Annotated in this window: 54 protein-coding genes (1 of these 54 only partly in view); 28 read left to right on the forward strand and 26 right to left on the reverse strand. The window is 72.2% G+C overall.

The features are described from left to right. The 3 genes from ABEB12_RS13615 to ABEB12_RS13625 form a co-directional block, all read left to right on the forward strand. Positions 1–806 (forward strand): hotdog family protein (locus ABEB12_RS13615; protein WP_459115362.1); only part of this gene is annotated, 806 nt, incomplete at its 5' end. Further along, positions 803–2,014, forward strand: coding sequence for an acyl-CoA dehydrogenase family protein (locus ABEB12_RS13620; RefSeq protein ID WP_185063830.1), 1,212 nt, complete (start codon positions 803–805; stop codon positions 2,012–2,014). The genes ABEB12_RS13615 and ABEB12_RS13620, both read left to right, overlap by 4 nt. Positions 2,015–2,026: 12 nt before the next feature. Further along, positions 2,027–3,187 carry an acyl-CoA dehydrogenase family protein gene (locus ABEB12_RS13625; protein ID WP_345702791.1) on the forward strand — a complete coding sequence of 387 codons (1,161 nt, stop codon included), beginning with the start codon at positions 2,027–2,029 and terminating at the stop codon, positions 3,185–3,187. Positions 3,188–3,198: 11 nt separating this feature from the next. Here ABEB12_RS13625 and ABEB12_RS13630 read toward each other — a convergent pair whose 3' ends face one another. Both ABEB12_RS13630 and ABEB12_RS13635 read right to left on the reverse strand, forming a co-directional pair. After that, positions 3,199–4,110, reverse strand: coding sequence for a DUF559 domain-containing protein (locus ABEB12_RS13630; RefSeq protein ID WP_185063831.1), 912 nt, complete (start codon positions 4,108–4,110; stop codon positions 3,199–3,201). Positions 4,111–4,199: 89 nt separating this feature from the next. Beyond that, positions 4,200–5,657, reverse strand: a complete 1,458-nt coding sequence (locus tag ABEB12_RS13635; protein ID WP_185063832.1) for an FAD-dependent oxidoreductase — start codon at positions 5,655–5,657, stop codon at positions 4,200–4,202. A 74-nt stretch (positions 5,658–5,731) separates the two neighbouring features. Here ABEB12_RS13635 and ABEB12_RS13640 point away from each other — a divergent pair, with 74 nt between their 5' ends. Beyond that, positions 5,732–6,748: an AraC family transcriptional regulator ligand-binding domain-containing protein gene (locus ABEB12_RS13640; protein WP_185063833.1), complete on the forward strand. Its 1,017-nt coding sequence runs from the start codon at positions 5,732–5,734 to the stop codon at positions 6,746–6,748. Between the two features lie 84 nt (positions 6,749–6,832). Here ABEB12_RS13640 and ABEB12_RS13645 read toward each other — a convergent pair whose 3' ends face one another. Together ABEB12_RS13645 and ABEB12_RS13650 are read right to left on the reverse strand one after the other, a co-directional pair. Further along, positions 6,833–7,750 (reverse strand): alpha/beta fold hydrolase, encoded by a 918-nt coding sequence (locus tag ABEB12_RS13645; protein WP_221498473.1) that lies wholly within the window; start codon positions 7,748–7,750, stop codon positions 6,833–6,835. Then, entirely contained in the window at positions 7,747–8,763 is a 1,017-nt protein-coding gene (locus ABEB12_RS13650; RefSeq protein WP_185063834.1) for an NAD(P)H-dependent glycerol-3-phosphate dehydrogenase, read from the reverse strand. Before ABEB12_RS13650 ends, ABEB12_RS13645 begins: the two co-directional genes overlap by 4 nt. Positions 8,764–8,895: 132 nt before the next feature. Here ABEB12_RS13650 and ABEB12_RS13655 point away from each other — a divergent pair, with 132 nt between their 5' ends. Next, positions 8,896–10,803, forward strand: a complete 1,908-nt coding sequence (locus tag ABEB12_RS13655) for a lysophospholipid acyltransferase (protein WP_185063835.1) — start codon at positions 8,896–8,898, stop codon at positions 10,801–10,803. Positions 10,804–10,824: 21 nt separating this feature from the next. Here ABEB12_RS13655 and ABEB12_RS13660 read toward each other — a convergent pair whose 3' ends face one another. From ABEB12_RS13660 to ABEB12_RS13675, 4 genes are read right to left on the reverse strand one after another with little or no spacing between them, the layout of a single operon-like run. Beyond that, complete coding sequence (locus ABEB12_RS13660; protein WP_185063836.1) at positions 10,825–11,307, reverse strand: DUF805 domain-containing protein; 483 nt, start codon at positions 11,305–11,307, stop codon at positions 10,825–10,827. A gap of 41 nt (positions 11,308–11,348) precedes the next feature. Further along, positions 11,349–11,975: an HD domain-containing protein gene (locus ABEB12_RS13665; protein ID WP_345702792.1), complete on the reverse strand. Its 627-nt coding sequence runs from the start codon at positions 11,973–11,975 to the stop codon at positions 11,349–11,351. Continuing rightward, positions 11,926–13,200 (reverse strand): MFS transporter, encoded by a 1,275-nt coding sequence (locus tag ABEB12_RS13670; protein WP_185063838.1) that lies wholly within the window; start codon positions 13,198–13,200, stop codon positions 11,926–11,928. The genes ABEB12_RS13665 and ABEB12_RS13670 overlap by 50 nt, the downstream gene beginning before the upstream one ends. 57 nt (positions 13,201–13,257) lie before the next feature. After that, positions 13,258–13,839: a TetR family transcriptional regulator C-terminal domain-containing protein gene (locus ABEB12_RS13675; RefSeq protein ID WP_185063839.1), complete on the reverse strand. Its 582-nt coding sequence runs from the start codon at positions 13,837–13,839 to the stop codon at positions 13,258–13,260. Between the two features lie 66 nt (positions 13,840–13,905). Here ABEB12_RS13675 and ABEB12_RS13680 point away from each other — a divergent pair, with 66 nt between their 5' ends. The 3 genes from ABEB12_RS13680 to ABEB12_RS13690 all read left to right on the forward strand — a co-directional run bounded on the left by ABEB12_RS13680 (position 13,906) and on the right by ABEB12_RS13690 (position 17,388). Then, the gene (locus ABEB12_RS13680) at positions 13,906–15,096 is read left to right on the forward strand and encodes a class I SAM-dependent methyltransferase (protein WP_345702793.1); all 1,191 of its coding nucleotides are present in this window, start codon (positions 13,906–13,908) and stop codon (positions 15,094–15,096) included. 77 nt (positions 15,097–15,173) lie between these two features. After that, the gene (locus ABEB12_RS13685) at positions 15,174–15,941 is read left to right on the forward strand and encodes a LuxR C-terminal-related transcriptional regulator (RefSeq protein WP_185063841.1); all 768 of its coding nucleotides are present in this window, start codon (positions 15,174–15,176) and stop codon (positions 15,939–15,941) included. Then, positions 15,934–17,388, forward strand: coding sequence for an oligopeptide:H+ symporter (locus tag ABEB12_RS13690; protein ID WP_185063842.1), 1,455 nt, complete (start codon positions 15,934–15,936; stop codon positions 17,386–17,388). Before ABEB12_RS13685 ends, ABEB12_RS13690 begins: the two co-directional genes overlap by 8 nt. 16 nt (positions 17,389–17,404) lie before the next feature. Here ABEB12_RS13690 and ABEB12_RS13695 read toward each other — a convergent pair whose 3' ends face one another. From ABEB12_RS13695 to ABEB12_RS13710, 4 genes are all read right to left on the reverse strand, one after another. Then, positions 17,405–18,046, reverse strand: a complete 642-nt coding sequence (locus tag ABEB12_RS13695; protein ID WP_185063843.1) for a LysE family transporter — start codon at positions 18,044–18,046, stop codon at positions 17,405–17,407. Between the two features lie 122 nt (positions 18,047–18,168). Beyond that, positions 18,169–18,990, reverse strand: a complete 822-nt coding sequence (locus tag ABEB12_RS13700; protein WP_345702794.1) for a siderophore-interacting protein — start codon at positions 18,988–18,990, stop codon at positions 18,169–18,171. A 78-nt stretch (positions 18,991–19,068) separates the two neighbouring features. Beyond that, a complete protein-coding gene (locus ABEB12_RS13705; protein WP_185063845.1) occupies positions 19,069–19,497 on the reverse strand; it encodes an SRPBCC family protein in 429 nt (142 codons plus the stop codon). A gap of 745 nt (positions 19,498–20,242) precedes the next feature. Then, positions 20,243–21,256, reverse strand: coding sequence for a TIGR03617 family F420-dependent LLM class oxidoreductase (locus ABEB12_RS13710; RefSeq protein ID WP_185063846.1), 1,014 nt, complete (start codon positions 21,254–21,256; stop codon positions 20,243–20,245). Positions 21,257–21,327: 71 nt separating this feature from the next. Between ABEB12_RS13710 and ABEB12_RS13715 the strand changes: the two genes are divergently transcribed. From ABEB12_RS13715 to ABEB12_RS13730, 4 genes are all read left to right on the forward strand, one after another. Then, positions 21,328–22,728: an acyltransferase family protein gene (locus ABEB12_RS13715; RefSeq protein ID WP_185063847.1), complete on the forward strand. Its 1,401-nt coding sequence runs from the start codon at positions 21,328–21,330 to the stop codon at positions 22,726–22,728. Between the two features lie 91 nt (positions 22,729–22,819). Continuing rightward, a complete protein-coding gene (locus tag ABEB12_RS13720) occupies positions 22,820–23,965 on the forward strand; it encodes an acetyl-CoA C-acyltransferase (protein ID WP_185063848.1) in 1,146 nt (381 codons plus the stop codon). A 114-nt stretch (positions 23,966–24,079) separates the two neighbouring features. Further along, positions 24,080–25,882, forward strand: a complete 1,803-nt coding sequence (locus tag ABEB12_RS13725) for a DEAD/DEAH box helicase (RefSeq protein WP_345702795.1) — start codon at positions 24,080–24,082, stop codon at positions 25,880–25,882. Beyond that, positions 25,879–26,478 (forward strand): class I SAM-dependent methyltransferase, encoded by a 600-nt coding sequence (locus ABEB12_RS13730; protein WP_345702796.1) that lies wholly within the window; start codon positions 25,879–25,881, stop codon positions 26,476–26,478. The genes ABEB12_RS13725 and ABEB12_RS13730 overlap by 4 nt, the downstream gene beginning before the upstream one ends. Here ABEB12_RS13730 and ABEB12_RS13735 read toward each other — a convergent pair. Together ABEB12_RS13735 and ABEB12_RS13740 are read right to left on the reverse strand one after the other, a co-directional pair. Beyond that, positions 26,451–26,828 carry a nuclear transport factor 2 family protein gene (locus tag ABEB12_RS13735; protein ID WP_185063849.1) on the reverse strand — a complete coding sequence of 126 codons (378 nt, stop codon included), beginning with the start codon at positions 26,826–26,828 and terminating at the stop codon, positions 26,451–26,453. The genes ABEB12_RS13730 and ABEB12_RS13735 overlap by 28 nt on opposite strands. Beyond that, positions 26,821–27,297, reverse strand: a complete 477-nt coding sequence (locus tag ABEB12_RS13740; RefSeq protein WP_185063850.1) for a cupin domain-containing protein — start codon at positions 27,295–27,297, stop codon at positions 26,821–26,823. Before ABEB12_RS13740 ends, ABEB12_RS13735 begins: the two co-directional genes overlap by 8 nt. 72 nt (positions 27,298–27,369) lie before the next feature. Between ABEB12_RS13740 and ABEB12_RS13745 the strand changes: the two genes are divergently transcribed. Then, the gene (locus tag ABEB12_RS13745) at positions 27,370–28,407 is read left to right on the forward strand and encodes a LuxR C-terminal-related transcriptional regulator (protein ID WP_185063851.1); all 1,038 of its coding nucleotides are present in this window, start codon (positions 27,370–27,372) and stop codon (positions 28,405–28,407) included. Here the strand turns inward: ABEB12_RS13745 and ABEB12_RS13750 are convergent. Next, a complete protein-coding gene (locus ABEB12_RS13750) occupies positions 28,382–28,969 on the reverse strand; it encodes a TetR family transcriptional regulator (RefSeq protein WP_185063852.1) in 588 nt (195 codons plus the stop codon). The two genes, ABEB12_RS13745 and ABEB12_RS13750, sit on opposite strands and share 26 nt — an antisense overlap. Positions 28,970–29,064: 95 nt before the next feature. Here ABEB12_RS13750 and ABEB12_RS13755 point away from each other — a divergent pair, with 95 nt between their 5' ends. Then, a complete protein-coding gene (locus ABEB12_RS13755; protein ID WP_185063853.1) occupies positions 29,065–29,937 on the forward strand; it encodes a metal-dependent hydrolase in 873 nt (290 codons plus the stop codon). Here the strand turns inward: ABEB12_RS13755 and ABEB12_RS13760 are convergent. Together ABEB12_RS13760 and ABEB12_RS13765 are read right to left on the reverse strand one after the other, a co-directional pair. Further along, complete coding sequence (locus tag ABEB12_RS13760) at positions 29,934–30,785, reverse strand: pyridoxamine 5'-phosphate oxidase family protein (RefSeq protein ID WP_185063854.1); 852 nt, start codon at positions 30,783–30,785, stop codon at positions 29,934–29,936. The genes ABEB12_RS13755 and ABEB12_RS13760 overlap by 4 nt on opposite strands. Positions 30,786–30,830: 45 nt before the next feature. Further along, the gene (locus tag ABEB12_RS13765) at positions 30,831–31,286 is read right to left on the reverse strand and encodes a VOC family protein (protein WP_185063855.1); all 456 of its coding nucleotides are present in this window, start codon (positions 31,284–31,286) and stop codon (positions 30,831–30,833) included. Between the two features lie 92 nt (positions 31,287–31,378). On the opposite strand from ABEB12_RS13765, the gene ABEB12_RS13770 reads away from it, so the two are divergent. Further along, positions 31,379–31,915 carry a CGNR zinc finger domain-containing protein gene (locus ABEB12_RS13770; RefSeq protein WP_185063856.1) on the forward strand — a complete coding sequence of 179 codons (537 nt, stop codon included), beginning with the start codon at positions 31,379–31,381 and terminating at the stop codon, positions 31,913–31,915. Between the two features lie 79 nt (positions 31,916–31,994). Continuing rightward, the gene (locus ABEB12_RS13775; RefSeq protein ID WP_345702797.1) at positions 31,995–33,149 is read left to right on the forward strand and encodes an acetyl-CoA hydrolase/transferase C-terminal domain-containing protein; all 1,155 of its coding nucleotides are present in this window, start codon (positions 31,995–31,997) and stop codon (positions 33,147–33,149) included. A gap of 195 nt (positions 33,150–33,344) precedes the next feature. Here the strand turns inward: ABEB12_RS13775 and ABEB12_RS13780 are convergent, their stop codons facing one another. After that, positions 33,345–33,929, reverse strand: a complete 585-nt coding sequence (locus tag ABEB12_RS13780) for an SACE_7040 family transcriptional regulator (RefSeq protein ID WP_185063857.1) — start codon at positions 33,927–33,929, stop codon at positions 33,345–33,347. 120 nt (positions 33,930–34,049) lie between these two features. Here ABEB12_RS13780 and ABEB12_RS13785 point away from each other — a divergent pair, with 120 nt between their 5' ends. From ABEB12_RS13785 to ABEB12_RS13825, 9 genes are all read left to right on the forward strand, one after another. After that, on the forward strand, positions 34,050–35,615 hold the full coding sequence (locus ABEB12_RS13785; protein ID WP_185063858.1) for a carboxyl transferase domain-containing protein: 1,566 nt from the start codon (positions 34,050–34,052) through the stop codon (positions 35,613–35,615). A 24-nt stretch (positions 35,616–35,639) separates the two neighbouring features. Then, on the forward strand, positions 35,640–37,697 hold the full coding sequence (locus ABEB12_RS13790; protein ID WP_185063859.1) for an ATP-binding protein: 2,058 nt from the start codon (positions 35,640–35,642) through the stop codon (positions 37,695–37,697). Positions 37,698–37,755: 58 nt separating this feature from the next. Next, a complete protein-coding gene (locus ABEB12_RS13795) occupies positions 37,756–38,916 on the forward strand; it encodes an acyl-CoA dehydrogenase family protein (protein ID WP_185063860.1) in 1,161 nt (386 codons plus the stop codon). 102 nt (positions 38,917–39,018) lie between these two features. Continuing rightward, positions 39,019–39,732, forward strand: coding sequence for an SIMPL domain-containing protein (locus ABEB12_RS13800; protein WP_185063861.1), 714 nt, complete (start codon positions 39,019–39,021; stop codon positions 39,730–39,732). 170 nt (positions 39,733–39,902) lie between these two features. Then, complete coding sequence (locus tag ABEB12_RS13805) at positions 39,903–40,064, forward strand: FAD-dependent oxidoreductase (RefSeq protein ID WP_185063862.1); 162 nt, start codon at positions 39,903–39,905, stop codon at positions 40,062–40,064. Next, positions 40,061–41,413 (forward strand): cytochrome P450, encoded by a 1,353-nt coding sequence (locus ABEB12_RS13810; RefSeq protein ID WP_185063863.1) that lies wholly within the window; start codon positions 40,061–40,063, stop codon positions 41,411–41,413. Before ABEB12_RS13805 ends, ABEB12_RS13810 begins: the two co-directional genes overlap by 4 nt. Continuing rightward, positions 41,410–42,552, forward strand: a complete 1,143-nt coding sequence (locus ABEB12_RS13815) for an acyl-CoA dehydrogenase family protein (protein WP_185063864.1) — start codon at positions 41,410–41,412, stop codon at positions 42,550–42,552. Before ABEB12_RS13810 ends, ABEB12_RS13815 begins: the two co-directional genes overlap by 4 nt. After that, positions 42,549–43,937 (forward strand): FAD-binding protein, encoded by a 1,389-nt coding sequence (locus tag ABEB12_RS13820; RefSeq protein WP_221498475.1) that lies wholly within the window; start codon positions 42,549–42,551, stop codon positions 43,935–43,937. The genes ABEB12_RS13815 and ABEB12_RS13820 overlap by 4 nt, the downstream gene beginning before the upstream one ends. 93 nt (positions 43,938–44,030) lie before the next feature. Further along, positions 44,031–44,777, forward strand: a complete 747-nt coding sequence (locus ABEB12_RS13825; RefSeq protein WP_185063865.1) for a DUF899 family protein — start codon at positions 44,031–44,033, stop codon at positions 44,775–44,777. Here the strand turns inward: ABEB12_RS13825 and ABEB12_RS13830 are convergent, their stop codons facing one another. The 7 genes from ABEB12_RS13830 to hrpA are packed head-to-tail and all read right to left on the reverse strand — an operon-like array spanning position 44,778 to position 52,592. Further along, positions 44,778–45,746, reverse strand: a complete 969-nt coding sequence (locus ABEB12_RS13830) for a transporter substrate-binding domain-containing protein (protein WP_185063866.1) — start codon at positions 45,744–45,746, stop codon at positions 44,778–44,780. Further along, complete coding sequence (locus tag ABEB12_RS13835) at positions 45,743–47,047, reverse strand: hypothetical protein (protein ID WP_185063867.1); 1,305 nt, start codon at positions 47,045–47,047, stop codon at positions 45,743–45,745. Before ABEB12_RS13835 ends, ABEB12_RS13830 begins: the two co-directional genes overlap by 4 nt. Before the next feature lie 10 nt (positions 47,048–47,057). After that, complete coding sequence (locus ABEB12_RS13840) at positions 47,058–47,399, reverse strand: MmcQ/YjbR family DNA-binding protein (protein WP_185063868.1); 342 nt, start codon at positions 47,397–47,399, stop codon at positions 47,058–47,060. Positions 47,400–47,412: 13 nt separating this feature from the next. Further along, positions 47,413–48,252: a class I SAM-dependent methyltransferase gene (locus tag ABEB12_RS13845; RefSeq protein WP_345702845.1), complete on the reverse strand. Its 840-nt coding sequence runs from the start codon at positions 48,250–48,252 to the stop codon at positions 47,413–47,415. After that, positions 48,249–48,596 carry a VOC family protein gene (locus ABEB12_RS13850; RefSeq protein WP_185063870.1) on the reverse strand — a complete coding sequence of 116 codons (348 nt, stop codon included), beginning with the start codon at positions 48,594–48,596 and terminating at the stop codon, positions 48,249–48,251. Before ABEB12_RS13850 ends, ABEB12_RS13845 begins: the two co-directional genes overlap by 4 nt. 3 nt (positions 48,597–48,599) lie before the next feature. Then, positions 48,600–48,767 (reverse strand): CopG family transcriptional regulator, encoded by a 168-nt coding sequence (locus ABEB12_RS13855; RefSeq protein ID WP_185063871.1) that lies wholly within the window; start codon positions 48,765–48,767, stop codon positions 48,600–48,602. Positions 48,768–48,800: 33 nt separating this feature from the next. Beyond that, positions 48,801–52,592 carry an ATP-dependent RNA helicase HrpA gene (gene hrpA / locus ABEB12_RS13860; protein WP_185063872.1) on the reverse strand — a complete coding sequence of 1,264 codons (3,792 nt, stop codon included), beginning with the start codon at positions 52,590–52,592 and terminating at the stop codon, positions 48,801–48,803. A 516-nt stretch (positions 52,593–53,108) separates the two neighbouring features. Here hrpA and ABEB12_RS13865 point away from each other — a divergent pair. Continuing rightward, positions 53,109–54,560, forward strand: a complete 1,452-nt coding sequence (locus ABEB12_RS13865; protein WP_345702798.1) for a WS/DGAT/MGAT family O-acyltransferase — start codon at positions 53,109–53,111, stop codon at positions 54,558–54,560. Here ABEB12_RS13865 and ABEB12_RS13870 read toward each other — a convergent pair. Then, positions 54,543–55,367: a serine hydrolase domain-containing protein gene (locus ABEB12_RS13870; protein ID WP_345702799.1), complete on the reverse strand. Its 825-nt coding sequence runs from the start codon at positions 55,365–55,367 to the stop codon at positions 54,543–54,545. The genes ABEB12_RS13865 and ABEB12_RS13870 overlap by 18 nt on opposite strands. Positions 55,368–55,433: 66 nt before the next feature. Here ABEB12_RS13870 and ABEB12_RS13875 point away from each other — a divergent pair, with 66 nt between their 5' ends. Then, positions 55,434–56,534 (forward strand): quinone-dependent dihydroorotate dehydrogenase, encoded by a 1,101-nt coding sequence (locus tag ABEB12_RS13875; RefSeq protein ID WP_345702800.1) that lies wholly within the window; start codon positions 55,434–55,436, stop codon positions 56,532–56,534. A gap of 38 nt (positions 56,535–56,572) precedes the next feature. Continuing rightward, positions 56,573–56,604, forward strand: the 5' portion of a protein-coding gene (locus ABEB12_RS13880) for a DUF72 domain-containing protein (protein WP_185064642.1). The gene runs 766 nt beyond the window's last position; only the first 32 of its 798 coding nucleotides appear in the window; the start codon lies at positions 56,573–56,575; the stop codon falls past the right edge of the window.

The following is a 56,604-nucleotide window of genomic DNA, read 5'->3' on the forward strand; positions in this document are numbered from 1 at the left end:
CGCCGAGCAAGTTCGCCGGTCGTTCGGTCACCGACAGGTTCCTCAACAGCTACCACAACCAGCGTGGCGAGCGGATCGCCACCATCCGGTGGAACGTGATCAACTACGAGCGCGGCCGGCGGCTGGCCCGGCGCGGCGCCGAGAACGGGGCGCAGCCGGGCCCGGAGCTGCCGCACCGCTGGGATCCGGCCGAGGTGGCCGAGATCGAGGCCCGGATCCTGGCCGAGCGCCCCCGGGGCGCCGAGCCTCGGTACTGGGAGGACGTGCGGGAGGGCGAGGAGCTGGACGTGGTCACCAAGGGGCCGATCGGGCTGACCGACGAGATCGCTTTCGTGGCCGGCGGCGGCACGCCGATTCCCCGGCTGAAGGCGCACGCGGCCTCGCTGCACGACTACCGGGCCCACCCGGCCTGGGCGTTCCGGGACCCGATCACCGGTGCCCAGGAGCCGATCTACTCGGTGCACTACAACTACCAGGCCGCCCAGGCGATGGGCGTGGCGTTCCAGTACGACGTCGGTTTCCAGCGGCAGTGCTGGCAGATCCACCAGCTCACGCACTGGGCCGGTGACCACGCCTGGATCAAGGAGTGCCGGGCGGAGTACCGCAAGTTCGTCTACCTGTCCGACGTGGTCGAACTGCGCGGGGAGATCACCGGTAAGCGGGTCGACGACGACGGCGAGCACGTCGTCGAGGTGGCCACCAAGGCGGTGAACCAGCGCGGCGAGACCGTGATGCCGGGCTCCGCCGTGGTTGCGCTGCCGGTGCGCGGCGAGGCCGGTTCGCCGGCCGCCGGGAGAGCCCGTTGATCACGCTCGAGGCCTTCGCCGAGGAGGTGGAGGCGTACCTGTCCGCGCACTATCCTCGGGCGGCTCGCGCCGAGCGCAAGGCGTTCGCCTGGGGCGAGGGCAGCGACGAGGTGCGGCTTTTCCAGGAGCCGGACCCGGAGACCGAGGCCGACGCGTTGCCGGCCATCCGGGCCTGGCGGCGGGGCCTGTGGGAGGCCGGGCTGGGCTGGATCACCGGGCCGGCCGAGCACGGCGGGCGCGGCCTTTCCGGCGCGCATCAGCGGGCCTTCGAGCGGGTGGCCCGGGGCTACCAGGTCCCGGGTGACGCGATGCTCACCATCGGGCTGGGCATGGTGGCGCCGACCATCCTGGCCCACGGCACCGACGCCCAGCGCGAGCGCTACCTGACCGGCCTGTACTCCGGGGAGTACATCGGCTGCCAGCTGTTCTCCGAGCCCGGCGCGGGATCCGACCTGGCCTCGCTGTCCACCAAGGCGGTGCGGGGTGAGGACGGGAACTGGCGGCTGTCCGGGCAGAAGGTGTGGACCTCCGGCGCGCATCTGGCGGACATCGGGGAGATCATCTGCCGGACGTCGGACGGCCCCCGGCACCGCAACCTGACCGCTTTCGTACTCGACATGCACGCCCCGGGTGTCACCGTGCGGCCGCTGCGCCAGATGACCGGCGGCGCGGCGTTCAACGAGGTGTTCCTGGACGACGTGGTGGTGCCGGACACCGACCGGCTGGGCGAGGTCGGCGAGGGCTGGCGGGTGGCCATCACGACGCTGGCCAACGAGCGGAACGCGATCGGCGCCACTGGGTTCGGCGGCACGGGGCTGCTGTCCACCGACCGGATCGCCGCGCTGGTCCGGCACTGTGACCTGGCCGGGGACCCGGTGGTGCGCCGGGCGTTCGGCGAGCTGATGGTGGCCCTGCGGGTGGCCCGGTACAACCAGCAGGTGCTGGCCGCGCGGGCGCGCGCCGGCGAGGCGCCGGGGCCGGAGGCCGGGCTGAACAAGATGGCGTTGTCCGACAACATGGCGCACCTGGGCCGGTTCGTCACCGACGTGCTCGGCCCGCGCGCGGTGGTGGACACCGGCGAGTGGGGCACCTACGCGTGGACCTCGCTGGTGCTCGGCGCGCCCGGCTACCGCATCGGCGGCGGCACCGACGAGGTGCTGAAGAACTCGATCGCGCAGCGGGTGCTCGGCCTGCCCCGCCCGTCCTGAGAGCGGAGAATCGTGAACCCGGATCTGTTGGTGGACGGCGACGAACGCGGCGAGCTGCGCTCCTCGGTTCGTCGGCTGTTGCGGGACAAGGCGCCGCTGGTCGCGCTGCGGGACGACCCGGCGTTCGACCGGGGCCTGTGGCGGCGGCTGGCCGAGCTGGGCCTGGTCGGGCTGGCCGTGCCGGAGAAGTACGGCGGGCTCGGGCAGACCGCCGCCGAGACCGGCGTGGTGTTCGAGGAGATGGGCCGCGCGCTGTACCGGGGGCCTTACCTGTCCTGCGTGGGGTTGGCCGTCCCGGCGTTGTTGTCGTCCGGCGACGACGCCGCGTGTGCCGAGCTGCTGCCGGCGATCGTGGCCGGGGACTGTGTGGCGACACTCGCGGTTTCCGCCGGCCGGGAAGGCGCCCGGAATGCCGAGACCCGGGCCGTGGCGGAGGACGGCGGATGGCTGCTCACCGGCACCGAGCCGTTCGTGCTGGACGGTGCGGACGCGGACCTGATCTTGGTCACCGCCGTGTCCGGCGGCGACCCCGTGAGTGGCGATGACCGCCATAGCGTCACTCGCCACTCACGAGCGCTCGAAGGGCGCAGCCTCTACGCGGTGCGCGCGGACGCGCCCGGGGCGACCCGGACACCGGCCGAGTCGCTGGACCTGGCCCGCGCGGTGGCCGCGGTGACCCTGGATCGCGCGCCGGCGCGGCTGATCGGCACCGCCGGGGCGGCCCCGCCGGTGGTCGCGCGGGCGCTGGACACCGCGCTGGTCGGGCTGGCGATGGAGCAGGCCGGAGGCGCTTCCGCCTGCCTGGAGATGGTGGTCGAGTACACCAAGACCCGCCGCCAGTTCGACCGGGTGATCGGCTCGTTCCAGGCGGTGGCGCACAAGGCGGTGGACATGCTGCGTCGGGTGGAGTTCTCCCGCTCCGCCGCGCGCTACGCGGCCGCCGCGCTGGCCGAGGACGACCCCGAGTTCCCGGTCGCCGTCCGTGTGGCCGCCGCCTACTGCGGGGACGCGTTCCGCGAGGTGGTGGCGGAGACCGTGCAGCTGCACGGCGGCATCGGCTTCACCTGGGAACACGACACCCACCTGTACTACCGCCGCGCCTGGTCCTCCCAGCAACTCCTCGGCCCCACCGACACCCACTACGCCGAAGTGGCCACCCGCATCGGACTGTGAGACGCCGAGATCTACCTGAGCGGGGTCGCCGGCGTGATCGAACCCCGCTCAGGTAGATGTGGGCGCGCGGGTAGCCGGCCGGCCAGGATGGAACGGATCTTGCCGACGGTCTGCGGCATGCCCTTGAGGTTCTCCTGGAACAGGCGCACGGTCAGCCAGCCGTGGCTGGCCAGCAGGGAATCTCGTTCCCGGTCGTGCTCGTGTCGGATCCGGCTGAAGTGGCCGACACCGTCGTACTCGATTGCCAGCTGCGCTTCCTCGTAGGCGAGGTCGGCCCGGGCGAGGTGGAAGCCGTACTCGTCGAGCACCTTGTACTGCACCTGGGGCGGTGGCAGGCCGGCGAGCACCAACCCCACCCTCAACCGCGTTTCCTGCGGTGACTCCGCACGTGGATTCGCCAGCGCGACCACTCGGTCGAGCCGGCGGCTGCCCCGCGCACCCGGTTCCAGCAGGCGGCGAGCCAACAGGTCGGCCGGTCGGAACCCGCCGGCCCGGGCGAGGGCGTCCACCGCGACCACCGCGTCGACCAGGGAGAGCCGTCGGGCCAGGTCCCAGGCGGTGCGTTGCGGCGTCGTCATCAGCAGGCCGCGCACCACAGCAAGGTCGGACACGGCCATAGTCTCGCGGCGGACCCGAAGGCCCGCGTGTGGCTTGGCCGACCCGGGCAGGATGACCTCGGCGGGAGCGTTCAGCGGGGCGCAGTCCGCGCCCTGCAGCTGGGCGGCGGAGTACCCACCGAGTGCCCCACCTCGATCGCGAACCAGCAGGAATGCCGCGCGCGAGCGGGCCGCGAGATCGACCGTGAGCGAGGCGGGCGTGTACACGTCCGGAAACACCCGCCGGAACCGGGGCCCGCGCAGCTGGTCCGGCGTCACCAGCCCGCTCGCCACCGCCTCGCTGCCCCGAAAAACGTCCCCCGACATGCCCAGCAGTGTGCGGGACGGGTCCGACAGTTCGCCGAGATCTACCTGAGCGGGGTCGCCGGCATGATCAAACCTCGCTCAGGTAGATGTCAGCGGGTGAGTTGGTAGTCGGCGGGGTTGGGGGCTTCCTTCAGCAGGGCGCGGTAGCGCTCGGCGGACCAGGGCCAGAGCTCGGGGACGCCGTCCCGGCCCAGGTACCAGCTGTTGCAGCCGGTGCTCCAGACGGTGTCCGGCAGGGCCTCGCGCATGGAGGCGTTGAAGGCGTCGGTGGCCCGCTGGAGGGGTTCGACCGACTCCAGCTCGCCGGCCTGCCAGCGCCGGATCCAGCCCAGGATGTGCAGGGCCTGCGCCTCGGCCAGCGCGGTCAGTGAGTAGTTGCCGACCGGGCTGTGCGGACCCATCAGCATGAAGAAGTTGGGGAAGCCGGGCATGGCCACCGTCTGGTGCGCCCGTGGGCCGTCCGCCCAGGCCTGCTCCAGGGTGATGCCGTCCCGCCCGGTCATCCGGATCGGCCGGACGAATGCGTGCGCGTCGAAACCGGTGGCCAGGGCGAGCACGTCCAGCTCGTGCCGGCGGCCGTCCTCGGTGACCACCGCGCCCGGCTCGACGTGGGAGATCCGCTCGGTGACCAGCTCCGCGTTCGGCCGCTGGATCGCCGGGTAGAACTCGCTCGAGCCGACCAGCCGCTTGCAGCCGGCCCGGTAGTCGGGGGTCAGCTTGCGGCGCAGCTCCGGGTCGCGCACGGTGTTGAGGTTGCGCCGGCACAGCCATTCCAGCAGGGTGCGCCGCCAGCCCGGGTGGGTCAGCGCGCCGGAGATGAGGAAGTCCAGCCGCTTGCGGTGGAAGTGGTAGGTGAGCAGGTCCAGCGCGGGGAACCGCCGGTGCAGCGCGCGGGTCAGCCGGCCGTAGCGTGGGTTGTCCAGCCGTACGATCCACTGCGCCGTGCGCTGGAACAGCACCAGCCGGCCAACCTCCGCGGCCAGCGCGCCGACGATCTGTAGGCCGGTGGACCCGGTGCCGATCACCGCCACCCGCTTGCCGGCCAGCGGGACGCCGTGGTCCCAGCGGGCGGAGTGGAACACCGGGCCGCCGAACGTGTCCAGGCCCTTGATGTCCGGGTAGCGCGGGTGGTGCAGGATGCCGGTCGCGCCGATCAGGAAGTCGACGGTTCGCTCGATGCCGTCGCCGGTGCGCAGCCACCAGCGGCCGTCCGGCTCCAGGCGGGCCTCGGTGACCTCGGTGCCGAACCGGATGATCTCGCGCAGCCGGTACTTCTCGGTCACCGCGCGGAAGTACGCCTGGATCTCCGAGCCCGGCGAGTACCGGTGCGTCCAACCCGGGTTGCGGGCGAAGGTGAACTGGTAGAAGCGCGACGCCACGTCACACGAGAGGCCCGGGTAGGTGTTGTCCCGCCAGGTGCCGCCGACCTCGTCGGCCTTCTCGTACACCGTGACGTCGGTGATGCCGGCCTCGCGCAGCTTGATCGCCATGCACAGGCCGGACATGCCGGCGCCGATGATCGCGACCGAGGGCACCCGCTGGCTCATGCGTCGAAGTTAGGGGTGGGACGACTGGGGTGGAATGTCCGGAACCGACCGTGACTTGATAGTTTCGGACAGTCATGAACAGCGGTCTGCCGTGGGACTTCCCCCGATCCACCGCCGCGGTCCGGCAGATCCTGCAGACCGGCGCGGCGCACGGGATCGACGCCGCGCGCTGCCTCGCCCGCACCGGGCTCACCACCGGAGAGCTGGACGACCCCGGCGCGCTGGTGCAGGCCACCCAGGAGCTCGCCGTGGCGCGCAACCTGCTCGCCGCCCTGCCGGGCCGTGCGGGGTTGGGCGTGCAGACCGGTGTGCGGTACCAGGTATCCACTGCCGGCATTCTCGGCTTCGCCATGCAGGCCAGCCGGACGGTCGGTGAGGCGGTGCACCTCGCGCTGCGCTACCTGCCCCTGACCTCGATGTTCGTCAGCATGCGGCTGGAGGACGCCGGGGAACGGGTGGCCATCGTGGTGGACGACAGCCTGGTCCCGGCGGACGTGCGCGAGTTCTTCTTCGACCGCGACCTCTCCGCCGTCGGGAACGTGCGCGCGGCGCTGTTCGGCGCCTCGGCCAGCGGCGAGCTGTTCGAGGTGGAGCTGCGCTACCCGGTCGAACGCCCCGGCCTGCTGGACCAGTTCGGCCGGCCGTCCTCGGTCCGCTACGGCGCGCCGCGCAACGTGCTGCGCTACCCGCGATGGCTGCACGACATGCCGCTGCCCTCGGGCGACGAGCTGACCGCGCTGATGTGCCGCCGGCAGTGCGAGGACCTGCTCAACCAGCGCCGCCGCCGGCACGGCGTGTCCGCGCTGGTGCGCACCCGGATCCTGCGCGACCCGACCCGCATGCCGTCCATGGAGGAGGTGGCCGGCGAGCTGAACGTGGCCACCCGAACCCTCGGCCGCCGGCTCGCCCGCGAGGGCACCTCGTTCCGCGCGCTGCTGGACGAGGTCCGGGACACCCTGGCCGGCGAGATGCTCACCGGTGGCCTGGCCGTGTCCCAGGTGGCGGCCCGGCTCGGCTACGCGGAAACCGCCTCGTTCACCCACGCCTACACCCGCTGGCACGGCCGCCCGCCCAGCCTCGCCCGCCGCTGATCCGAACCAGGCGATCCTTGCGCTTCGCTCCTGCTGAAGTCACTGAATCAGTGTGCTGAAGTCACTGAATCAGGGATTGGGGGGTTAGGCGCCGGCCTGGGTGATCCGGTCGACGGAGTTGGCCATTTCCAGGATCAGGCGGGCGACGGACCGGGGGTCGTCGCTCATCGGGACGTGGCCGACGTTCTCCAGGAAGATCAGCTCGGCGGTGGGCAATCGGTCCAGCAGCGGGGCGCCGAAGGAGCGGTAGGGGATCAGCCGGTCCCGGCGGGCCCACACGACCCGGATCGGGCAGCCCGGGTCGGGGAGCGGCTGCATCGGGGCGTCTCCCAGCACTTTCAGCAGCGGTTGCACGCCCGGTGCCCACGCGAGCCCCCGTATGTCGGCGGCCACCTCGGCCGGGTCCAGGCGCTCCGGGTGCTCCACCTGGGCGTAGCAGAGCAGCCGGCGGGCCAGCGGCGACGCGGCCAGCCGGTCGGCCGAAGGGCCGAGGTGGGTGACCAGGTTGAGCCCGTAGTGCATCACGGCCATCACGCCGCGGATCGCGGCCGCCGAGCTCCACGCCCCGGCCGGGGAGAAGGCCACCACGGAGCGCGCCCGCCCGCGCCGCGCCAGCTCCAGGGACAGCCAGCCGCCCAGCGAGTTGCCGACCACGTGCACCCGGCCCAGGCCCTGCTCGTCGAGGAACTGTTCGACGCCGTCGGCCAGCGCGTCCACCGAGGGCGCCGTCCCGGGGGCGAAGTCGGCCGCGCCGCTGTGCCCGAGCAGGGTGGGTGCGACCACCTCGTGACCGGCCTGCTCCAGCAGTGGCAGCACCGGCTTCCAGCAGCGCCAGGTGACGCTGATCCCGTGCAGCAGCAGGATCGGCGAGCCCGAACCACCCCGGTAGAACGGGGTGTCCGTGGCCTCGCCGGAGGCGGCGCGCGGGCGGGTGGCCGCCACCGCGATCCCCGCCGCACCGGCCGCGCCGAGCAGCCCGGCCGCGAGCAGAGCGCGGTTCACCAGCCCTCCCCGTGGTGCTCGTGCCCGGGGGTGGCCTTCAACAGGCCGCGGTAGGCCTCCTCGGCGGTGCCGCCCTTGTTGACCACGCCGTCCACCTCGGCGGCGATGGGCATGTCGATGCCCAGCTCGGAGGCTCGCTTCAACACCACGCTGACCGTCTTGACCCCCTCCGCGACCTGGTTCATCCCGGCCAGGACCTCGTCGATCCGCTTGCCCTTGCCCAGTTGCTCGCCGACGCGGCGGTTGCGGCTGGCCGGGCTGGTGCAGGTGACGATCAGGTCGCCGGTGCCGGCCAGGCCGGCGAAGGTGCGCGGGTCGCCGCCCAGCGCGCAGCCGAAGCGGCTCATCTCGCGCAACGAACGGGTGATCACCATGGCCCGGGTGTTGAAGCCGGCGCCGGTGCCGTCGCCCATGCCGACCGCGATGGCGAACACGTTCTTCAGCGCGCCGGCCACCTCGACCCCGACCACGTCGGTGGTGGAGTAGATGCGGAACCTCGGCGTGCGGAACAGCTCGGCCAGCTGGGTGGCCGAGCTCTGGTCGGGCATCGCGATGGTGGCCGCCGCCGCATAGCCGGCGATCACCTCGGCCGCGATGTTCGGCCCGGACAACACGCCGGCCGGGTGGCCGGGCAGCACCTCGGCGACGATCTCGGTCATCCGGTCGTCGGTGCCCTGTTCGAGCCCCTTGACCAGGCTGACCACCGGAATCCACGGCCGGGCGAACGGCGCCGCCTGGGTGAGTGCCTCGCGGAACCCGTGCGACGGCACGCCCATGATCAGGACGTCCGCGTCGTGCACCGCGCGCTCCATGTCGCTGGTGGCGCGCAGACCCTCGGTGAGCGCGACGTCGCCGAGGTAGCGGCTGTTGCGGCCCTGCTCGTCGATCTCCCGGGCGACCTCGGGCGAGCGGGCCCACAGCGTAGTCGGGGCGCTGGCCGCCACGATGGACGCCACCGCCGTGCCCCACGAGCCGCCGCCCAACACCGCTACCTTCGGTTGTCTGCGCTGCATTCCGAGCACATTACCCGGTGCTATTGCGGTCAGCTGCCCGCGAAATGGGACCCTCGAGCCGTTCGTCTGGCGGTGGCCGCCACACGCTCTAGAGTGGCCTACGACACATCGATATACACCGGGGGTGCGGGCATGCGCGTGGTTAAGCCAACGGTCGTTCGGGACCAGGTGGTGACCGTGCTGGGGCGGACCGGGGCGCGGGGTCCGCTGCGCGGCGCCGGCCTGCTGCCCCGGCCCAGCCGGCCGATGCCCGGCGACACGCGTGAGGTGTGCCAGCTGCTGGAGTCGGAGTCGTTCCGGAGCGCGGTCGGCGAGCTGGCCGACTCGCTCGGCCGGCCGGCGGAGGCCGCGCTGGACGAGGCGGGGGACTTCCTGCGGGAGATGTCCGCGACCCACGTGCCCCGGGTGACCGGGCTGTTCGACCGGGTGGGCGGCTGGCTGACCCGGGGGCTGGACGAGCTGGTCGACGAGGACGGCCTGGCCGAGCTGCGCCGCCTGGACCGCAAGCACGCGCTGGTCTTCCTCATCTCGCACCGGTCCTACCTGGACGAGTTCCTCATGCCACCGATGATCGCGGCCGGCGGGCTGTCCCCGATGTACGGCATGGCCGGGGCCAACCTGAACTTCTTCCCGCTGGGCACGGTGGCCCGGCGCAACGGCATGGTGCACGTCCGGCGGGCCACCCGGGACCAGCCGATCTACCGGCTGGCGCTGCGCTCGTTCGTCGGTCAGCTGGTGGCCAACAAGGCCAACCTGGGCTGGTCCATCGAGGGCGGCCGGACCCGCACCGGCAAGCTCCGCCCGCCCCGCCACGGCCTGCTCCGCTACGTCACCGACGCGCTGGACGGCCGGCCGGACGCGGACCCGTTGCTGGTGCCCGTGTCGATCATGTACGACCAGCTGCCGGTGCACGAGATCGGCAAGATGGCCTCCGAGGCGCGCGGCGCGGGCAAGGAGCCGGAGGACGTCCGCTGGCTGGTCAACTACGCGCGCGGGCTACGTGAGCGGCTGGGCCGGGTCTACCTCGACTTCGGCCGCCCGCTGCCCCTGCGCGCCCGGCTGACCGAGCTGCGCGAGCAAGAGGTCTCGAACCAGGTGGAGCGGGTCGCGCTGGACGTCTGCCACCGGATCAACGAGGCCACCCCGGTCACCCCGACCGCCGCCGTGTGCATCGCGCTCCTGGGCGCCAACCGGGCGCTCACCCTGGACCAGGTGCTGGCCACGGTGCGCCCGCTGGCCGAGTACGTCATCGGCCGGGGCTGGCCGGTGGCCGGCGCGGCCAACCTGACCGACCGGTCGACGATTCGCTGGGCGCTGCGCGAGCTGGTCCGCTCGGGCGTGCTCACCGCGTACAGCGGCGGCACCGAGACGGTGTGGGGGATCGGCCCGGAGCAGCACCTGATCGCCGCCACCTACCGCAACAGCGCCATCCACGTGCTGCTCGGCCGGGCCATCGCCGAGCTGGCGCTGCTCGCCGTGGCGGAAAGCTCCGTTGTACCGGCCGAGCGGGAGCCCCGGACCGCGTGGGACGAGGCGCTGCGGCTGCGCGAGCTGCTCAAGTTCGACTTCTTCTTCGCCCAGCGCGAGCAGTTCGCCGACGAGCTGGCCGCCGAGATCGCCATCCTGGCCGCCCCGGACGCCACGGCCGGCCTGGACGTCACGCCCAACCAGGCGCGCGAGTGGCTGGCCCGGGCGCGGCCACTGGTCGCGCACCTGGCGCTGCGCCCGTTCCTGGACGCGTACCGCGTGGTGGGTGAGCAGCTGGCCGGCATGGACGAGGACGAGGCCGTCGACGAGGAGGCGTTGGTGGACGCCTGCCTGCGGGTCGGTCACCAGTGGGCGCTGCAGCGCATCCTGGCCAGTGAGGAGTCGGTCACCGGCGAGATGTTCCGCACTGCGCTGAACCTGGCCCGGCACCGCGACCTGGTCAACTCCGACGCCCCCCACCTGGCCAAGCGCCGCCGCGCGTTCGCCGACGAGCTCGCCGAGGTGGGCCGGGCGATCAACCGGATAGCCGACCGGGACCGCGCCTCCCAGTAGTTCGCCCGCGAGCCGCCGGGCTCAGCGCATGCGGGCGCGGTTGTAGCGCTTGGGGTTGGGGCCCCAGTGGTTGGCCTGGGGCTGGCTGTCGAAGCAGAACCAGACGACGAACAGGATGGTCACCGCGATCATGATCAGGGCGGCGAGCACCACGATGCCCATCCCGGCGCCGGCGAAGGCGGCGCCGGCGCTCACCCCATAGATCAGGAAGGCGCCGACGCCGAGCAGCAGCCACCAACCGCCGCGCCCGATGTCGTGCAGCCGGCGGGCGCTGACCGCGAGCGTCGGCACCATGACGGCCAGGCCGTACAACGTCTGCAGCACGCCGAAACCCGAGTTCGGGATCTCCTCGATGGCGCCGAACTTGAAGCCGCCGAGATAGTCGATGATGCCCAGTCCGAACGTGATCAGAGTGCTGATCAGGGTGAACATCCAGAACTCCGTGCGCTGGGCCCGGGTGGCGAAGTCCGCGTACTGGCGGAGCACCTTGAGATACCACTGCATGCCCGAACCCCCTCGGTCGCGGCGTCAAGCAAGTGGTGATCTTACGCGGTCCAACCCCTTCGGTGGGACTCTTCGATGAGTTTCTCGAGCGCGGCACCGAGCCGGCGGGACCCGTCGGTGACCAGCTCGGCCCGCCCGCGGACCACGTCCACGGTGACCCCGGGCTCCCGCCAGGTGCCGCCCTCGTTCAGCCAGTTCAGCAGCATCGGCTGGAGCCGGTCCATCGCCTTGGCGAACCGCGCCTCGGGGGTCTGCCGGGCCTCGAACTCCTCCCACAGCGCGTTCAGCCGTTCCCCCTGGTCGGCGGGTAGCTGGGCGAACAGGCGCGACGCGGCCGCCTCCTCGCGCGCCTGCTGGGTGCGCGCGGCCACGGTGTCGTTCAGCGGGGTGTCGCCGGCGTAGATCTCCACCAGGTCGTGCACCAGCACCAGCGCGATGGTGTGCCCGACGTCCACCGGTTCGTCGGCGTACTCGGCCAGCAGCAACACCATCAGCGCCAGGTGCCAGGAGTGCTCGGCGTCGTTCTCCCGCCGGTCGGCGGCGGCCAGCGCGGACGCGCGCAGCACGGTCTTCAGCCGGTCCACCTCCAGGATGAACTCGAGCTGGCTGGCCAGCCGGTCAGTTATCCCGGCAGGCAACGGGTTGCGTTCGATCAGTCGAGGTTCCACCGGTCGATTGCAGGGCCGGGACCGGGGCGCGGTCAACCGCATTCGCGGTGTCTCCCGCGGGCGCCGAACCGGGCGCACGCTCGGTCCGCGCGTTCGCGCGGTAAAGCAGGCTGGCCAGGCCGAGCGTGGCGAATCCGACACCGACCCACACCGGGGAGGTCAGCCCGAGTCCCGCGTCGATGGCGATGCCGCCCAGCGCGGGGCCGACCGCGATACCCACGTTGACCATGGACGCGCCGACCGTGTTGATCAGTGGGCCGTTCGGGGCCACCCGCATCCGCCGCGCGATGGTCGCCGAGTTCAGCGGCATGCCGACCGCGCCCATCCCCAGCGCGCAGACCAGCGTGACGACCTGGCTCGACGCGCCCAGTGCCAGCCCGGCCAGCAGCGTGCCGAGCAGTCCCATGCCGATGGCCAGGACCCGGGTCGGGAACCGGTCGGCCAGCCGGCCGATGATCGCGTTGCCGATCACGGCGGCCAGGCCGTAGCCGGTGAGCAGCACCGGAACCATGGCCAGCGAGAAGCCGCTGAGCTGCGTGAACAGCGGGGCGAAGTAGCTGGTCGCGGCAAACAGCGCGCCGATGTAGCAGAGGCTGGTCAGATAGACCGCCCACAGCGGGCGGTTGCGGAACTGGTCGAGCTGGGTGCGCAGCGGCTCCGGTGTTCCGGCCTCGGCGGCACCCCGGCCCGGCATGTTCAGCAGGATGGCCGCCCCGGCCAGCAGCACCAGGCCGGCCACCGCCCAGAACGCGCCGCGCCAGCCGGCCCACTGGGCCAGGTAGGTGGACAGCGGGACGCCGAGCACGCTGCTCACCATCAGGCCGCCGAACACCACCGAAGATGCTCGAGCCGCCCGCTGCCGGGGCACCGCCTCCAGCGCGACGGTCATCCCGACGCCGAAGAACGCCGCCTCCGCGCCGCCGGTGATCAGCCGGGACACCACCATCACCGGGTATCCGGTGCTCACCGCCCCGAGCACCTGCCCGGCCAGGAACGCGGCGAGCAGGACGGCCAGCGCGCGGGTGTGGGACATCCGGGCCATCGCGGCCGAGATCACCGGGCCGCCCAGTGCCATGGCCACCGCGTACGCGGAGACCAGGTAGCCGATCGCGGAGATGGACACCCCCAGGCCACCGGCCAGCTGCGGCAGCATGCCGGCCACCATGAACTCGCTGGTCGTCATGGCGAACACGCCCATGGCCAGTGCGTAGACAATCCTCGGCACGTCGGTCTCCCCTCGACACAGTTTTTGATCGATGTGTACAAAACTTGGGCAAAAAAATCAGCGCAGCGCGGCCACCGCGCCGGAGACGACCTCGAGCAGCGCCGCCCGGTCGTCGATCACCTTGGTGAGCACCCGCAGGCCGTAGTAGGTGCTCATGAACGTGCGGGCCAGTGCGGCCGGCTCGCCGGCCGCGTCGAACTCGCCGGACCGCCGGCCCTCGGTGATCACCTCGGTGAGCAGGTTCTCCAGGCGTCGGAAGTGCCCCCGGGTGGTGTCCGGCACCGCACCGGTGCGGCCGGCCGTCTCCACCGAGGCGTTGATCGCCAGGCAGCCGCGCTTGTTCGGGTCGGCCAGGTCGGTGTCGATCACCCAGATCATCAGCGCGCGCAGGCGTTCGGTGGGGGTGCCGGGCGCGCGCAGGATCTCCACCTGCGCGGCGAGCCCCTGGTCCACGTAGTGCCGCAGGGCGACCTCGTACAGTGCGTGCTTGCTGCCGAACGCGTTGTACAGGCTGCCCCGGCCCAGGCCGGTGGCCGCGCACAGGTCGGCGGTGCTGGTCGCCTCGTAGCCCCGGCTCCAGAACGTCTCCATGGCCGCCGCGACGGCGGCGGACTCGTCGAACTCGCGGGGCCTGGGCACGGTCCCACTCTAGGCAGTTTTGTATCGATCAGTCAAGAACTCGGCCGATACGCAACAATGGCGCCGATGGACGAAACCGCGCGCGGGCTGGCCAACCTGGACCTGCTGGCCACCCCGGCCGGCCGGGCGGTGCTGGACCGGCTGGCCTCGAGCGACCCCGCCGCCGACGAGTTGCGCCTGGCCACCGCCCTGCGCCGGGAACACCCCGCCGAACTGGTCACCGCCGCCCTCGCCCAGCACGGGCTGCGCCGCCGCGCGGCCGGCAAGTTCGCCCGCGCCGACCGGATGTTCTTCACCCGCGACGGGCTGGAGCAGGCGTCCCCCGAGCCGGTCGCCCGGCACCGCGCGGCGCGGTTGGCCACGGCTTCCCCGAACGCGCTGGCCGATCTCTGCTGCGGCATCGGCGGCGATCTGTTTGCGCTGGCCGGCGCGGCGGCACGGGTGCTCGCGGTGGACCGCGACGAGCTGCACCTGCGCATGGCGCGGCGGAACGCGGCCGCGTACGGGGTCGCCGACCGGGTCCGCACGCTCCGCGCCGACGTGCGCGAGGTGGACCTGGCCGGGGTGGACGCGGTGTTCGTCGACCCGGCGCGGCGTTCCGCCGGTCGCCGGATGCGCACCGGGGACAGCGAGCCGCCGCTGGACTGGTGCCTCACCCTGGCGCCGGCGGTCGAGGCGGTGGCGATCAAGGCCGCGCCCGGCCTGGACCGCGAGCCGGTGCCGGCGGGCTGGGAGGTCGAGTTCGTCGCGGACGGCCGGGAGCTGAAGGAAGCCGTGCTGTGGTCGCCCGCGCTGGCCGGCGCGCCCCGCCGGGCCACGGTGCTGGGCGACGGCCGGACCTGGCAGCTCCTGCCGGAGCCCGGGGACGCGGTGGACTGCCGGGACCCCGGCGGATACCTGCTGGACCCGAACCCGGCGGTCACCCGGGCCGGGCTGGTGGAGGACCTGGCGCGCCGGGTCGGTGACGCCTGGAAGATCGACGAACGGATCGCGTTCCTGGCCAGCGACCGGCCGATCCATACCCCGTTCGGCCGCCCGCTGCGCGTGCTCGACGACGGCCCGTGGAAGGAGCGCGAGCTGGCCGGGCGGCTGCGCGCGCTGGACATCGGCGCGCTGGACATCCGCCGCCGGGGGCTGGCCGGCGACGTGCCCGCGCTGGCCCGCCGGCTGCGGGGGAACGGGTCGCGGGCCGGAGTACTGGTGATGACCAGGGTCCGGGACAAGCCGTGGGCGCTCATTTGTGAGGCTGCTGGCTGAGCCTTGAGTGGCCCGGCCGGCGGGGCGGTGTTAATTTGCCAGTCAGGCAACGCCCCTGGTGAGGCAGGTGAGCGGGGTTGGACACCGGTGTTCTGGACGCGCTGGACTACGAGCGCGTTTTCGCCGTGCTGGAACGTTGCGACCAGGCCGACTCGGTGCCCGACTTCGCCGACCGGCTGCTCACCGCGCTGAGCGACCAGTTCGGCCTGCGGCACACCACGTTCTTCACCGGCCCGACGTTCCACCAGGCGTTCGGCGACGTCACGCCGCTGCTGCGCGGACAGATCCCCGGCATGTTCGACGAGTACCACGCCGACTGGTGCGAACGGGACGCGTTCGACACCGCCGAGGCCCGCCGCGCGCTGCGCAGCACGCACGTGGCCTCGCTGCGCGAGATGGAGCGGATGCCGCACGGCGCGCGCGGCTACTTCGAGGACTTCCTGTTCAAGTACGGGCTGTACTCGGCGACCGGGATGTGGCTGAGCCTGCCCGGCGAACGGCACGCGCTGATCGGCCTGTTCGACCCGGACCCGACCCGGTTGGGCGAGCGCGAGCTGCTCGCGCTGCGCCGGATGGGCCGACAGCTGAACGTGATCAGCCGGGGCCTGCCGGCCGAGCCCGTCCGAGCCGCCGAAGGCAACGGCCTCGGCGGGCTGTCCCGCCGGCAGCGCGAGGTGGCCGAACTGGTCGCCGAGGGGCTGACCAACGCGGCCATCGGGCGCAGGCTGTGCCTGGCCGAGGACACGGTGAAGAAGTATGTGAGCCGGGCGCTGGCTTCCGTCGGGTGTCGATCGCGCACCGAACTGGCGCTGCTGGTGCGGGCGAGGGGGACGGAACATGCCTGAGGTAGTGGACAAACCGGAGGAGCGCACCCTGTTCGGCCACCCGATCGGGCTGGCCAACCTGTTCGGTGTCGAGCTCTGGGAGCGCTTCTCCTTCTACGGGATGCTGCTCATCCTCAACTTCTACCTCTACTACGAGGTGACCAAGGGCGGGCTGGGCCTGCCGGAGGCCACCGCGAACAGCATCGTCGGCGCGTACGGCGGGTTCGTGTACCTGTGCACCGTGCTGGGCGGCTGGCTGGCCGACCGGGTGCTCGGCATGGAGCGCATGATCTTCTACGGCGGCTTCGTGGTCATGCTCGGGCACCTGGCGCTGGCCGTCCTGCCCGGGCTGACCGGCGTCGGGGTCGGGCTGGTGCTGGTCGGGCTGGGCAGCGGGGCGCTCAAGGCGAACGCCTCGGCGTTGCTCGGCCAGCTCTACCGCCGGGGCGACGTGCGCCGGGACGGCGGGTTCACGCTGTTCTACATGGGCATCAACGTCGGCAGCTTCATCGGGCCGATCCTGACCGGGCTGGTCCAGGAGGAGCACGGGTTCCACTGGGGGTTCGGGCTGGCCGCGTTCGGCATGGCGCTCGGTCTCACCCAGTACGTGCGGTTCCGGCGCAACTTCGGCGACGCCGGCCGCGACCCGGCCAACCCGCTGCCGCCGGCCGAGCTGCCCAAGGCGGGTCTGGTCGGGGCCGGAGTTCTGCTGGTCGTGGTGGCGGTGCTGGTCTCCGGCTGGGTGACCCTGGCGAACCTGGCCAAGGTGATCGCGCTGGTGGTCGTGGTGGTGGCCACCGGCTACTTCGCGCTGCTGCTGACCAGCGAGCGGGTGACCACCGAGGAACGGGTCCGGGTGCGGGCGTTCATCCCGCTGTTCCTGGCCACCACGGCGTTCTTCGCGCTGTTCCAGCAGACCTTCACCGTGCTGGCGCAGTACTCCGACACCCGAATCGACTGGAACATCCTCGGCTGGGAGGCCCCGGCGTCGTGGATCGGCTCCGAACCGGTGTGGGTGATCATCTTGGCCCCGCTGTTCGCCCGGCTGTGGACCGGCCTGGGTGACCGGGGGCCGTCCACGCCGGTCAAGTTCGGCATCGCGGTGATCGGCATGGGAGGCGCGTTCCTGCTGTTCCTGCCCATGGCGGCGGGGACCGGCAAGACCACCCCGGCGCTGGCGGTGTTCGGCATCCTGGGCCTGTTCGCGGTGTTCGAGCTGATGCTCTCGCCGATCGGGCTGTCCGCCGCGACCCGGCTGGCCCCGGCGCAGTTCCAGGCGCAGATGATGGCGCTCTACTTCCTGTCGCTGTCGCTGGCCACCGCGCTGTCCGGGGTCGTCTCGGACTTCTACGTCGAGGGCCACGAGTTCGGCTACTTCGGGATCAGCGGGGCGGTCGCCATCGGGCTGGGCCTGCTGATGCTCGCCGTGGCGCCCTGGGTGAAGCGCCGGATGGCCGGTGGGCTCTAGGCCGTGTTTACACGGCCTAGGCGGGGCGGGTGCGGTCGGTGAGCAGCAGGCGCACGGCCAGCCCGGCCAGGACGGTCCCCATGACGTAGCGCTGCACGCGCAGCCAGCTGGGCCGGCGGGCGAGCAGCCGGGCCAGCGTGGCGGCGGCCAGCACGATCAGCGCGTTGACGGTGAGGGCCACGGCGACCTGGATGCCGCCCAGCGCCAGGCTCTGCGTCGCCACCGAGCCGCGCGCCGGGTCGATGAACTGCGGCAGCAGGGCCACGTAGAGCACCGCGATCTTGGGGTTGAGCAGGTTGGTGAGCAGGCCCATGGCGAACAGCTTGCGGTTGGGTTCGGCGGGCAGGGGTTCGGGGGCGAACACCGACGTGCCGCTGGGCCGCAGGGCCTGCCAGGCCAGGTAGAGCAGGTACGCCGCGCCGGCGATCTTGAGAGCGGTGTATGCCGCCGGCACCGCCGCGAACACCGTGGCCAGGCCGGCGGCCGCGGCGCACACGTACACCGCGAAACCGACCGCGACCCCGGTCAGCGAGATCAGCCCGGCGCGCCGTCCCTGGGTGATGGAACGGGACACCAGGTAGATCATGTTCGGCCCGGGAGTGAGTACCAGGCCGAGCGCGACAACTCCGATTCCGGCGGCGGCCGCCATAGACACCATGCGTCGTAGTCAACGTGCCGCCGCGCGGCCCGCGCCAGGGCCAATCCGGGCCAAGTGGCTCTCCGGCGCCGCGTCTCCCGCGGGCGCCTGACCGGGCGCCCGCTCAGCTGGCGCGGTCCGCGCTAGCGGGCCTCGACCAGGCCGTGCTGGGCGTCCTCGACGGCCTCGGCGGCGCGCGCGTCCTTCTTGGTGGCGCGGTAGCCCTCGTCGTCGACGCCCTGCTTCCAGTAGCCGGAGATCGACAGGTCGCCCAGCGGCACCCCGCGCTCGTAGACCAGGTAGCGGCGCAGCTCCTTGATCGCGCTCGCCTCACCGTGCACGAACGCGTGCACCCGGCCGGTGGGGAAGTCCGAATTGAACGCGGTGCGCACCGCCTCCTGCAGGCTCACCCCGTCCGGCCGGTGCAGCCAGCGCAGCCGCAGTTCGCCGGGGGTTTCCAGGGGCAGCTCGTCCTCGGCGCCGCCGACCTCGGCGAACACGTGCGCCGGCACACCGGCCGGGATCTGGCGCAGCGAGGCGGCGATGGCCGGCAGCGCGGACTCGTCGCCCACCAGCAGGTGCCAGTCCGCCGTCGGGTCCGGGGCATAGGCGCCGCCCGGGCCGGCCACGTGGAACTCGGTGCCCGGCACGACGGTGGCGGCCCATGGCCCGGCCAACCCGACGTCGCCGTGATAGACGAAGTCGAGCACCAGGTCACCGGTCTCCGGGCGCACCTCGCGCAGGGTGTAGGTGCGCAGCACCGGCCACTGCTCACGGGGCAGCGCCTCCCGCGCGGTGGCCATGTCGAACGGCTCCGGGTAGGTCACCCCGGCGAGCGGGAACACCACCTTGAGGTAGGCGTCGGTGTACGGCGTCTCGAACCGGGGGAAATCCTCCGGCTCGGCGGGGGCGGCCACGATGCGGATCAGGTGCGGGGTGATCCGGTCGGCCTGACGCACCACCATGCGAGTGGTCTGGCGTCCTTTGCGAGGGGGTCGGTCCGCCATGCGGAGCTCCAATCGTCTAAGTAAAGTAAGCCTATCCTAACTTGCACCGGAAGATTCACAGTGCTTCTTGAGGCTGGCCCCCTCCAGGTCCACGTACCGGCGGGTCAGTGAGCCGAACGCCAGCCCGATCAGGCCGGCCAGCGCGCCGGTCTGCGCGATCTCCAGGGTGACCTGGCAGCCCGCCGCGGTCGGCACGATCACGTGGTCGGCGCGGGTGGTCACGCCCACACTGCTGGTCGACCACTCGAACCGGCGACCCGGTTCGAACGCGGTCACCGTCCATACTGCCTTGGCCAGCTTCGGCTGGCGAACCTCCGCCTTGCTGCCGCGGCCGAACGGCCCGTCGGTGAGCAGCTCGACGCTGTCCATGGTCGGGCTCCACGCCGGCCAGCGGGCCACGTCCTCCAGCACCGCCCACACGCGGTCCGGCGCGGCGTTGATCTCGACGGCCACCCGATACTCCATGGTCACGAAGGTACGCCTGCCCTTGGTGGCCCCGGCACACGGCCGCTCGATTTCGGCACCAAGCTGAGAGTCTCGGCGACCCCGTCCAGCACGCTTTGGCTCTGCGTGGAAAAAAGCAACACCCGGTGTCCGGAGGCGATGTGCCGTGGGCCCTCGGTGGGGTTTCAAGATCGCCGGGACGGCGCCGCTCTCGCTCTTTCGCGGCCCGGGTGCCGCCCGTTGCGGTTCGGCTGCCGGGCTGCGCCCGTTCGGGGCTCGCCGCGCGCGGTTGCCGCGGGTCATCGAGCGCAAGCTCAGACCGGTGGATCGCTTGATCAGGCCGGACTCAGGGTGACCCGGCAACGCGGCTCCGCCCGTCACTTCCGCCCGTCCGTTGCGCGACTGTCACGCAGGGCGAGCATCAAACCGGGGATGCGCGTCGAGCGGTAGCGCGGTCGGCTTTTGATCATGAATTCGGGCGACTGTGCTACCACTCGATGAAGCCGAGCCCCGGGAACCCACAGGCACGATCGCGATCCGCTGCCCAGGGGCGAGGGGCGGCCCCTGGGCAGCGGACGGCCGGCGGCGGCGCGGTCCGAGCGATCTTCGGACCCATCCGGAAGCCCACGCGACGTGCCTCCGGGTGCCTCCGGACACCGGGTGTTGCTTTTTTCCACGCAGAGCCAAAGCGGGGAAGCGGGGAAAAGGACCTCGGGGCGGAGAGGGCGAGACTGGGAGTTCGCTGAGAGGGCGGCTGAGCGTGGGCTCAGCCGGCCGCCTGGAGTTCGCGCATGATCGGCTGCCAGAAGCCTTCCGGGGCGGAGAACGGCGCGTAGAACGAGGTGCGGGTGAGCACGTCGCCGTACCGGCGCAGCATCTCCGAGGCGACCCGTTCGGGCGGCGCGACCACGGCGAACGCATCCAGGATCTCGTCGTTGATCCGGCGGCCCATCTCGTCCCACTCGCCGCGCTTGGACAGCGTGTTCAGCTCCTCGCCGAGCCCGTGCCAGCCGTGCAGCTCGAAGACCGGCCAGTAGGCGGGGGTGGAGCCGTAGAACGCGATCTGCTTCCGTACCGCCGAGTCGGCCGCCGCCGTGGCCGCGGCGTCGGCGCCGGTCACCACGAAGGGGATGCCGCTGATCTCGAAGCCGTCCAGCCCGGACAAACCGGCCGCCGAACGCCCGGAAAGCAGCGCCGGAACGGTGACCTCGCGCAGGTAGCGCTCGGTGGAGAAGCCGTGCACGAAGAAGCCGTCGGCCACCTCGCCGGCCACCGCGGTCATCTTCGGGCCCACCCCGGCCAGGATGACCGGCGGGTTGCCGTGCGGGTTCGGCCCGGGGTTGAAGAACGGCGTCATCAGGGTGTGCGTGTAGTGCTCGCCCAGGAAGCGCAGCGACTCGCCCGTCTCCCAGCACTTCCAGATCGCGCGCACCGCCAGCAGGTACTCGCGCATCCGGGCGGCCGGCGCCGACCAGGGCATGGAGAACCGCCGGGTGATGTGCGGCTTGATCTGCGATCCGACGCCCAGGATGAACCGCCCGCCGGTGTAAAGCTGCAGGTCGTTGGCCAGTACGGCCATCGACATGGGGTTGCGGGCGAAGGCCAGCGCGATCGAGGTGCCCAGCTGGATGCGCGAGGTCCGGGTGCCGGCGACGGCCAGCGCGGGGAACGGGTCGTGCTGCGTCTCCGGGACCCAACAGCCGTCGTAGCCATCGGTTTCGGCCTCGACCGCCCGGTCCCAGGCGCCGAACTCGCCGCCCATCCCGAAATCGACCTTCATAGGAAACACACACCCCTCTCTTTTCATCCGTTTGGCCCCGCACCCTAACCTGGTCACCGGCCGTTGAACCCTTGGGCGAGCGATCAGAGGAGGAACACGCGGCGATGTCGGTGGGTCTACCCGAGCGCTCCGGCGACACGCTCGAGCGCGTGCCGGCGCCTGGCATTGCCCGTGCGAGCTGGTCCGCCTCCCAGCGGATGGACCAGATCGACGCGCTGCGCGTGCTCTCCTGCCTCTCGGTGATCGCGGTGCACGCCATCGGCGCGCCGTACCCGATCGACAGCGTGGGGCTGGGCCAGGCCAGCCTGGTGCTGCACTACAGCCGCGAGATCTTCTTCTTCGTCTCGGCGCTGGTGCTGGTGCGCACCTACTTCCCGAGGATCGGCCCGGACGGCCGGCTGCCCGACGAGGGCGCCTTCCGCCGCCGCCGGTTCCGGCTGGTCGGCGTGCCGTACCTGTGGTGGACCACGATCTACTTCGCGGTGTCGATCTACCACACCCGGGCCACCGAACCGTTCGGCCCGCTGCTGGACGACCTGCCGCTGCGTTGGCTGTACCTGGTGGTCACCGGCAACGGCAGCTACCACATGTACTTCCTGCTGGTCACGCTGCAGTTCGCGGCGGTGTTCCCCGGCTTCCTGTGGCTGCTGCGCCGCACGGCCGGCCGGCACGGCTGGCTGCTGCTCGGCTCGGGGTTGCTCCAGCTGGCCACGCTGGCCGCCTACCACTGGTGGCTGCTGCCGGACAACGGCTGGCGCGGCCTGCTCGGTGACGCCAGCCTGCTGTGCTACCAGTTCTGGCTGGTCCTCGGCGGCGTGGCGGCGTTGCACCTGAGCCGCTGGCACGCCGTGCTGATGCGCTGGCGGGTGCTGGTGATCCTGATGGTCCCGGTGATGACCGCCGGGCTGCTCTGGACCTACTGGGCGCAGCTGCCGTCGCGGGGCGCGCTGGGGGCGAGCAGCCCGCTGCAGCCGCTGATGGTGGTGTGGTCGCTGTACGCGCTGGCGGTGTTGTACCTGGTCGCCGTGTGGCTGATGCGGAGCGGTGCGCCGGCGGTGCGCGCGGCGTTCTCCTACGGCGCACAGCTGTCCTTCGGCGTGTACCTGGCCCACCCGCTGGTGCTGGACCTGGTGCTGTCCGTGGGCCGGCGGCTGAACGCGGTGCCCCCGGCGGCGACCACCTCGGTCGCGCTGTTCCTGCTGACCGTGCTGGGCACGGTGGCGCTGTGCGCGGTGCTGCACCGCACCCGGTTCAGCGCGCAGCTGATGGGTCGCAACCGGCGCCGGCCCGGAGACCCGCCCAGGTTGTCCGGCCGGACCAGCCGGATGGTCGCGCTCTCCGCCGCGGTGCTGGCGGCCAGCGTGCCGGCGATGCTGATGATGGGCTCGGGCAAGCGCGAGATGGTGATCACGGACGTCCCGTCGCCGCCGGCCGCGCTGCAGACACTGCGGCCACCACTCCCTCGAGTGTGACCCCGCTCGCCCGCACTGGTGGGCGCGCCCCGCTGGATTTATTTTGGGTTAAAGAACACCCGGCGAAGAAGCCAGCGGGATGGAGAAACCCATGCGCGACGCGGTCATTGTGGAAGCGGTACGTACCCCGGTAGGCAAGCGGAACGGCGGCCTGTCCGGGATCCACCCGGTGGAGCTGTCCGCGCACGTGCTCGGCGCCCTCGCGGAGCGCACCGGGGTGGACCCGGCGGCCATCGACGACGTGGTCTGGGGCTGCGTCAGCCAGGCCGCCGAGCAGACCTTCGACATCGCCCGCAACGCGGTGCTGGCCGCCGGCTGGCCCGAGACGGTCACCGGGGTGACCGTGGACCGCCAGTGCGGGTCGTCCCAGCAGTCCGTGCACTTCGCCGCCGCCGGGCTGATCTCCGGGCAGTACGACGTGGTGGTCGCCGGCGGCGTCGAGTCGATGAGCCGGGTGCCGATGTTCTCCGCGACGCAGGGCAAGGACCCGTACGGCGAGAAGCTGCTCGCGCGCTTCGGCGGGGTCATGCCGAACCAGGGCACCGGCGCCGAGATGATCGCCGAGCGGTGGGGCCTGTCCCGCACCCAGGTGGACGAGTACAGCCTCGCTTCGCACGAGAAGGCGGCCGCGGCGCAGGACGAAGGCCGGTTCACCGCGCAGATCGCCCCGGTCACCCTGCCGGACGGCACCGTGCTGGACACCGACGAGGGCGTGCGCCGGGGTGGCACGGTGGAGACCCTGGGCAACCTGAAGACGGTGTTCAAGGAGGACGGCGTGATCACCGCCGGGAACAGCTCGCAGATCTCCGACGGGTCCGCCGCGCTGCTCATGACCACCTCGGAGAAGGCCGCCGAGCTCGGCCTGACCCCGATCGCCCGGGTGCACACCGCCGTGCTGGCCGGTGCCGACCCGGTGATCATGCTGACCGCGCCCATCCCGGCCACCCAGAAGGCGCTGGCCCGTAGCGGCCTCTCGATCGACCAGATCGGCGCGTTCGAGGTGAACGAGGCGTTCGCCCCGGTGCCGCTGGCCTGGCTGGCCGACCTGGGCGCCGACGCCAAGGCGCTGAACCCGAACGGCGGCGCGATCGCGCTCGGCCACCCGCTCGGCGGCTCCGGCGCGCGGCTGATGACCACGCTGGTCCACCACATGCGGGACAACGGGATCCGGTACGGCCTGCAGACCATGTGCGAGGGCGGCGGACAGGCCAACGCCACCATCCTCGAACTGGTGTAACCAGGCCGACAGTCGAGGTCGGGCGATCACCTGCAATAATGGTTTGTTGGGTGCCGTGTCAAGTGGACTGGGCGCCGATCTGTCGCCTTTCTGAACAGGACATCAGACACCGCTGTGAGCACCGATCTCCAGATTGACCCGACCATCGACTCTTCCCTCCCCGAATTCGAACTGAGCTTCGCCGACCTGGGCCTGGACCCGGCGCTGCTCGCCGAGCTGGCCGTGCTCGGCTACACCGCGCCGACGCCCATCCAGGCGCAGGCCATCGGCCCCCTGATCGACGGGCACGACCTGCTGGGCCAGGCGGCCACCGGCACCGGCAAGACCGCCGCGTTCATGCTGCCCATGCTGCAGCGGTTCGCCGAGGCCCGAGCGGCCGGCCGGCGGGCCGACGAGGGCGTGTTCGGCCTGGTCCTGGCGCCGACCCGGGAACTGGCCATGCAGGTGCGCACGGCCGCGCAGCGGTACGGCGAGACGCTGGGCGTGCGCACCCTGGCCGTCTACGGCGGCGCGCCGATCGGCCCGCAGCTCGGCGCGCTGCGCCGGGGCGTGGACGTCGTGGTGGCCACTCCCGGCCGGGCCATCGACCTGATCAACCGGGGCGGCCTGAAGCTGGACGCCCTCGAGGTCGCCGTGCTGGACGAGGCCGACGAGATGCTGGACATGGGCTTCGTCGAGGACATCGAGACGATCCTCGACGCCACGCCCGACACCCGGCAGACCATGCTGTTCTCCGCCACCATGCCGCGCCGGATCGAGTCGCTGGCCCGTACCTACCTGCGCCAGCCGGTGACCATCCGGATCGAGCGGGAAGCGGTCGCGGAAGGCGCGTCGCCGCTGGTCCGCCAGGCCGCCTACCTGGTGCCGCGCACCCACACCACGGCCGCGCTGGGCCGGGTGCTGGAGCTGGAGCGGCCGCGTTCGGCGATCGTCTTCTGCCGCACCCGCGCGGACGTGGACGCGGTCACCGAGACCCTCACCGGGCGCGGGCTGCGCGCCGAGGCGCTGCACGGCGGCCTGGACCAGGAGCAGCGGGCCCGGGTGGTGGAGCGGCTGCGCTCCGGGCGGACCGAGCTGCTGGTGGCCACCGACGTGGCCGCCCGGGGGCTGGACATCGACCTGCTCACCCACGTGGTGAACCACGACGTGCCGCAGACCCCCGAGGCCTACGTGCACCGGATCGGCCGCGTCGGCCGGGCCGGCCGGGAGGGCACCGCGATCACCCTGGTGCCGCCGTCCAAGCGGCACGCGCTGAAGGCCATCGAGCGGCTCACCGGCCAGCCGATCGCGCTGGCCGCCGTGCCCTCGGTGGCCGCGCTGCGTACCGCCCGCCTGGAGCGCACCCGCGCCGAGCTGCTCACCAAGCTGACCGAGCTGTCCGCCGCGTCCCCGTCGGGCGCCGAACTGGGCGCCCGCCCCGAAACGGACCAGGACCCGGTGCGCGCGATGATCGCCGCGCTGGCCGAGGAGCACGACCCGGTGGACGTCGCCACGGCGGCCGTGCGGCTGGCCCAGGACCTGGCCGGCGCCCCCGCCGAGGAAGAGGACATCCCGCACATCAGCCCGGAGGGCCGGTCCTCCGGGCGTGGCGAGCGCCGCGGTGCCGGATCCGGCTTCGGCCGGCCGGAACGCGGACCGGGCCGGGGACGGGCCGCCGGTGGCGGCCGGCCGAAGGCGGGCACCACCAGGCTGTTCGTCGCCGCCGGCCGGGCCGCCGGGGTGCGCCCGCAGGACATCGTGGGCGCGCTGGCCAACGAGTCCCGGCTGTCCGGCCGGGACATCGGCACCATCCAGATCCACGAGCGGCACGCGCTGGTCGAGGTGCCCGAGTCGGCCGCCGAGGACGTGCTGCGCGAGCTGCGTGGCTCCACCATGCTGAAGGGCCGTCGGGCCAACGTCCGGCGGGACCGCATGTGACCAACCTGCCCGACGACTGGTCCTCCTGGCGCGACCAGGTGGACCTGGGCGAGTACGACCGTCGCTGGCGGCGGATGGCCGAGTCGGGGCAGAACCCGCACGGTGAGGCCGACTTCGTCATGCGGTACCGGCCGGCGTCCGTGCTGGACGCCGGCTGCGGCACCGGCCGGGTGGCCATCGAGCTGGCCGCGCGCGGGGTGCGGGTGCTCGGCGTGGACACCGACCCGGACATGGTCGCCGCCGCCCGGGACAAGGCCCCCGAGCTGGCCTGGCAGCACTCCGACCTGGCCGAACTGGACACCGGGGCGGATCGGTTCGACGTGGTGGTGCTGGCCGGGAACGTGGTGCCGTACATCGCCGCCGACGCGCGGGCCGAGGCGGTCGCGCGTTGCGCGGCGGCGGTGGCGCCGGGTGGGCGGCTGATCGCCGGGTTCACCCTGCGCCCCGACTGGCCCACGCCCGCCGACTTCCACTCCTGGTGCGTCTCGGCCGGCCTGGCGGTCGAGGACCGGTTCGCCACCTGGGACGGTGATCCGTTCGACCCGGAAGGCGACTACCTGCTCGCGGTCTACGCGAAGATCGGCGAGGGGTCGTAGTAGACCCGGTAGTGGCTGATCAGGCCGTCCGCGCGGGCGGTCCAGATGGATACCACCGGGATGGTCACGCCGCTGCCGTCCAGCCGGGTGTAGGTCGCCCGGGCCTCCGCGATGGTGTCCGCCCCGACCACCCAGTGCCGCAGCACCCGGTGCTCCATCCGCTGGATCGCGGCGGCGAAGGTCAGGCAGTCCGACAGGATGGCCGCCCGGCCGACCAGCGGCGGGGCGTTGCCGAACACCATCCGGGCGTCCTCGGCCAGCAGTGCGCCCAGCCCCTCGGCGTCCATCGCGTCCACCGCCCGGAAGACCCGCTCCACGCTCGGCCCGGCGGCCACCACGGGCTCAGCCATGGTCGGGAGGGGGGACGATGGAGCCGTAGGCGGCGGCCACGGCGGCGATCTTGCCGAACTCCTCGGGGTCCATCGCGGGCGCCAGCTCCCCGGCCCGCACCGGCGTGCCGATCTCGGTGAAGAAGCTCTCCATGCCGCCCGGCGTGATGATCATGAGGGCGCGCGCCACCGATTCACCGGGGTTGCCGAACCAGTGCTGGATGCCGCGCGGCAGGTAGACGAAGTCGCCGGCCGCGGCCCGGATGAACCGGTCCTCGGTGTGGAACTCGAGGACCCCGTCGAGCAGGTAGAACGCCTCGTCCTCCCGCGTGTGGGTGTGCGGCGGCGGGCCGCCGCCGGGCGGTACCGACGCCTCGATCAGGCCGAAGAGGCCGCCGGTCTGGGCCGCCTCGGCCTTCATGGTGTACGTGTCGCCGACCGCCCAGACCGAGGCGCCCGTGCCGGCCGGCACGTGTCGAACCAAGCTCATGGGCGATCACGCTACGGGCCGCCCGGCCGTTAACCCATCCCAGAAATCTGGGGTGCGTGTCATTCTGGTCCGGTGAAGCTGGCCACCCAGCGGGGGCTCCGGGACTCCGCCGACCGGCTCGGCGGCGCCCGGCTGCCGCTGCCGGTGTTGCTCGACGAGGTCACCGCGCTGTTCGCGCGTTCGCTGCCGTACGACTGCGGCAGCGTGCACACGGTCGACCCGCTGACCGTGACCATGTCCAGCTGCCGGCTGCTGGACGAGCCCCCGGACGGCGAGCAGATCGCGGTCTACGAGTACCAGCGCCAGGACGTGAACCGGCTGTCCGAGCTGGCCAGCGGCCCGCGCGGCTGCGGCCTGCTCAGTGCGGCGACCGGTCAGCGGCCGGAGCGCAGCCCGCGCTACCGGGAGCTGCTGGCCCCGGCCGGGATCGCCGACGAGCTGCGCGCGGTGTTCACCGTGGACGGTGCCTGCTGGGGCGCGTTCGCCTGGTACCGGACGGCACCGTTCGCCGAGGACGAGGTCGAGCTGGTGCACGAGCTGGGGCCGGTGCTGGCGCGGGCGTTCCGGGCGGCGGCCGCCGCCACGCTCGGCACCGTGGCCGACGACCGGCGCCGACCGCCGGGGGTGCTCCTGGTCGACGGGGGCCGGCGAATCCGCTGGGCGACCGCGCCGGCCCGAAGTTGGCTGTCCGAGCTGGGCTTCGACGGCGAACCGGCCGGCGCGGCGCTGCCGCACGAGCTGCGTTCGGTGGCCGAGCGGGCCCGGGTGGACGGTGTCGCCGCCGAGGTGCGCACGCTGGGGCGGTCCGGCCGGTGGGTGGCCGCGCACGCCTCGCCGACCGACGAGGCCGGGCAGGTCGCGGTGGTCCTGGAGCACCCCACGGCGGACTCCATCGCCCCCCTGCTGGCCGCCGCCTACGGGCTGACCGAGCGGGAACGGGCGCTGGCCGGGCTGGTGCTGCGCGGATTTTCCACCGACCGGATCGCCGCCCGCCTGGTGATCTCCCCGCACACCGTGCAGGACCACCTGAAGTCGATCTTCGGAAAGGTCGGCGTGCGCAGCCGCCGGGAGCTGGTCGGCCGCCTCAGCCTCGGCTCCGGGACGGCATGACCGGGCGCAGGAAGTCGCTCAGGTAGCGGCGCAGGACCTCCGGGTCGGACACGTCGACCAGGCCGTTGGTGAAGATCAGGGACAGCGCCATGCGGCAGGACGCGTCGACCAGGAACCTCGGCTCGATGTTCGGCCAGTCGTCCTTCGGGTGTTCCTTCAGGTAGGCCAGCGCCACGCTGGCCACCCGTTCCATCAGCACGTCGGCGTGCGTGGTGAACCAGGGCAGCACCAGCTCGGGGGCGTCCCGCAGCGCGGCCTGGAGCAGCCGGTGTTCGCGCCCGTGCCGGACCACGAAGGCCATCACGTCGACCAGGCCCTCGATGAACGGCAGATTCCGCTCCAGCAGGGGTTCCAGCTCCTGGAGCAGGGCGGTCACCTCGCGCAGGATCAGCGCGGAGACGATCGCGTCCTGGTCACCCACGTACTTGTACACGGTCGGCCGGGACAGCCCGGCCCGCCGGGCGATGGTCGAGTGCAGCCGGGCCGAGCCGAAACCGCCTTCCAGCAGGCACTCCTCGGCGGCCGCCAGCACCCGCGCGCGAATCTGGTGGGGCTGTGTCACCGCTGCTCCCTCCCTCTGGAGGAATTCTATGGGTTGACCGGGGCGAGATCGCGATTTACATTCGATCTGCAACTGTAAAAGGGAGGGTCGCAGCGATGACGCAGCAGAAGCCCCGGCGCCTGCGTGGAGCCGACGTGGGTATCCCGCCCCGCCAGCTCGACTTCCGGTTGTCGGATGAGATGCCACGCTGGGTGTACGGGGACAACCGAACCGCGACGTGCTACCTGGCGTTGCTTTCCGCGTTCTTCCCTCCCGGGGAGGACTTCTTCGTCAAGTCGGTGAACCGGTACGCGAACCTGGTCACCGACCCCAAGCTCCGCGCCGAGGTGGCCGGCTTCACCGGCCAGGAGGTGATCCACAGCCGGGAGCACGAGCGGCTGAACGAGGTGTTCACCGAGCGCGGCTTCAAGCTGGGCGTGCCGGACCTGGCCATCCGCACGGCGCTGGCCGTGCTCTACCGGCTGCCGCACCGCCAGCAGCTGGCCTGCACGGCGCTGATGGAGCACTTCACCGCGCTGCTCGCCGAGGAGACCCTGATCTACGAGGGCAACGGCGGGGACATCCACCCGGACCTCAAGGAGCTGTGGCTCTGGCACGCGCTGGAGGAGCTTGAGCACAAGGCGGTCAGCTACGAGGTGCTGGAACTGGCCGGCAACCGCCGGTCCGAGCGGATCCTGGCCGAGCTGCTGGTGCTGGCCGTCGTCGGCCCGGCCGGTGCGGTCGCCTTCCTGTGGCTGCTGCTCACCGAGGGCGCCCTGTTCCGGCCGGGTGACCTGGTGCGCGGGGCGCGCATGCTGCTCGGCCGGGGCAAGGCGCTGCCCAAGGTGCTGATGGGCATGCCCCGGTTCCGCCGCCGCGACTTCCACCCGAACCGCCGGAACACCACCGCGCTGGAGCAGGAGTGGCGGGACAAGCTGTTCGGCACCGACGGCACCCTGAACGACCAGCTCCGCCGGCGCCTTGCTTAGGGGTTATGGGGCGAGTACTCGGGTGGCGTCCAGCTGAGTGGCAGGGCGCCGCCCGTCCGAAGCACCCGGGCCACCTCGAAGTGCACGAGGTGGTCCGGGTGCGCCCAGTCCACCCGGGCGGTGCCGGAGAGCTGCAGGGTGGCCCCGGTGTCCCAGTCCGGGAAGAGCAGTCCGGCCGACGGGTTCTGCTCCAGGTTGCCCAGGGTCATCATCAGGGCGTTTCCCGGGTAGTCCGGCCAGGTCAGCCGGTTCCCCTCGACCTTGACGAAGCCGGGGTTGCCGCCCCGGTGTGACGTGTCCGCGTCGCCCTCGGCCGAGCTGGTGGCGATGAAGAACGTGTCGGCCCGGGTTATCAGTGCCCGTTCGGGCTCGCCCAGCGAGTCGGAGAGCACCTCGGGGGTGGCCGCGCGCGGGCTGGCGGTGCGCCGCTGGATGTATCGCGGGCAGTTCCCGTAGATCTGGTCGGCCACCAGATGCAGCCCGTTCGGCCACGGCACGGCCAGCCCGTTGATCCGCATCCGCCGCCGGGTGCCCGGGTCCAGGGCGAGCGCGCCGATCCGGGTCGGCCGGGTGAGCGCCTCGGCCAGCGGGTCGGTGGGCAGCGGCCGGGCGTCGATCTCCACGGTCTCCCCGCCGGGCTCGGCGCGCAGGAAGCCGGGCCGGCCGGTGAGCACCGAGCTCCACATCCGCTGGTCCCGGTCGGCGGCGCCGATCACCAGTAGCGGCTGGGCGGCCAGGAAAGCGGCCGCCGCCGTGGGCATCTCGGTGCGCACCATGCCGCCGATGCGTTCCGCCTGCTCGCGCACGCCGGCCTTGCGCTGCGCGGCCAGTTCTCCCGTATGGAACATTTCGCCTTCCTGGTGTCGTGGAAACTAATGCTCCGTGTCGGGGCACTAGAAGAATCCGCAGGTCGGGGCGTCACCGGCGGGTTTCGCGGCGGTGTCCTCGGCCAACCCGGCCGGGGTGTACACCTCGAGCCGGATGCCGTCCGGGTCGGTGAAGAACACCCCGCCGGAATCCGCGCCTTCGCCGTGCGGCACCGCTCCACCGTGCCGCGGAGTGAGGCCCAGCTCGCGCAGGTTCGCCTCCACCGCCCGCACCTCGTCCAGCGTGTCCACCTGGAAGGAAAGGTGGTGCAGCCCGGGGGCGCCGGTGTCGAACACGCCGGCGGACTGGCGCCAGAGGGTGAGTACCAGCCGTCCGTCGCGGCTCAGGAACGCCCACTCGGCCTGCCCGTCGCGTCCCCCGGTGCGCGCCTCGAAGCCGAATAGTCGCTGGTAGAAGGCGACCGAAACGTCCAGGTCGGTGACGTTCAGACCGATGTGGCCGGTGTTCAGGGCGGTCGCCATGGTTGCCTCCGCTGGCTCTCTAACCGTTGTTACCAATATGAATAGTTAGATGCGAACCTGTCAAGCTGTTCTCAGGGGTTAGAATCTGCGGCATGTCGTCGTACGACCGTCCGCTGGTCGGGGAGCCGCTCGGCCTGGATCTGCTGAACACGGTGTGGCTGGGCCGGGGTGGCGCCCGGGACCTGCTGGCCGACGAGGCCGGCCTGCGCGCCTGGCTGACCCAGGCCGGACTGGACGCCCCGGTGTCCGAGCCCGCGCGCCTGGCCGCCGTCACCGCGCGCGAGGCGATCAGGGCGCACCTCGCCGACCCCGACTCACCGGCCACCCGTGCCACGCTGAACGAGGTGCTCGCCTGGGGCCGGCACCGACCACTGCTCGATGACACCGGCGCGCCCGGCGCGGTCGCCGAGCTGGTCGAAGCTGATCGGCGCGCCGGCTGGCTGGCCGCCGTCGACTACCTGCGCCTGCGCGAGCGGGACGCGGACCGGATCCGCCGCTGCGCGCACCCGGACTGCGTCCTCTACTTCTACGACACCAGCCCCAAACGGGCCCGTCGGTGGTGCTCCATGGCCGGCTGCGGCAACCGGGCCAAGGCCGCCCGGCACTACGCCCGGGCCAAGGAGGGCTGATGCGCAAGGGCGTCTTCCGCGGAAGACGCCCTGGTCACAAACCGGGCCGGGGCGGGGTCCGGCGGCTTATGGTGACCCGGTGGAGCTGGCAGACCTCATCGGGCCGGGCATGCGAATCGCGGTCGCGGACGGCACCGGCACCCCGCGCTCACTGTTTCCCGAGCTGAACCGGTTGGCCGCCCGGCACGGCAACCTGCGGTTGCTGCTGGGCTGGACCCCGGCCAGCGGGTTGGGCCTGGACCACTCGCTGTTCGCCGACGCGCGCACCGTGATGTCCGGCTGGGGCCTGCGCGGACCGGTGGCCTCCGGGGCGGTGAAGTCGATCCCGGTGCGGCTGTCCGCGGTGCCTTCGTTGCTGGCCGGGCCGCTGCGCCCGGACCTGGTGCTGGCCACCGTGGTGCGCTCGGCCGACGGCCCGCGGTTCTCCTCCGAGGTGGGCTGGCTGCGCACGGCGGTGGAGCTGGGCGTGCCGATCGCGGCGGTGGTCTCCTCGACGGCGCCGCATGCCGATGCCGGCCCGCCGCTTCCGGCCGACCTGGTCACCGTGGTCGGCGAGACTTCGGACGGGCCGGTGGAGGTCCGCTTCGACGAGCCCAGCCCGGCGCACGAGCGGATCTGCGCCCACGTCGCCGAGCTGATCCCCGAGGGCGCGCGCCTGCAGGTGGGGCCGGGTCAGCAGGGCGCGGCGATGCTGCGCGCGGTGAAGACCCCGGTGCGGATGGACTCCGGCCTGCTGCCCGAGCAGGTGGTCGACCTGGACGAGCGTGGGCTGCTGATCGGCCAGCCGACGGCGGCCTACCTGGTCGGGGGCTCTCGGCTGTACGAGTGGGCGAACGGCCGGCCGATCCTGCACCCGCTGGAGGTCACGCACGACCTGGGCCGGCTGTCCAACGGCGTGCCGTTCATCGCGTTCAACACCGCGATCGAGGTCGACCTGGACGGCCAGGTCAACGTGGAGGGCACCCGGGACGCGGTGGTCGGCGGCATCGGCGGGCACTCCGACTACGCCGCCGCCGGCACCCGCTCGGTCGGCGGCCTGAGCATCATCGCCGTGCCGTCGGCGCACAAGGGCCGGTCGACCCTGGTCCGGTCGTTGTCCCGCCCGGTGAGCACCCCGTCGCAGGACGTGGACATCCTGGTCAACGAGCGCGGCTACGTCGACCTGCGCGGCCTCGCCCGCACCGAACGCGCCGAGGCCCTGCTCGACCTCTGGGGCGAAACCGGCGTCCGCTGACCCCCGCGCTCGCTTTGCCCCTGCTCGCTTTGGCTCTGCTCGCTTTGGCTCTGCGTGGAAATATGCAACATTCAGGCGCCGGATCGGCGGTTCCAGCACCGAGGTCGCGAGGAGAGACGCTACCGGTGGGTAGAAGGTCTCTGGTCGCGACCTCGACGGGGTGGGGCGGGTGAGAATGATCCGCCGCGGCGAGCGTCAGGTGGCGCTCGGGGTGGTTAGTGCGGCCAGGGCCATGGCGCGCAGGAGTGGGGCGGCCAGCGCCGGTTGCGTGCGCGGGGCGCTGTGCGGGGTGGAGTTGAGCAGGCCGAACGCGCCGTGCGCGGCCACTCGGGCGGCCGGCGCCGACAGGCCGGGCTTGAGCCGGCGGAGAGTGTCCACCCAGATCTCCACGTAGGCGCGTTGCAGCTGGCGGACGGTGCGCCGGTCATCGGCCGGCAGGTTGGCCAAGTCCCGGTCCTGCACGGTGATCAGCTCGGGTTCGCGGAGGGAGAAGTCGAGCTGGAAGTCGATCAGTGCGCCGAGTAGCTCCGACGGGTCGGGTTTCTGCTCGGCCAGCTCGGTGGCGCCGGTGAGCAGGCGTTCGCTGATGCGCACCAGCATCCGCGCCAGCAGCGCCTCCTTGCTGGGGAAATGCCGGTACAGCGCCGGGCCGCTGATGCCCACGGCGGCACCGAGCTCGGTGATGCTCACGCCGTGGAAGCCGTGCCGGGCGAACAGCTGCGCGGCCACGCGCAGGATCTGCTCCTGTCGGGGCGACGTCCGGCCCGGCGCTACGGTCACCGGCCCAGATTACCCGGCCAAGTTAACGAACGCTAACCCCTTGCGCCTTCAGGTTAATGAGCGCTAACATGTTAGCGATCGTTAACTACGCGCCGTGCGAGAGCCAGGAGCTGACCGACGATGGACGCGCCCCCGCTGACCAGTGCCGTCGACCCGGCGGGTGATGCCTACGCGCGCAACGCCGCCGCGCACGAGAAGCTGGTGTCCGAGCTGCGCGACCAGCTGGCCAGTACCGCGCTGGGCGGCCCGGAACGGGCCCGCAAGAAGCACACCGACCGGGGCAAGCTGTTGCCCCGCGAGCGGGTGGACGCGCTGGTCGACCCGTCGTCGCCGTTCCTGGAACTCTCCGCGCTGGCCGCCAACGGGATGTACGGCGGCGACGCCCCGGGCGCCGGGATCATCACCGGCATCGGCCGGGTGAGCGGCCGCGAGTGCGTGATCGTGGCCAACGACGCCACGGTCAAGGGCGGCACCTACTACCCGATGACGGTGAAGAAGCACCTGCGCGCGCAGGAGGTGGCGCTGCACAACCACCTGCCGTGCATCTACCTGGTGGACTCCGGCGGCGCCTTCCTGCCCGAGCAGGACAACGTCTTCCCGGACCGGGAGCACTTCGGTCGGATCTTCTACAACCAGGCGACCATGTCGTCCCAGGGCATCCCGCAGATCGCGGCGGTGCTCGGCTCCTGCACGGCGGGCGGCGCGTACGTGCCGGCAATGAGCGACCAGGCGGTCATCGTGCGCAACCAGGGCACGATCTTCCTCGGTGGCCCGCCGCTGGTGAAGGCGGCCACCGGCGAGGAGGTCACCGCCGAGGAGCTGGGCGGCGGGGACGTGCACAGCCGGGTCTCCGGGGTCACCGACCACCTGGCTGAGGACGACGCGCACGCGCTGCAGATCGTCCGGACCATCGTGTCCACCCTCGGCCCTCGGCCCACACCTCCGTGGGAGAGGGCGCCCACGGAGGATCCGCGCGTCGACCCGTCACAGCTCTACGGCGCGGTGCCCACCGACTCGCGGATCAGCTACGACGTGCGCGAGGTGATCTCCCGGGTCGTCGACGGCAGCCGGTTCGCCGAGTTCAAGAAGGAGTACGGGCCGACGCTGGTCACCGGGTTCGCCCGCATCCACGGGCACCCGGTGGGCATCGTGGCGAACAACGGCGTGCTGTTCAGCGAGTCGGCGATGAAGGGTGCGCACTTCATCGAGCTCTGCGACCAGCGCTGTATACCGCTGGTATACCTCCAGAACATCACCGGGTTCATGGTCGGCCGCGAGTACGAGGCCGGCGGTATCGCCAAGCACGGCGCCAAGCTGGTCACCGCGACCGCCACCGCCCGGGTGCCCAAGTTCACCGTGATCATCGGCGGCTCGTTCGGCGCCGGCAACTACGCGATGTGCGGGCGGGCGTACTCACCCCGGTTCCTGTGGATGTGGCCGAACGCCCGGATCTCGGTGATGGGCGGGGAGCAGGCGGCCACCGTGCTCTCCATGGTCGGGCGCACCGACCCGGACGCCATCCGCGAGCAGTACGAACGCCAGGGCAACCCGTACTACTCGACCGCGCGCCTCTGGGACGACGGTGTGATCGACCCCGCCGACACCCGGATGGTGCTCGGGCTCGCGTTGTCGGCGGCGGCCAACGCCCCGCTGCCGCCGGTCCGCTACGGCGTCTTCCGGATGTGATCACCGTGCGAAGGGAGCGAGTCCGTGTTTGACACGGTGTTGGTGGCGAACCGGGGGGAGATCGCGGTTCGCGTCATCCGTACGTTGCGTGAGCTGGGAATCCGTTCGGTGGCGGTGTTCTCCGACGCCGACGCGGGGGCGCGGCACGTGGCCGACGCGGACGTCGCGGTGCACATCGGCCCGACCCCGGCCGGGCAGAGCTATCTGAACATCCGTGCGGTGATCGACGCCGCGGTGCGTACCGGCGCCAAGGCCATTCACCCCGGGTACGGCTTCCTCTCCGAGAACGCGGCCTTCGCCCGCGCCTGCACCGATGCCGGGCTGGTGTTCATCGGCCCGCCGGTGGCGGCGATCGAGGCGATGGGCGACAAGATCAGTGCCAAGCGGACCGTCGCGGCGGCCGGCGTGCCGGTGGTGCCCGGGGGCGGCGCGGCCGGCATGTCCGACGCCGAGCTGGTGGAGATCGCCGAGGAGACCGGGTTCCCGGTGCTGCTCAAGCCGTCCGCCGGTGGTGGCGGCAAGGGCATGCGGCTGGTCACCGAGGCCGGGCCGGACGGCCGTGCGCTCAAGGACGCCATCGCCGGCGCCCGGCGGGAGGCCAGCGCCAGCTTCGGCGACGACACGCTGCTGGTGGAGCGGTTCATCACCGACCCCAGGCACATCGAGATCCAGGTGATGGGCGACCGGCACGGCACCGTGGTGCACCTCGGCGAGCGGGAGTGCAGCCTCCAGCGCCGGCATCAGAAGATCATCGAGGAGGCGCCGTCGCCGTTGCTGAGCCCGGCCCAGCGGGAGGCCATGGGCGCGGCGGCGGTGGAGGCGGCGCGGGCGGTGGGCTACACCGGCGCGGGCACGGTCGAGTTCATCGTCGACGGCGGCAACGCCGACGACCACTTTTTCATGGAGATGAACACCCGGCTGCAGGTGGAGCACCCGGTGACCGAGCTGGTCACCGGCCTGGACCTGGTCGAGCTGCAGCTGCGGGTGGCCGCCGGGGAGCCGCTGGGGGTGACCCAGGAGGACATCCGGCTGGACGGCCACGCGGTGGAGGCGCGGATCTACGCGGAGGATCCCGCGCGCGGTTTCCTGCCCACCGGCGGCAGCGTGCTCGCGCTGCACGAGCCGGCCGGACCGGGCGTCCGGGTGGACTCGGCGCTGCGGCCGGGCCTGGACGTCGGCGGGGCGTACGACCCGATGCTGGCCAAGGTGATCGCGCACGGCCCGGACCGGGCCACCGCGCTGCGCTGCCTGGACGCCGCACTGGTGGACACGGTGACCCTGGGCGTCTCGACCAACGTGGCCTTCCTGCGCGCGCTGCTGCGCCACCCCGACGTGGTCGCCGGCCAGCTGGACACCGGCCTGGTCGAGCGGGCACTGCCGGAGCTGGTCGACGACGGCGTCCCGGATCCGGTCTACGCGGTCGCCGCGTTGCAACGGGTGCTCGAGCTGGAGCCGTCGCCCGGCGTGACCGACCCGTGGGACATCCCCGGCGGCTGGCGGATGGGCGCCCCGGCGTGGGCCACCTGGCGGTTCGCGCTGGCCGGGCACGACCCGGTGGACGTGCGGGTGCGCGGCCGGGCGACCGCCGCCGAGGTGGCCATCGGCGGCGGCGACGCCGTGGCCTGCGCGCTTCGTTCCGAAGCGGCGCCCGTGAGTGGCGATGGTCGCCATAGCGACACTCCGCACTCACGAGCAGGACGAGTGCTCGTCCTGCAATACGCCGGCGCCACCCAGCGCTACCACACGGCGGCGGCCGCCGAGGGAAACCAGCGCTGGCTGGGTCGCCGGGGCCGCGCCTGGGCGTTCTCCGAAACCGGTCGGCTCGCCGCCGCCCGCAGCGACACCGGGGCCGGCGCCGAGGGAACCCTGCGCAGCCCGATGCCCGGCACGGTGCTCACGGTCAACGTGGCGGCCGGCGACGCGGTCACCGAGGGGCAGCCGCTGCTGGTCATCGAGGCGATGAAGATGGAGCACACCATCGCCGCCCCGAGTGACGGCACGGTCTCCGAGCTGCCCGTGCGCCCCGGTCAACAGGTCGCCGTCGACGAACTCCTGGCAACCGTCACACCCGAGGACCCGTGAGTGATTTGTGTGGCCATAGCCACACAAATCACTCACGGGCCGAGCGAAGCGAGGCAACATGATCGATCACCGACTGTCCGAGGAATACGCCGACCTGCGCAAGACCGTCGAGGAGTTCGCCCGCGAGCAGGTCGCGCCGGTGATCGGCGACTACTACGAGCGGGAGGAGTTCCCCTATCCGCTGGTGGAGCAGATGGGGCGGATGGGGCTGTTCGGGCTGCCGTTCCCGGAGGAGTACGGCGGCATGGGCGGCGACTACTTCGCGTTCTGCCTGGCCCTGGAGGAGCTGGCCCGGGTCGACTCGTCGGTGGCGATCACCCTGGAGGCCGGGGTCGGACTGGGCATCATGCCGATCTACCGCAACGGCACCGAGGAGCAGAAGCGGGAGTGGCTTCCCGCGCTGTGCGCCGGCGAGAAGCTGGTCGGCTTCGGGCTGACCGAACCGGGCGGCGGCTCGGACGCCGGCGCCACCCGCACCACCGCCCGGCTGGACGGCGGCGAATGGGTGATCAACGGCAGCAAGGCGTTCATCACCAACTCGGGCACCGACATCACCGCCGGAGTGGTGGTCACCGCCGTCACCTCCGGTGCCGCCGGCGACGGTCGCAAGGAGATCTCGTCGATCATCGTGCCGTCGGGCACGCCGGGCTTCACCGTGGCGCCCAAGTACTCCAAGGTGGGCTGGAACGCCTCGGACACCCACGAGCTGGCGTTCGACGACTGCCGGGTGCCGGAGGCGAACCTGCTGGGTGGGCGCGGACGGGGCTACTCGCAGTTCCTGCGCACCCTGGACGAGGGCCGGGTGGCCATCGCGGCACTCGGCGTGGGGCTGGCCCAGGGCTGTGTGGACGAGTGCCTGCGCTACATCCGCGAGCGTGAGGCGTTCGGCCGGACCATCGGCTCCTACCAGGCCATCCAGTTCAAGGTGGCGGACATGGAAGCCCGGGCGCACACCGCCCGCCTGGCCTACTACCACGCGGCGAGCAAGTTGCTGCACGGCGAGCCGATCAAGAAGGAAGCCGCCATCGCCAAGCTGATCTCCTCCAACGCGGCGATGGACAACGCGCGCGACGCCACGCAGATCTTCGGCGGCTACGGGTTCATGAACGAGTTCCCGGTCGGCCGCTTCTACCGCGACGCCAAGATCCTGGAAATCGGCGAAGGCACCTCCGAGGTCCAGCGCATGCTGATCGCCCGCGAAATCGGCGCCACCGGCTGAGCGGTTCCCACCTGCCCGCCTCGGCGGCAGCCGGCGGGCCAACCGTTCGGCGTGCTCGTTCCGTCCTAGGGTTTGACAACCCTTGTGGAACGGAGACCTCGGATGAAGCGTGGTGTCGTGGTGTCGGCCTTGCTGGGCCTCGGGGCGCTGGTGTTGAGCGGGTGTGCCAGCGGGGGTGCGCCGGCGGATGGCGGGCAGTCGCCGCGCATCGTCGCGCACGGGGTGGGCAAGGTGACCGGTGCGCCGGACGTGGCGACGGTGGCGCTGGGCGTGCAGACCAGGGCGGGCAACGCGAAGGAGGCGCTGGCGGCGAACAACCGGCAGTCCACCGCGCTGATCGCGATGCTCAAGGGCAAGGGCATCGCGGACGCCGACCTGCAGACCAGTCAGCTCTCGGTCAACCCCACCTACGGCAACGACTCGCGGATCACCGGCTACGAGGTGACCAACCAGGTCACCGCCAAGGTGCGCAACATGGCGTCCGCCGGGGAGATCATCGATGCGGCGGCCGAGGCCGCCGGTGACGCCATGCGGGTGCAGCAGCTGAGCTTCGCCATCGACGACGACAGCGGGCTGCGGGCCAGGGCCCGGGCGGACGCGGTCAAACAGGCCCAGGCGCAGGCCCGGCAGATGGCCGAGGCGGCCGGGGTGAAGCTGGGCGCGGTGCGGGCCATCTCGGAGATCCCGATCGCCATGCCGCCCTCCCCGATGTACAAGGCCGAGGTCGCCGGGGCCTACGACCGGGCTTCCGTGCCGGTGCAGCCGGGCACCCAGGAGCTGTCCGTCTCGGTTGACGTGGTCTACGACATCGGTTAGTAATACCCACTCTTTTATTCAACTGATAAGGGATCTCCCCGAGAAGTTCTGACCAATTCGTTATCGGCAATATGACATATCGCTGACAATTACACTCAATACCCCGATGGTGGATATTGACAGTCCACGTTCCCGCTCCGAGGCTGTGCCTGGGCGGGGAGGGGAACCGGGTGAGTGTTGGGCGGGTCGTTGTCGCCGGTGCGGGCGTTGCCGGCCCGAGCGCCGCATTCCGGCTGAGCCGGGCGGGCGCCCGGGTGACCGTGCTGGAGCGCGCGGGCCGGGTGGGTGCGCGCCGGCCGGTGTGCGCGTACGCGGTAGGGGGCACGGCATGACCAGCGCCCCGATCCGGCGAGATACGGCGGCCTGGGCGGTGCTCGGCACGCCCCCGGGTAACCGGCCGGTGGTCGGGCACGCGTTGCGCATGCGCCGGGACGCGTTCGGGGTGATGGACTCCGCGCGCGGACTGGACATCGCGGTACTGAGGCTGGGGCCGAAGCCGGCCTACGTGATCAGCCACCCGGACCTGGTCCGCCAGCTGCTCACCGCCGAGGACCGCAACCTGGACAAGGGGCCGCTCTACGAGAACCTGGCCCGGCTGATCGGGGTCAGCATCGGCACCCTGACCGGCGCCGACCACCGGGCCCGGCGGCGCATGGTGGCCCCGGTCTACCGGCCCGACCCGGCGTTGATGGCCGACTGTGCCGTCGAAGTGGTCGGTTCGTGGCGATCCGGCGAGGCGTACGACCTGGCCCGGGAGATGCGCCGGTACTCGTTCATGGTGAAGGCGCGAACGCTGTTCGCCGGGGCGGTACCCCGGGAAGCCGAGGCGGAGTTCGTGGACCTGCTGCCGATCGCCCTGGTCGGCGTGGCCAAGTACATGGCCGACCCCACCGGGCTGGTGCAGCGGCTGCCCACCGCCGACAACCGCCGGATCAACGCCGCTCTGGCCCGGTTGAAGGAGATCATCGAGCGGGCCATCGCCGTGTGCCGTCGCTCGGGAACCGGCGGGCAGGGCATTCTGGCCGCCCTGGTGGAGGCCAGCGACCCGCGCAGCGGGGCACCGCTGAGCGACGACGAGATCCGCAACGAGGCGATGGTGCTGCTCTCCGCCGGCTCGGAGACGGTCGCCGGGGTGCTTGCGCACGCGGCCAACCTGCTGGCCCGCGACCCGGCGACCACCGAGGCGCTGCGCGCGGAGGCCGACCAGGTGGTCGGTGGCCCACCAGTCCGGGAGGACGCGCTGGCCGGGCTGGCGTTCACCCGGCGGGTGGTCACCGAGCTGCTCCGGCTCTACCCGGCCGGCGCACTGATGTCCCGCCGCGCGGCCGCCGTGCTGGACCTCGGCGGGCACCGGATCCCGGACGGCGCCGCGATGTTCTTCTGCCCCTACCTACTGCACCGGCGGCCGGAGCTGTACCCGAACCCGGACCGGTTCGACCCGGACCGGTGGCTGCCGGAGCGGGCCGGCACGTTGCCCCGCGGCGCGTTCATGCCGTTCGGCGCCGGCCCGCACATCTGCGTGGGGGAGCAGATCGCCTGGTCCGAGATGCTGATCGCGGTGGCCACCATGGCCGCGTCGATCGAGTTCACCCCGGTGCCCGGCACCCCCGAGCCGCGCCCGGTGCTGGCGCCGACCCTCGGCCTGGACTCGGTGCCGGTCACCGTGGAGGAGCGGAAATGACCGAGCTGGTCCAGGCCGCAATCGAGATCACGCCGAAGGTCGCCGCGCGGGCCGAGGAGGCGCGGTCACTCGGCCGGCTGACCGACGATGTGGTCGGTCTGCTGGAGGACGCCGGGCTGCTCGGCGTGCTCACCCCGCGCGGGCGGGGCGGCGCGGAGGCGTCCCTGGCCACCTTCGCGCGGGTGAACGAGGAACTGGCCGCCGGCTGCGGCTCCACCTCCTGGGTCACCGGCATCTACGCCGCCGCACGCTACATGCTGAGCTCGTTCGACGACCGCGCTCAGGACCAGGTGTACGGCTCGGCGGAGCACCCCAAGCTGCTCGCCGCGTTCCAGCCCTCCGGCGCGGCCGCCCAGGTGGCGGGCGGGTACCGGCTGTCCGGCATCTGGCGCTTCTGCTCCGGCCAGCACCACGCGGACTGGGCGCTGCTCACGTCCGTCACCACGAAGGGCGTGCCGGCGCAGTTCCTGCTGCCCCGCGACGAGTGCCGGGCGGTGGACGAGTGGCGGGTGACCGGGCTGTCCGGCACCGGGTCCAGCTCGCTGGCCGTGGCCCAGGCGTTCGTGCCGGAGCACCGGGTGCTGCCGCTGGCCCCGCCGGGGATGCGGCAGTCGCGGTCGGCCGCGCTGGGCGCGGACCCGTACTTCGGCATGCCGTTCATCCCGCTGTTCGTGACCGGCGGCATCGGCACCCCGCTCGGGTTGGCCAGGGCCGCCCTCGAACTGTTCGCGGCGAGGGTGCACGAGCGGCCGGTCAGCTACACGCGGTACGAGGTGGCCGCGCACGCCCCGGTCACCCAGCTGCGCATGGCGGACGCGGCGATGGCGCTGGACCAGGCCCGGTTCCACGCCGACCGGGCGGTCGCCACGGTGGCCGAGGTGACCGCCGACCCGACCAACCTGCCGCTGCGCGTCCGGGTCCGGGCCGACGCGGCCTGGGCCACCCGGCGCTGCCTGGACGCGGTCCGCGCGGTGCGGGACGGCGCGGGCGCCGGGGTGATCCGGCTGGACGACCCGCTGTCCCGGATCGTCGCCGATGTCGAGGCGCTGGCCTCCCACTCCTTCCTGCTGCAGAGCACGAACGCGGAGCTGTACGGCCGGGTGCTGTGCGGCCTGGACCCGGGGGTGCCGTTCCTGTGAGCCTGACCGACTTCCGGGGCGAGCTGTTCCGCCCCGGCGACCCGGGATACCCGGCCGCCCGGGAGATCTTCAACACGCGCACCGCCGGAGCCACCCCGGCACTGATCGCCCGGGCCAAGGACGCCGCCGACGTGCTCACCCTGGTCCGGCACGCGGCCGAGCGGGGCAGCCCGCTGGCGGTTCGGGCCGGCGGGCACGGGGTGGACGGAACCGCCATGCCGGACGGCGCACTGGTCGCCGACCTGACCGGGTTGACCCGCATCGAGGTGGACCCGGCCACCGGCCGGGCCACGCTGGGGGCCGGGGTGCTGCTCGGCCAGATGGACGCGGCGCTGGTCGAGCACGGGCTGGTCGTGCCGTCCGGCACGGTGAGCTCCACCGGCATCGCGGGCCTCACCCTGGGCGGCGGCATCGGCTACCAGATGCGCCGCTACGGAGCCACGGTGGACAGCCTGCTTTCCGCCGAGGTGATCACCGCCGACGGCCGCGTGGTGACCGCCAGCCCGACCGAGCACCCCGACCTGTTCTGGGCGCTGCGTGGTGGTGGCGGCAACTTCGGCGTGGTCACCGAGCTGACCTTCGAGGCGCATCCGGTGCCCCGGGAGGTGGCCGCCGGGTTCATCCCGTTCCCGCTGGACCAGGCGCCCGGGGTGCTGGCCGGGCTGCGCGACCGACTGGCCGGGCTGCCCCGCGAGCTGGCCGTGGTCGGTGCGCTCACCGCCTGCCCGCCGCTGCCCCCGGTGCCGCCGGAGCTGCACGGTGCGCCGGTGCTCATGCTGGTGGTCGTCTACTCGGGTGCGGCCAACCGTACCGACGGTGTGGTCGGTGCGCTGGCCGGGCTGGGCCGGCCCGCCGCCGTGGCCGTCGCCCCGGTGCCCTGGCCGGCGGCGAACCGGATGCTGGACGTGATCGCCCCGCCCGGCCGCCGCTACTACAGCAAGGGCGGCTACCTGGCGACCCTGGACGACGAGGTGATCGACATCGTGGTCCGGCACACCGCCGCCGCGCCGCCGCCGGCCAGCCCACCGCTGCCCAGCACGGTGCAGAACCTGTGGGCGATGGGCGGCGCGATCAGCGACGACCACGCCGAGGACGCCACCGCCTTCTCCCGGGAGGGCACGCGCTGGCTGTGGGAGACCGTCACCGAGTGGGACGACCCGGCCGACGACGCGACGTTCACCGGCTGGCTGGACGGCGTGCGCGCCGACCTGAAACCGCACCTGCGCAGCAACGGCTACGTCAACCTGACCACCGACGACGGCCCGGGCTGGCGCCGCGGCGTCTGGGGCAGCCCGGCCAAGTACGCCCGCCTGGTCACCGCGAAGACCGAATGGGACCCCCACAACATGTTCCGCCACAACAAGAACATCACCCCCCAACCCTGATTCAGTGACTTCAGCACGCTGATTCAGTCACTTCCGATGACTTCCTCCGCCCGTCGCGGTCTGTACAGATACGACGAGCGGAGGGAGAAACGGATGAACCTGCCCCAGGTGGTGTCCCGGGAGGACTGGCTGACGGCCCGCAAGGAGCTGCTGGCCCGGGAGAAGGAGCTGACCAGGGCGCGGGACGCGTTGAACGCGGACCGGCGCCGGCTGCCCATGGTCCGGGTGGACAAGGAGTACCGGTTCGAGGGGCCGGACGGCCCGGTCAGCCTGCTGGAGCTGTTCGCCGGGCGCCGGCAGCTGATGGTCGGGCACTTCATGTTCGACCCGTCGTGGACGGACGGCTGCTCGAGCTGTTCGGCGGCGGCCGAGGAACTGTCGCCGGGGCTCTACGCACACCTGGCCGTGCGGGACACCACGCTGGTACACGTGTCGCGCGCGCCGCTGGACAAGATCCTGGACTACCAGCGGCGGCGGGGCTGGACCTTCCCCTGGTACTCGTCCTACGGCAGTGATTTCAACTACGACTACGCGGTCACCATGGACGACTCCGTGGCCCCGGTGATCTACAACTACAAGACGCTGGACGAGCACCGAGCGGCCGGCACCGACTACTACTTCTCCGGCCCGCAGCCGTCCGAGCAGCCCGGGATGAGCTGCTTCCTGCGCGACGGGGACACGGTGTTCCACACCTACTCCACCTACGGCCGGGGCGCCGAGCAGCTGGGCGGCTCCTACTACTTCCTGGACCTGACCGCCCTGGGCCGCCAGGAACAGTGGGAGGAGCCCAAGGACCGCGCGGGTTTCGCCCGCGAGCCGCAGCCCGACTTCCACGAGTGATCAGTCCGAGTACCGTGCCGGGGGCAGGGCCGGGACGGGGTTGAGGACGCCGGCGAACCACTGGCGGTGGTTGGCGGCCAGGCTGCCGTCGTTGCGGCCGCGGTCCAGGACGGCGTTGACGAAGCGGGCCAGGTCGGCGGCGTTCAGGTTGACGCCGACCGCGTAGCGGGTGTGGTCCAGTGCGCGGCCGACCACGGCGGTCTGCGGGTCCTGCGCGGCCAGCCCGGCGAGCAGCACGTCGTCGCTGGACACAGCGGCCACCCGGCCCCGATGCAGCTCGATCATGCAGTCGGGCAGGCCGGGCAGGGCGAGCACGTCCGGCTTGGCCGGCAGCGCGCGCAGCACCACCTCGGTGGTGGACCCCTTCGAGGTGCAGATCCGCTGCCCGGCCAGGTCCTCCACCTCGCGCACCGGCGAGGCGCGGGGCACCAGGATGCGCTGGGTGACGTCCAGGTAGTCGGCGGAGAACAGCACGTCCCGCTGCCGCTGGCAGGTCACCGCGAAGCTGTTCACCACCATGTCCACCTGGCCGCGCTGGATCGCGGCGGACCGGTCGGCGATGTTCAGCACCACGAACTGCACCTTGTTCGGGTCGCCGAACAGCGCGCCGGCGATGCGCCGGGCCAGGTCGATGTCCGAGCCGGCCAGGTCGCCGGTGGTCGGGTTGCGGTATCCGATCAGATACTTGCCCTGGTCCACGCCGGCGATCAGCCGGCCGCGCGCCACGATCGCGGCCATGGTGGAGCCGGCCGGCATGGCGCCCGGCGCGGGCGTCGGGCCGGCCGGCCGCAGGCTGTCCCGGATCTCGGTGCACGCCGGAGAGGGCGGGGCGGGCTGGGCGGGCGCGGACTGTGCGGCGGCCGGTGCCGCGGGTTCCGACCCCCCGGTCGGGATCAGCAGGCTCAACAGGGCCAACGCCCCGGCCACCGCCAGGTAGCGGGCCGGCCGGCGCAGCTCCACCCGGTTCACCGGTACTCCTTCACCCGCAGCTCGATGCCGTACCCGGCGGCCACCCCGGCCAGCAGCAACAGCAGCATCGGCCCGGCGGCCAGGCCGAACAGTGCGCCGTGCGCGGTCCCGGCCGCGTCCACCTGGGCCTCCCGCTGGCGGTCCAGCGCCGCGCCGAGGGAGGCGTCCAGCCGGTCGAACGCGGCCCGCGAGCCGGCCGGGTCGGTGCCGATCGCCGACTGCGCCGCCTCCGCGTACCGGCCGCCGTCGTCCAGCGCGCGCAGCTGGGCGTGCGCCGCCTGCCAGGCGGTCGCGTCGGCGCGCACCCCGGCGAGCTGGGCATCCGCCTCCGGGCCAACCGCGTCCTGGGCCTTCCGCAGCAGGCCCGTTTCGCTCAGCAGGAGGTTCAGCCGGTCGGTGAAGCCGGAGTCCGAGGCCCCGCTGCCGGAGCGGGCCACCAACACCAGGCTCTCGTTGCTGCGCGCCTGCAGCACCGCGACCCGGGCGCTGCCCAGCGCCGCCTCCGCCCGCCCGTGGGCACCGGCGCTGCCCAGCGCGAGGAACGACACCGTGCCGGCCACCAGCCACCACAGCAGGGCCAGCGAGACCAGACCGGCCGACGCGGCCAGGCCCGGGTTGACCGTGCGGTTGGTGCGCCTGGCCTCCCGGCGCCAGGCGTCGCCCAGGGCGGCCAGGGTGGCCACGCCGAGCAGCAGCACGGCCAGCGGGACGGCCCGTCCCCAGCCGTAGTCCTCGGCCAGCTGGGCCGACTGGTCGTCGCGCAGCCGCTGCACGGCCGGCAACATGTCCTGGCGCAGCAGGGCGGAGGCGCCGGTCAGGTAGGTCTGGCCGAGCGGCAACCCCTGCCGGTTGTAGACCCGGGCGGTCTCGATCAGCCCGCTGTACACCGGCAGCCGGGTGGCGACGTCGGCGACCAGCGCGCGGGCCGGGTCGTCCTCGGCCAGCTCCCCTCCGGCGTGGGCCAGCGCGGCGGACGCCCGGGCCAGCTCGTCGTCGGAGCGTTGCCGCACCGCGACCGGTTCCGCGCCCCCGGAGACGAAGCCGCTGGTCGCCATGGCGTCGGCGGCGGCGAGCGAGCGGTAGACCACCGCCGCGTCCGAGCTCAGCGCGGCCACCCGCCCGGTGGCCTCGTCCACGGCGGCCTGCCGGGACAACCCGCCGAACAGGCTCACCACCGCGGTCACCAGGCAGCCGGCCACCAGCAGCGCGCCCAGCCGCAGCAGCCGGCCCGGCGTGTTCTGCTCGGCCACCGGCAACGCGCGCAGTCGTTCCACCGGCAGCAAGGTTGTGACGCCCCCCACAACCTTGAAACTAGTCGATCGGGTGCGCTTCCACGAGGGCTTCCGGCGCGGTCAGCCGCCACGCCTCGTAAACCAGCTCGCCCAGCTCGTCCGCCTCGATCCCGGCCAGGTACACCACCACCCAGCCGAACGCGCCGGTGGTGAACTGCACCTCGAACACCTCCGGCCGCTCCGCGACCAGCGCCAACTGCTCGGAAAGGGTCTGCTTCAGCCCCACCGTCTCGGTCCTCGGCCAGTAGTAGCCGAACTTCTTGCCCCCGACGCCGAACGACGTGTAGTGGCCGTGCTTGGCCTGCTCCACCTCGGCCAACCCGTCCACGATCCGGAAGAACTCGCTGCTCGCCACGCCCACGCCGACCAGATTATTAGGTGGTCGCGACCAGGAGCTCCTCGCCGCTGGTCGTGCGCAAGCCATCGGCGCGGCCGGCGAAGTACCGGTCGTTGAGCGTCGCCGCCGACACGTGCCGGGCGTCGCGGAAGCCGGCGTCGCCGGCCAGCGCCAGCATTTGCGCCGGGCTGAAGAAGCTGAGGAACGGCGTCCCGGCGGCTCGCGCGGCCACCTGCACCGCCTGGTACGCCGCGCGCTCCTCGGCCTCGAGCAGTTCGGTGGGCAGGATGAACGTCATGGCCAGCGTGGAGCCGGGGGCCAGCGCGGCGAGCCGGCGCAGCGTGGCCGCGTTCGTCTCCCTGGTGAGGTACATGCTCACGCCGGTGGAGGCCACCACGGCCGGTCGCCCGGGGTCGAAACCGGCGGCCGCCAGGCGTTCCCACCACGACTCGCCGGCCTCGAAGTCCACCGGCACCAGCCGTAGGCGGTCCGAGGCCAGGCCCAGCTCGTCGAGTCGCCGCCGCTTCCAGGCCTGCGGACCGGGCTGGTCGATCTCGAACACCCGCAACCGGGACGCCAGCTCCGGCCGGCGCTGGACGAACGTGTCCAGGCCCGCGCCGAGGATGACGTACTGGGCGACCCCCCGTTCGGCCTGCTCGGCGACCAGGTCCTCGACGAACCGCGCGCGGGCCACGATGCCGGCCCGGTACCGGCTGGTGCCCTCCGGGTGCATGTCCCCGCGCTCGCGCCAGTCCGCGTCCGGCGCGGCCAGCCGCAGCCCGATCTCGTCGGTCAGCACGTGCGGCGCCTGGTCGACCCGGACGTGCAACGCCCGCCACAGGGCTACCCGCACGGCCGAGCTGTCCGGAGCCATCAGTCCTTCTCGGCCGGCGCCTGCAGGCTCCACAGCCGCCCGTCGGGATCGCGCACGGTCATCTCCCTGGTCCCGTAGTGGGTGTCCTCGAACGGGGTGACGACCTCGACGGCCGGGTCGGCGCGGAACGCGTCCGCGTCGGCGACCTTCAACAGGACCTGCATCCCCGGCTCCCGGTCCGCCGGGATCTCCGCGATGAACAGGTACGGCCCCGTGCCGTTGCGCAGCTGCCCGGAGTTGTGGTCGGTGGCGAACTCCAGCTCGAAGCCCAGCCCCTGGAAGAACTTCGCCGCCTTGCCCCAGTTGTGCGTCTCCAGGAACACCGCTTCGATGCCCTCGGTGGCCATTGGTCAGCTCCCCTTCCGCTCGGATGACGGGGGTTCGTCGAGGTACGCACGCAGCGCGTCGGCCACCAACGCCGACAGGGACATCTCCGTCTCGATGGCCCGGAACTTGACCTGCTTGATCAGCCCGATCGGCAGGTACACGTTGAACTGCTTGACGTCCTCGTCGCCCACGGCGTCGATGCTAGCATCCTAGCTAGCTACCAACTAGGGGAGCAGATTGTCGATGGCGCGGTGGATGCGTTTGGGGGAGATGGGGTACTTGGTGCCTAGTGACTGCGCCCAGAAGCTGACCCGCAGTTCCTCGATCATCCAGCGGATTTCGGTGAGCCCGGGCGAGTCGCCGAGCTCGGCGCGGGCGTCGTCGAGGGCGGCCTGCACCTCGTGCACCTGGTCCATCCACTCCCGGTCGCGGGCGGGAGACCGCGGCAGGGTCTCCAGGCGGCGGGTCACCGCGCGGGCATAGCGGACCAGGTCGGGGAGGCGGGCGGCGCCGGTGGCGGTGATGAACCCGGGAAAGACGAGCGCGCCCAGTTGGGCGCGCACGTCGGCCAGCGACGGCTCCACCCCGGGGGCGCGCACGTCGGCCAGCCTGGACTGGGTCTCGGTCACAGCGGCCAGTGCGTCGGCGGTGTCGCCCACCACGCGCAGCAGTGCGGCGGTCAGCGCGGTGCGCATCGCGTCGGCCAGCTTGGCGAACCCGTCGGCGGTCCACGCCGGCCCGCCGGCCGCCGTGAGCACCGTGTCGGCGGCGGCGTCGGTGGCGTCCGCGAACAGTGCGTCCAGCGAACCGTGCGGACCCCGGCCGAGCGCGAGCGACTGCGCATTGCTCAGCGTGCGCCGCACCTGGCGGGCGGGGGAAGGCACGGACAGCAGCAGCAACCGACGGGTGCCGCGCCACATCGCGGTCGTCTGCTCGGCCGCCGAGGCCAGCACCTTGATCGCCACGGTTTCACCGGCATCCACCAGCGCGGGGTAGCCGACCAGCTCGTAGCCGTCCCGGGACCGGCGCACCTCGCGGGGCAGTTCGGCCAGGTCGCCCGGCCAGCCGGTGAGCCCGGCCCGCTCGACCGAGGCGCCGGCGGCCGAGGCCAGCGCGGCCCGGGTGCGTTTGGTGAACCGCTCGCGCAGGGCCGGCAGATCCTTCCCGGTGGCCAGCACCGCGCCGTCGTCACCGATGATCCGGAAGTTGATCCGCAGGTGGTCCGGGATCTTGTCCAGCCGCCAGGAGTCCCGGGGCACGGTCACCCCGGCCAGCTCGCGCAACACCCGGGACAGCTCCTCGGTCAGGCCGCCCCGGGCCGGGTCCACCCGGGTCAGCGCCGCGCGCACGGTGTCCGGCACCGGCACGAAGTTGCGCCGGAGGTCCTTGCGCAGCGACCGGATCAGCGCGGTGACCAGTTCCTCCCGATGCCCCGGCACGTGCCAGCTGAAGGTGTCCGGGTCCACCCGGTTCAGCGTGCCGACCGGGAGGTCCACGCTCACCCCGTCCGCCGCCGCCCCCGGCTCGAACCGGTAGCTCAGGTTCAGCCGCGCGGATTCGTCGGCGCCCGGGGTGGAGGTGCTCCACACGGTGGGGAACTCGTCCTCGCTGATGTCCGCCGCGCCGTGCGTCAGGTCGTCCAGGGTGAGGTCCAGCAGCTCCGGGCTTTCCCGCTGGGCCGTCTTCCACCAGCGGTCGAAGTGCCGCACGGACGCCACGTTGGCCGGGACCCGCTTCTCGTAGAACTCGTAGAGCGTCTCCTCGTCGACCATGATGTCGCGGCGGCGCGCCCGATGTTCCCACTCTCCGACCTGGTCCAGCAGCTCCCGGTTGCGGTGGAAGAACCGGTGCTGGGTGTGCCACTCGCCCTGCACCAGGGCGTGCCGGATGAACAGCTCGCGGCACAGCTCGGGGTCCACCGAGGTGTAGCTGGTCAGCCGGTCCACCACGATCGGCACCCCGTACAGGGTGACCCGCTCGCGGGCCATCACCGCGCCCCGCTTGGCCGACCAGGCCGGCTCGCTGAACGTGCTCTTCACCAGGTGGGTGGCCAGCGGCTCGATCCACTCCGGCTCGATGCGGGCCACCGTGCGTGCCCACAGCCGGGAGGTCTCCACCAGCTCGGCGGCCATCACCCAGCGCGGCGGCCTTCGGAACAGGGCGGACCCCGGGAAGATCGCGAACGAGGCGTTCCGGGCGCCGGCGTAGGCGTTGTTCGCGCCCCGGCGGCGGTTGTTGTTCCGCGCGGGGGCGCTGGTGTTCTCTGTCTGGAGCCCGATATGCGACAGCAGCCCGGCCAGCAGCGACTGGTGGACGGCCTTCGGGTCGCCGAGCTGCTCGGGCAGTTCGCGGGGCACGTTGATGTCCAGCTCGCGCAGCACCCGGCGGAGCTGCCCGTGCAGGTCCTGCCACTCCAGGATGCGCAGGAAGTGCAGGTACTCCTGTCGGCACATCCGGCGGAACTGGTTGCCGGACAGCTCGCCCCGGCGTTCCCGCAGGTAACGCCACAGGTTCAGGTAGCTGGCGAAGTCCGAGCGGGGGTCGGCGAACCGGGCGTGCCGCTGATCGGCGGCTTCCTGGTGCTCGGTGGGCCGATCGCGCGGGTCCTGGATGGACAGCGCGGCCACGATCACCAGTACCTCGGCGGCCACCCCGTTCCGGTCGGCGGCCAGCAGCATCCGGGCGAACCGGGGGTCGATGGGCAGCCGGTCCAGCGCCCGGCCGATCTCGGTGATCTTGTTGGCGGTGGTGACCGCGTTCAGCTCGTGCAGCAGGTTGATGCCGTCGGCCACCGCGCGCCGGTCCGGCGGATCCACGAACGGGAACTTGGTCAGCTCGCCCAACCCGAGCGAGATCATCCGCAGCACCACCGAGGCCAGGTTGGTGCGCAGGATCTCCGGGTCGGTGAACTCCGGCCTCGCATCGAAGTCGTCCTCGGTGAACAGCCGGATGCAAATGCCGTCGCTGGTCCGCCCGCACCGCCCTTTGCGCTGGTCGGCGGACGCCTGGGAGATCTTCTCGATGGGCAGGCGCTGCACCTTGGTGCGGTGGCTGTACCGGGAGATCCGGGCCACGCCGGTGTCCACCACGTACTTGATGCCGGGCACGGTGAGGCTGGTCTCCGCCACGTTGGTGGCCAGCACGATCCGCCGGTTGGGGCTGCGCGCCCACACCCGCTGCTGCTCGGCGGTGGACAGCCGGGCGAACAGCGGCAGGATCTCGGTGTTCCGCAGCACGCCGCGCGCGCCGTCCCCGGTGATCGCCCCGGCCAGCGTCTCGGCGGCGTCCCGGATGTCCCGTTCGCCGGGCAGGAAGACCAGGATGTCGCCGGGTCCCTCGGCGGCCAGCTCCCGGCAGGCCTCGACGATCGCCTCCTGCTGGTCGCGCTCCTCCTTGCGGGGGTCGTCGGGGTCGACCAGCGGGCGGTAGCGGACCTCCACCGGGTAGGTGCGCCCGGACACCTCGATGATCGGCGCCGGTTTGCCCGGGGTGCCGAAGTGTTCGGCGAACCGCTCCGGGTCGATGGTCGCCGACGTGATGATCAGCTTCAGGTCCGGGCGCCTGGACAGCAGCCGCTTCAGGTAGCCGAGGATGAAGTCGATGTTGAGGCTGCGTTCGTGCGCCTCGTCGATGATCAGCGTGTCGTACCGGTTGAGCATGCGGTCGGCGCCCAGCTCGGCCAGCAGGATGCCGTCGGTCATCAGCTTGACCTGGGTCTTCTCCGAGACCTCGTCGGTGAACCGGACCTTCCAGCCGACCGTCCCGCCCAGTTCCGTACCGAGCTCCTCGGCGATCCGGGTGGCCACCGTGCGCGCGGCTATCCGGCGCGGCTGGGTGTGCCCGATCAGCTTGCCGCCGGTGCCCCGGCCGAGCTCCAGGCAGATCTTCGGGAGCTGGGTGGTCTTTCCGGAGCCGGTCTCCCCGGCCACGATGACAACCTGGTTGTCCCGGATCGCGGCGGCCAGGTCGTCGCGCCGGGCGCTGATGGGCAGTTCGGGTGGATAACTGATGCGCATGACCACCCAATGATCCCAGCCCGGCCACGGGCGCTGCCATCCCGTTTCACTCACGTGCCGGTGACGTGTGGGCCGTGGTGGGGTGCCTCACTTCCGAGGTCCTCCGAACGCGCTATGGCTCTGCGTGGAAATATGCGACATTCGGCGCATTCGCCGGTGGCATTCGTGATCGACAGGCGCACCGCGGCACTCAGGATCGTGCCGATTACCTGATGATCACGGGGTCAATGGTCATCAGGACATGGTGGTTGCTCCGAACGTCCCGAGGCGACCACCATGTCCTGCTGATCATGGACCTACCGTCGCAGCGCGTCTCAGAAGTCGCAGTGGCTCACAACCGTTCACGAGCGGCACGCGATGCATCCACGGTCCCATGCTCAAGCGGCCGACGCATGCGGCGAATGTCGCGTATTTCCACGCAGAGCCATAGCGCGTTCGGAGGACCTCGGGACGGAGAGCGCGCGGTCGGGCGGCAATCTGTGGGCCGGGTGGGAGCGCACGAGTTAGGGTCTGCGTGTGCGGCAGCTCACAAGCGTTGATGCCCAGTTTCTCGCCATGGAAAGCCCGAGGCAGTACGGGCACGTGGGCATGTTGATGATGCTCGACCCGACCACCGCGCCGGGTGGGGTGGTGACGCTCGAGGCGTTCCAGAGCCTGATCGCGCGGCGGCTCGCGTTGGTGCCGCCGCTGCGGTGGCGGCTGGCCGAGGTGCCGCTGGGCATGGACTACGGCTACTGGCTGGACGACCCGGACTTCGACCTGGACTTCCACGTGCGCGAGCTGGCCCTGCCGGCCCCGGGCACCGACGACATGCTGGCCGAACAGGTCGCCCGGATCGTGGCCCGCCCGCTGGACCGGTCCCGCCCGCTGTGGGAGATCTACCTGCTGCACGGGGTGCGCGGGGAGGGCCTCGCCGTGCTTTCCAAGATCCATCACGCACTGATCGACGGGTTGTCCGGGGCGGAGATCCTCGGCGCGCTGCTCGACCTGAGCCCCGAGATCCGCCAGGTCGACGAGGTCGAGCCGCCCAAGGCCGACCGGGTGCCGGGCAACGCGGAGATGCTCCTCCGAGGCTTGATCGGCCTGGCCGGCTACCCGCTGCGGGTGGCCCGCGCGGTGCCCGGCGCGCTGCCGCACCTGGAGGAGGTGCGCGCGCTCGGCCCGGTGCCCGGGGTGCGGGCGCTGGGTCGGCTGGCGTCCCGGGTGCGCCGGGGCTTCGGCGGGGACTCGATGCCGCGCGGGTTCGGTGGGCTGACGGCGCCGCACACGCCGTTCAGCGCGCCGGTGTCGGCGCACCGCCGGTTCGGGTTCGGGGGGTTGTCCCTGGACGAGGTCAAGAAGGTGAAGGCCGCGCACGGGGTGACCGTGAACGACGTGGTGGTCTCGCTGTGCGCCGGCTCGCTGCGTCGTTGGCTGGTGGCGCGCGATGCGTTGCCGGACCAGCCGCTGGTCGCGCAGATCCCGATCTCCGTGCGCACCCCGGAGCAGATCGGCAGCTACGGCAACCGGATCATGCTGATGAGCGTGCCGCTGCTCACCACCGAGGCCGACCCGATCCGCCGGCTGCGCGCCACGCACGACGCGCTGGCGGAGATGAAGGAAATGCAGCAGGGCATGCCGGCCGCGCTGCTCACCGACGTGAACCACTTCATCCCGCCGGCCATGTTCACCCGGGCCGCGCAGCTGTCCTTCGGGCTGTCCACCGGGTGGGGCGGGCGGCCGATGTGGAACCTGGTGGTTTCCAACGTGCCGGGGCCGCAGTTCCCGCTGTACCTGGCCGGGGCCAAGGTGACCGCGACCTACCCGGTCTCGGTGATCACCGACGGGATGGGGCTGAACATCACGGTGATGAGCTACTGCGGCTCGCTGGACTTCGGCATCGTCGCCGACCGGGACCAGATGCCGGACGTGCAGACGCTCGTCGACCACCTGCGCACCGAGCTGGACGTCCTACTGCGCGCCATCTAGTTCCGCCAGCACCGCATCGGTGAACGGCGGCCATTCGGCGATCGCCCATTCGCCGAACGCCAGGTCGGTCAGCGTCACGCACGCCGTCCCCGCGACCGGGTCGACCCACAGGAACGTGCCCGACTGGCCGAAGTGCCCGAACGTCTCGGTCGAGCTGTTGCGGCCGGTCCAGTGCGGGTCCTTGCCGACCCTGCGCTCGAAACCCAGGCCCCAGTCGTTCGGCTTCTGGCGGCCGTAGCCGGGCAGCACGCCGTCCAGGCCGGGGAACGCCGTACGCCGGGTTGCCTCGTGCACCGTGCTCGGGTCGAGCAGCCGGGGTTGCTGCAGCTCACGGGCGAACCGGGCGAGGTCGTCGGCCGTGGAGACCGCGCCCGCGCCCGGGTGCCCGAGCAGCTGGGTGTCCGGCATGTCCAGCGGTTCGCACACCGCCTCGTGCAGGTAGTCGGCAAAGGTCATCTCGGTGGCCTTGGCCACCGTGTCGGCCAGCACGGCGAACCCGGAGTTGGAGTAGATCCGGCGGGTGCCCGGCTCGGCCTGCACGGCATCGGAGTCGAACGCCAGCCCCGAGGCGTGCGCGATCAGGTGCCGCACCGTGGACCCCGGGGGCCCGGCGGGCTGGTCCCACTCGACCGCACCCTCCTCCACCGCGATCAGCACCGCGTACGCGGAGAGCAGCTTGGTCACCGAGGCCAGCTGGAACGGCCGGCCCTGGGGGCCGTGCGAGCCCAGCCGGGTGCCGTCCGGCGCGACCACCGCGACCGCGACGTGCTCGGCCGGCCACTCGTCCACCTTGCGCAGGCTGTCCACGCCGGCAAGGTACCCGTTCGGCCCGGGTTTGGCCCGGACCGCCGACTTGGGCGAATATGAGCGACCGTGTACCGCTTGCTCATGACCCAGGTGTTCCGGCGGATCGATCCGGAGCTGGCGCACCATCTGGGGTTCGGCCTGATCCGGCTGGTCGCCGCTCTGCCCGGGATCGGGCGGCTGCTGCGTAGCCGGCTGGCGCCGACCGACCCGGCGCTGCGGGTGCACGCCCTCGGCCTGGACCTGCCGGGGCCGCTGGGCCTGGCCGCCGGGTTCGACAAGGACGCGCTCGGTCCGGACGCGCTGACCGCACTGGGCTTCGGCTTCGTGGAGGTCGGCACGGTGACCGCCGACCCGCAGCCGGGCAACCAGCGGCCCCGGCTGTTCCGGCTTCCGGCGGACCGGGCGCTGGTCAACCGCATGGGGTTCAACAACGCCGGCGCGGCGGCGGCCTCGCAACGGCTGCGCGCGCGGCCGGCGGGCGCCGCCCCGGTGGGGGTGAACATCGGCAAGACCAAGGTGGTGCCCGAGCGGGAGGCGGTCTCCGACTATGTGGCCAGCGCCCGTCAGCTGGCCGACGTGGCCGGGTACCTGGTGGTGAACGTCAGCTCGCCGAACACGCCGGGGCTGCGCAACCTGCAGGCGGTGGAACACCTGCGCCCGCTGCTCACCGCCGTGCGCGGCGCGCTGCACCGGCCCGGGCAGCGCCGGGTCCCGCTGCTGGTCAAGATCGCCCCCGACCTGGCCGACCCGGACGTGGACGCGGTCGCCGACCTGGCCCTCGAGCTCGGCCTGGACGGGATCATCGCGACCAACACGACCATCCGCCGTGACGGGCTGCGCTCACCGGAGGCCGAGGTGGCCGCGCTGGGGGCCGGGGGGCTGTCCGGGTCGCCGCTGGCCGACCGCTCGCTGGAGGTGCTGCGCCGGCTGCGGGCCCGGGTGGGCGACCGGCTGGTGCTGGTCGGCGTCGGTGGCATCGAGACCGCCGAGGACGCCTGGGAGCGCATCCAGGCCGGCGCGACGCTGGTGCAGGCCTACACCGGGTTCATCTACGGAGGCCCGTTCTGGCCCCGCAAGATCAACCGGGGCCTGCTCCGCCTGGCCCGGGAGTCCGGCCACGCCACCCTGGCCGAAGCCATCGCCTCATCCCGCGCGCGACAAGACTAGGCCGTTAGGGTCGCCGTATCGAGAGACATGACGTGCGCATCGGGACGTCGGGGTGGGTGTATCCGCCGTG

It is taken from the genome of Actinospineispora eucalypti (assembly GCF_039543365.1).
GTDB lineage: Bacteria > Actinomycetota > Actinomycetes > Mycobacteriales > Pseudonocardiaceae > Pseudonocardia > Pseudonocardia eucalypti.

What these genes read in the sequence shown, in the direction of transcription:
- ABEB12_RS13630 (WP_185063831.1), bottom strand. Translation starts at nt 4,110, where the DNA reads ATGTCGGGGGACGTTTTTCGGGGCAGCGAGGCGGTGGCGAGCGGGCTG.
- ABEB12_RS13635 (WP_185063832.1), bottom strand. Translation starts at nt 5,657, where the DNA reads ATGAGCCAGCGGGTGCCCTCGGTCGCGATCATCGGCGCCGGCATGTCC.
- ABEB12_RS13640 (WP_185063833.1), top strand. Translation starts at nt 5,732, where the DNA reads ATGAACAGCGGTCTGCCGTGGGACTTCCCCCGATCCACCGCCGCGGTC.
- ABEB12_RS13650 (WP_185063834.1), bottom strand. Translation starts at nt 8,763, where the DNA reads ATGCAGCGCAGACAACCGAAGGTAGCGGTGTTGGGCGGCGGCTCGTGG.
- ABEB12_RS13655 (WP_185063835.1), top strand. Translation starts at nt 8,896, where the DNA reads ATGCGCGTGGTTAAGCCAACGGTCGTTCGGGACCAGGTGGTGACCGTG.
- ABEB12_RS13660 (WP_185063836.1), bottom strand. Translation starts at nt 11,307, where the DNA reads ATGCAGTGGTATCTCAAGGTGCTCCGCCAGTACGCGGACTTCGCCACC.
- ABEB12_RS13680 (WP_345702793.1), top strand. Translation starts at nt 13,906, where the DNA reads ATGGACGAAACCGCGCGCGGGCTGGCCAACCTGGACCTGCTGGCCACC.
- ABEB12_RS13690 (WP_185063842.1), top strand. Translation starts at nt 15,934, where the DNA reads ATGCCTGAGGTAGTGGACAAACCGGAGGAGCGCACCCTGTTCGGCCAC.
- ABEB12_RS13695 (WP_185063843.1), bottom strand. Translation starts at nt 18,046, where the DNA reads ATGGTGTCTATGGCGGCCGCCGCCGGAATCGGAGTTGTCGCGCTCGGC.
- ABEB12_RS13700 (WP_345702794.1), bottom strand. Translation starts at nt 18,990, where the DNA reads ATGGTGGTGCGTCAGGCCGACCGGATCACCCCGCACCTGATCCGCATC.
- ABEB12_RS13705 (WP_185063845.1), bottom strand. Translation starts at nt 19,497, where the DNA reads ATGGAGTATCGGGTGGCCGTCGAGATCAACGCCGCGCCGGACCGCGTG.
- ABEB12_RS13710 (WP_185063846.1), bottom strand. Translation starts at nt 21,256, where the DNA reads ATGAAGGTCGATTTCGGGATGGGCGGCGAGTTCGGCGCCTGGGACCGG.
- ABEB12_RS13720 (WP_185063848.1), top strand. Translation starts at nt 22,820, where the DNA reads ATGCGCGACGCGGTCATTGTGGAAGCGGTACGTACCCCGGTAGGCAAG.
- ABEB12_RS13735 (WP_185063849.1), bottom strand. Translation starts at nt 26,828, where the DNA reads ATGGCTGAGCCCGTGGTGGCCGCCGGGCCGAGCGTGGAGCGGGTCTTC.
- ABEB12_RS13740 (WP_185063850.1), bottom strand. Translation starts at nt 27,297, where the DNA reads ATGAGCTTGGTTCGACACGTGCCGGCCGGCACGGGCGCCTCGGTCTGG.
- ABEB12_RS13755 (WP_185063853.1), top strand. Translation starts at nt 29,065, where the DNA reads ATGACGCAGCAGAAGCCCCGGCGCCTGCGTGGAGCCGACGTGGGTATC.
- ABEB12_RS13760 (WP_185063854.1), bottom strand. Translation starts at nt 30,785, where the DNA reads ATGTTCCATACGGGAGAACTGGCCGCGCAGCGCAAGGCCGGCGTGCGC.
- ABEB12_RS13765 (WP_185063855.1), bottom strand. Translation starts at nt 31,286, where the DNA reads ATGGCGACCGCCCTGAACACCGGCCACATCGGTCTGAACGTCACCGAC.
- ABEB12_RS13770 (WP_185063856.1), top strand. Translation starts at nt 31,379, where the DNA reads ATGTCGTCGTACGACCGTCCGCTGGTCGGGGAGCCGCTCGGCCTGGAT.
- ABEB12_RS13785 (WP_185063858.1), top strand. Translation starts at nt 34,050, where the DNA reads ATGGACGCGCCCCCGCTGACCAGTGCCGTCGACCCGGCGGGTGATGCC.
- ABEB12_RS13795 (WP_185063860.1), top strand. Translation starts at nt 37,756, where the DNA reads ATGATCGATCACCGACTGTCCGAGGAATACGCCGACCTGCGCAAGACC.
- ABEB12_RS13800 (WP_185063861.1), top strand. Translation starts at nt 39,019, where the DNA reads ATGAAGCGTGGTGTCGTGGTGTCGGCCTTGCTGGGCCTCGGGGCGCTG.
- ABEB12_RS13810 (WP_185063863.1), top strand. Translation starts at nt 40,061, where the DNA reads ATGACCAGCGCCCCGATCCGGCGAGATACGGCGGCCTGGGCGGTGCTC.
- ABEB12_RS13815 (WP_185063864.1), top strand. Translation starts at nt 41,410, where the DNA reads ATGACCGAGCTGGTCCAGGCCGCAATCGAGATCACGCCGAAGGTCGCC.
- ABEB12_RS13825 (WP_185063865.1), top strand. Translation starts at nt 44,031, where the DNA reads ATGAACCTGCCCCAGGTGGTGTCCCGGGAGGACTGGCTGACGGCCCGC.
- ABEB12_RS13850 (WP_185063870.1), bottom strand. Translation starts at nt 48,596, where the DNA reads ATGGCCACCGAGGGCATCGAAGCGGTGTTCCTGGAGACGCACAACTGG.
- hrpA (WP_185063872.1), bottom strand. Translation starts at nt 52,592, where the DNA reads ATGCGCATCAGTTATCCACCCGAACTGCCCATCAGCGCCCGGCGCGAC.